Below are 57671 nucleotides of genomic sequence, written 5' to 3' on the forward strand. Positions count from 1 at the left end.
CTTGTCAACAAGATTTTTTTGAAGTTTTTACTCTCTTAAAACGAATCCGCTTACCTACTGGCAGTGGATTGCCTTGCTCTTGTTGCGTGAGGCGGCATTATAGGGATTTTTTATTGGCTTGCAACCCCATTTTTTATTTTTTTAACTGTTCGCTGTTTTTTTCAACGAAACGTCTAATTTCCATACTTTTTGCTTAACTTTTACTTCAATGCAACACGTGCATTACGGAATAAACGCATCCACGCTCCATCTTCACTCCAGTCATCTGGATACCACGAGTTAGTCACACTACGGAAGACACGTTCTGGATGAGGCATCATAATTGCAATACGTCCATCCTTATTGCTTACCGAAGTAATACCTAATGGAGAACCATTTGGATTAGCTGGATATTGTTCTGTCACATTAATGTAATTATCTACATATTGAGCAATGATCTGTTGATTTTGTTGTAATTCCGCAATTTGTTGTGGGGATGCGAATTCTGTACGACCTTCACCATGTGATACCGCAATTGGCATATGTGAACCTGCCATTCCCGCAAACCAAAGTGAATTATTTTCGTTAATCTTCACTAATCCCACACGGGCTTCAAAACGTTCTGAGCGGTTGCGTACAAATTTAGGCCATAAGTCAGCGCCAGGAATAATTTCTTTTAGATGAGAAATCATCTGACAACCATTACATACGCCTAATGCAATTTTATTTTGATCTTCAAAGAAGCGGCTAAATTGTTCACGTAAATCATGATGGAACAAAATAGATTTCGCCCAACCACCACCAGCACCTAATACATCGCCATAAGAGAATCCTCCACAAGCAACTAATGCATCAAATTTCACTAAATTATGGCGACCAGAACTTAAATCACTCATATGCACATCAAATGCTTGGAAGCCTGCGCGATCAAACGCTGCAGCCATTTCTACATGACTATTTATACCTTGCTCACGCAAAATCGCAATTTTTGGTCTGACACCCACCGCGATATATGGCGCTGCCACATCTTCACTTGGGTTATAACTCAATTTTGCCGATAATCCTGGGTTATCCGCCTGTTGTTTTGCTTCATATTCTTGATCTGCACAAGCCGGATTATCGCGTAAACGTTGCATTTGCCAGGTGAGCTCACCCCAAATTTGACGTAATTCTGAACGTTTCTGTTGCAACACAACATTCTCACCACGTTTTACAATGATCTGATTATCAGTGGTAACATGACCCAATACTGTCGCAATCCGATCTAGTTGATATGACTTCAAGAGTTCCCAAACCGCTTGGTGATCTTGTTGGCGAATTTGTAATACAGCACCTAATTCTTCATTGAAGAGTACAGCTAAATCATCAGCGCCCAATTTCTCAATATCAATGGTTACACCACAATTACCCGCAAAAGCCATTTCCGCTAAGGTCACAATTAAACCACCATCAGAACGGTCATGGTATGCCAATAATTTTTGTTCTTGTACTAACTGCTGTATTGCATCAAAGAAAGCTTTTAAACGTTGTGGATTTTCTACATCCGCTGGCTTATCACCCAATTGTTTATAAACTTGTGCTAATGCTGTTGCCCCTAAACGATTCTTTCCTTCGCCAAGATCTAATAAGATAAGTTCACTCGCTCCTTTATCTGTACGTAATTGTGGAGTTACCGCTTTTCTCACATCTTCTACTCGTGAGAACGCACTAATTACTAATGATAACGGAGCAGTTACTGTTTTTTGTTGCCCATCTTCTTGCCATGTGGTTTTCATTGACATGGAATCTTTACCCACTGGAATCGTTAATCCCAAAGCCGGACAAAGTTCTTCGCCAATGGCTTTAACAGCTTGGTATAATCCCACCCCCTCTCCTGGGTGATCTGCTGCCGACATCCAGTTGGCAGAAAGTTTAACTCGTTTTAATTCACCAATATTCACTGGTGCTAAATTAGTAATTGCCTCAGCAACAGCTAAACGTGCAGATGCGGCAAAATCCAATAATGCAACTGGTGCACGTTCTCCGATTGACATCGCTTCGCCATGATAAGTATCAAAACTTGCAGTTGTCATACCATAATCCGCGACTGGAATTTGCCATGGACCAACCATTTGGTCACGTGCCACCATCCCCGTAATAGAGCGGTCGCCAATCGTAATCAAGAAAGTTTTTTCAGCAACAACCGGTAAGCGTAATACACGGTGTAATGCTTCCGTTAAATCAATCTGTTGAGTTGCTAATGCTGGTGAATGTACTTGTTTTGAAACCTCATTACGTTGCATTTTTGGTGTTTTACCAAGCAACACATTCATTGGTAAATCAATTGGTTTATTAGCAAAATGGTCATCATGCAAGGTGAGATGTTGTTCTTCCGTTGCTTCACCAATTACTGCATAAGGCACTTTTTCACGTGCACACAATGCTTCAAATAAAGGTAATTTTTCTTCATCAACCGCTAATACATAACGCTCTTGCGATTCATTACACCAAATTTCTAATGGGCTCATATTACGTTCATCACTTAAAATTTTACGTAATTCAAAGCGACCACCACGACCACCATCATGTACTAACTCTGGCATCGCATTAGATAAACCACCAGCACCCACATCATGAATAAATAAAATTGGATTATCCATACCCATTTGCCAACAACGGTCAATAACCTCTTGGCAACGGCGTTCCATTTCTGGGTTATCACGTTGCACGGAAGCAAAATCAAGATTTTCCGCTGATTTTCCCGAAGCCATAGAGGACGCTGCACCCCCACCAAGCCCGATATTCATCGCAGGTCCACCAAGAACAACCAATTTTGCGCCTACTGGAATTTCACCTTTTTGGATATGTTCTTCACGAATATTCCCCATTCCACCAGCGAGCATAATTGGTTTATGGTAACCACGAACTTCCTCACCATTAAAGCTATTCACTTTCTCTTCATAAGTACGGAAATAACCTAACAATGATGGGCGACCAAATTCATTATTAAACGCAGCCCCACCAAGCGGCGCTTCTAACATAATTTCTAGCGCTGACGCAATGCGATTAGGTTTGGATAAAGGGCCTTCCCACGGTTGGTTATAGCCTGGAATACACAAGTTAGAAACAGAGAAACCGACTAAACCTGCTTTTGGTTTTGAGCCTCGACCAGTCGCGCCCTCATCACGAATTTCCCCACCAGATCCTGTTGCCGCTCCTGGGAATGGTGAAATCGCTGTTGGGTGATTATGGGTTTCTACTTTCATTAAAATTGGCATTTGCTCTGTGTGATAACGATATGTTCCATCTTGATCTGGAAAGAATCGACCTGCTGGTGAACCTTCCATCACAGCAGCATTATCTTTATATGCAGAAAGCACATAATCTGGTGTTTTTTCATAAGTATTTTTAATCATTTTGAATAATGATTTTGGTTGTGCTTCACCATCAATTGTCCAATCTGCATTAAAAATCTTATGACGGCAGTGTTCTGAGTTAGCTTGAGCAAACATATATAATTCAACATCGGTTGGATTACGGCCTAATTGGGTAAATTGTTCAAGCAAATAATCAATTTCGTCTGCTGCCAAAGCTAAACCGAGTTCTACATTCGCTTTTTCTAATGCCACTCGACCACCAGCTAATAAATCTACAGTTTTTAGTGGTTTTGGATCTTGTTGTGCGAAAATTTCAGTTAAACGTTGATAATCTTCGACAACTTCTTCCATCATTCGGTCGTGGATTAGCTTCACAAATTGTGCTTGTTGAGTGGCATCAAGTGCTGTGGCAAATTCACAATGATATAAAATTCCTCGTTCTGCACGCACCACATCTCTTAATCCACAACTATGAATAATATCTGTTGCTTTTGATGACCATGGTGAGATAGTTCCAATGCGCGGGATCACAATTTGTCCTTGTAAGAAATTATCTGCTCCTTGTGCTGCTGGGAAACTCATTACAGCATTTGCCTCAAATAGCTGAACTAAATGATCAATTTGTTGTTGGTTCAGTGGATTTTTTACTTCCACAAAATAGAGATAATTTGTCGTGCAGCGTTGCAGTGAAATTTGTTGTTCTGCAAGTTGTGATGAAAGGCGGGAGAGTCGAAAATCAGAAAGCGCGGTCGCACCACGGAAAATCAGCATCATAGCATTATTACCTAACTGTAAATTAAAGAAAAAAATCGGGGCATATTATACCTAAGTTGAACTCAAAACGGAAACGTTTGCGTAACACTTGATTTGTACTTACCGATTAGATCTTATACAATGCGCACTTTTGAACAGCATCTGTTGAGGTCTATTTGAAAGGGTTATCAATTCGTATCATCTTAGCTTTTGCCCTATTGCTATGGGCTATTGATATGGTATTTCCATGGCAAAAAATTATGCGTTCTGATGACAATCTCTATTCCTCAATTAAAAAACGTGATGAATTAGTCGTTGGTACCATCAATAACGCATTCTCTTATTTTGTGAATGCAAATGGTGCAGCTGGCCTAGAATATGAATTAACCAAAGCTTTTGCAGATTACCTCGGTGTACAACTTACAATACAGACATTTGAAAATTCCGAAACGCTATTACAAGCATTAGAAGAGAATCAAATTGATCTTGCTGCGGCAAATTTAATGTATCAACCAGAAAAAGCCGAACATTTTCAACTTGGCCCAAGTTACTACTCTTCATCATGGCAACTAGTCTATCGTAAGAATACTGCTCGCCCATACGATTTAGGGCAACTAAAAGGCAAGTTATTAATTACGAATAACATTGATCTACAAAAAAAATTATCACAGCTAAAACAACAATATCCTGATCTGCAATGGCAGGTCGATACAACGCTCTCGCCAGAAGAAGCGTTACTCGCTGTCGCTGATGGTAAAGCAGATTACACGATTGCAAGCTCAATTGATGTCGCTTCTATTCAGCAAGTCAAACCTGTATTAGCTGTCGGTTTTGATTTAACAGAAGAAACTTCCGTGAATTGGTATCTACCTCATAACCCTTATAATGAATTACAGGCTGCACTCCTCGATTTTATGAATAATACGAAAGAGTCAGGGTTAATCTCTCGTATTGAGGAAAAATATTTTAGTCATCTTTCACGTTTTGATTATGTTGATGCACGAACCTATATTGCAGCAATTGAGAATACACTTCCCACCTATTTACCGCTATTTCAACAATATGCAAATCAACTAGATTGGAAACTGCTTGCAGCCATTTCTTATCAAGAATCACATTGGGATGAAAATGCTACTTCGCCTACAGGGGTACGAGGCATTATGATGCTGACCAAAGAAACAGCTGAGCGCATGAAAATTGATGATCGTAATGATCCTGAGCAAAGTATCAAAGCTGGCTCAGAATATTTACATATGCTATTAGGTAAGATGCCTGAAACTATCGCTCAGGAAGATCGTATTTGGTTTGCGTTAGTTGCTTATAACTTAGGCTTAGGTCATTTACTCGATGTACGCCGCTTAACCGAAAGTCTAGGCGGTAATCCGAATAATTGGCTTGATGTTAAGGCAAACCTACCATTACTGGCTGATAAAAAATATTACAGCAAATTAAAATTTGGATATGCCCGTGGCTATGAAGCCTATCAATATGTCGAAAATATTCGCCGCTATCATAATAGTATTGTGAATTACTATCGAATTCAGGAACAAAGCCAATCCCATGATGAATTGCCTGATCCAACAAATCTGCCTGAAATTAACCAAACACCACTGTAATTGTGCTAAAATTACGCCCATTTTTATAAAATTGGAGATTTTCTATGCGCCCGAACAATCGTGCTAATCACGCCATGCGTCCAATAAAAATTACTCGCCACTATACAAAACACGCAGAAGGTTCTGTCTTAATCGAATTTGGTGATACGAAAGTGCTTTGTAATGCTTCTATTGAAGATTCCGTCCCTCGCTTCCTAAAAGGTCAAAATCAAGGTTGGATTACAGCTGAATACGGTATGTTACCTCGTGCAACTAACGTTCGTACCCAACGAGAAGCAGCCAAAGGAAAACAGAGCGGTCGTACTATGGAGATTCAACGCCTTATTGGTCGTTCATTACGAGCAATGATTGATCTGGAATTACTCGGTGAACGCACTATCACTTTAGATTGTGATGTAATTCAAGCCGATGGTGGTACACGTACCGCAGCGATTAGTGGTGCTGCAGTAGCACTGCATGATGCGATTCAAACCTTATTAGATAATGGCACATTAACTAAAAACCCAATTAAAGGGTTAGTTGCTGCCGTTTCCGTAGGAATTGTGGAGAATCAAAAAGTCTGTGATTTAGAATATATTGAAGATTCCAATGCCGAAACTGATATGAATGTTGTAATGACTGATGAAGGTAAAATGATTGAAATTCAAGGCACTGCTGAAGGCGAACCATTTAGTCATGATGAACTTCTAGAGTTATTAGCATTGGCAAAACAAGGTATTGAACAAATCAATCAAGCACAAAAAGCAGCGTTACAACAGGCTTAATAGGAAAAAATATGCAAGCTTATCAACAACAATTTATTGAATTTGCTTTAAGTCGCCAAGTCCTAAAATTTGGAGAATTTACCTTAAAATCTGGTCGAGTGAGTCCTTACTTTTTTAATGCCGGATTATTTAACACTGGGGAAGATTTAGCCAAACTTGGTCGTTTTTATGCCGAAGCGATCCAAGCTCAACAATTAGATTATGACCTAATTTTTGGACCTGCTTACAAAGGAATTCCGATTGCAACCGCAACATCTGTCGCACTTTATCATCAATTTGCTATTAATAAACCCGTTTGTTTCAACCGCAAAGAAGCAAAGGATCATGGTGAAGGGGGCAATTTAATTGGTAGTCCATTACAAGGGAAAGTGCTACTTATTGATGATGTGATCACCGCAGGAACAGCGATTCGTGAATCAATGCAGTTAATTGCAGCTCATCAAGCAACATTAACTGGCGTAATGATTGCGCTTGATCGTCAAGAACGAGGCAAAGGCAATCTCTCCGCGATCCAAGAAGTAGAACGTGATTATCATTGCAAAGTGAGTTCAATTATTACTTTTGAAGATTTATTAGCTTACTTACAACAATCTAGCCAATACGCTGAGTTCCTACCAAAAATGCTTGCATATCGCCAGCAATACGGGATTTAATTTTCGTTCCACCTAGCCTCTTGCTAGGTGGTCTGGCAAATTTCACAAATTACTCACCATAATGTAGTATAAAGAATCTCCATTCTATTATTTTTATAAATTTTCTTTTGGTTTAGTGTTTTTACTAAACATCTGTTTTTATTATTTTTATCTAGCTAGGGAGTATCAATGCAAAAATTATCTCAACGTCTGCAACAATTTTTTAGTAGTGAGCCCGCTGGTGGGATCTTGCTTCTCATCGCTACATTCTTAGCCATTACTTTAGCTAATTTTTCCATTACCGCCGATTTCTACCAACAATTACTCCATACCACTATGGCGTTCCAATTTGGAGAATTTCGTTTACAAAAACCACTATTACTGTGGATTAATGATGGCTTGATGGCAATTTTCTTTTTATTAATTGGTTTAGAGGTGAAAAAAGAATTATTTACTGGTTCATTATCCAATTATAAAACTGCACTATTTCCTGCGATTGCTGCATTAGGTGGGATGATCGTTCCTGCCTTATTCTTTTATTTTGCGACCATTGCTACCCCAGAATTAACCAAAGGTTGGGCTATTCCTATGGCAACAGATATTGCTTTTGCTCTAGGGATTATGGCGTTAGTTGGTAAAAACGTCCCACCTGCATTAAAAATATTCTTACTCGCCTTAGCTATTATTGATGACCTTGGCGCCATTATTGTTATTGCCCTCTTTTACTCAAGTGATTTAGGTACAGTTGCTCTAGTTGGTGCAGCTTTATCAATTATTGTGTTATTTCTCTTAAATCGCTATAAAATTAGCTCTCTTACCCCTTATGGTGTTGTGGGTCTGATCCTTTGGGTATGTGTATTAAAATCAGGTGTGCATGCCACATTGGCAGGAGTGATTATTGGTTTTGCGATCCCATTAAAAGCCAAAAGTGGAGAAAATCTCGTCCATAGATTAGAACACAGTCTATCTCCTTGGGTTACATTTATGATTTTGCCACTATTTGCTTTCGCCAATGCAGGAATTTCATTCGAAGGGGTAAATTGGCAAACTCTCGCCTCACCATTACCTTTTGCTGTGTTACTTGGTTTATTTATTGGCAAACCAGTTGGGGTCTTTGGTTTAAGTTATCTTTCAATCAAACTAAAATTAACCAAATTACCTGAAGGCGTTCATTTCCGCCATATTTTCGCTGTTTCTCTGTTATGTGGAATTGGATTTACGATGTCGATGTTCTTATCAGGTTTAGCATTTGAAGAAGAAGCCCATGATTTAAATATTTTAGCTAGAATAGGTATTTTAACCGCTTCTACCTTATCTGCGATTTTAGGTTTCATCACATTAAAATCTGTAACGACAAAAAAATAACTATAATTCTTTGCGGACTGTTACTTGTAAATCTATAACCTAGCCTTATATAGGGTGGGATTTTTTTGAAGGACATTTATATGACAATAACTTATACACAGGATAACGATAAACTTTATCGCTTTTTATTTAAAAACCGTGCTGTACGCGGTGAATGGGTTCGTTTAAATAAAACCTTTACTGAAACATTAAATACTCACCATTATCCACGTAAAGTACAAAATTTATTGGGTGAACTTCTGGTTGCAACCAGTCTATTAACTGCAACTTTAAAATTTAAAGGCAATATTACGGTACAAATCCAAGGCGATGGACCTTTAAAGCTTGCCTTAGTTAATGGAAATGACCAACAACAATTACGTGCTTTAGCTCGTCTGCAAGGAGAAATTACTGACGAAATGACACTTGCCGATATGGTAGGTAAAGCAGTTTTGGTTATCTCAATTATTCCAGATGAAGGTGAACGTTACCAAGGCGTTATTGCTCTAGATAAGCCAACAATCACCGAATGTTTAGAAGATTATTTTATTCGTTCTGAACAATTACAAACTCAACTCTTTATCCATTTTGGTGAATATCAAGGCGAAGCTGTGGCAGCAGGAATGTTGTTGCAAATCATGCCTGATGGACAAGGTTCCCCAGACGATTTTGAACACTTAGCAACATTAACTGCAACAGTAAAAGATGGGGAGCTGTTTGGTTTAACTGCTGAAGAGATGCTTTATCGTCTTTATCATGAAGAAACCGTAGAGATCTATCCACCACACAACACGCAATTTTTCTGTGGCTGTTCATTAGAACGTTCTAGCGGTGCAATTAGTTTACTCTCTGATCAAGAAATAACAGAAATCTTTGCTGAAACGCCAACATTAGATATGCAATGTGAATGTTGTGGTAAGCATTATGTGTTTACTGAACAAATGGTAAGAGAGATTAAACAACAAAGCTTACATTAATAAGCATACATTCTGTCATCTTAATCAATGTTGAATAAGCCCCCACTTGCCGAGAAAATCTGAATAAGAATGAGCAAGTGTGGGCATATATTATTTACTTTACTCTATGGCAAAATCTAAATGATCATAAGAGAAAAATATTAAATAAACCTTGTCAGCAAACTGAAGTTTATCTAATCATCTTACTTACTGTTCTTTAGTATATTGGCGTTGTACAACACAAACTTCTACACTATATCGTTTATACCAACGTTCATGCCCTTTCTGTTGTGCAAGTTGATGTAGTGAATCCTGTTTCCAACGCTGAATATTTTCTAAACTGTTCCAATATGACAAGGCAATCTCTTGTTGGTTTTCAGTATAAGATTCAAATTTGATACAACCATATTCTGATAACGCCTTTTCTCTTAGCTGTAATGCAAATTGATGATATTCTGCATCTAATTGTGCAATTTCTGCTTTAAAGATCACAACAAACATCGCTTGCCCCGTCATTTAACTAAATTAAAACGCTTTATTATTTAGCCAATTTAGTCCAGTTGTAGTAACCGTAGAGTGAATTTAATAAATAAGCACCATACATAATATACATTGGCGCAGTATCTGCCCATAAGATGATGGAAAGTACATTAATCACAATCCAAAGCACCCACTGTTCACGATAACGTAATAACATTAATAATTGCGCAGCAATCACCATTACGGTTGTTACCCCATCAAGGGTTACAGAGTTACCATCGGTTGTTCTTAAGAAAGCAATAAATAATACTGAACAGATTGCAATACTCGCAATAGTGACTAACCAACCTTTGAAATCAAGTGCCTTAGCGACAACACTTGCGCCCTCACCATCTTTTTGCATATTGGCTTTCCAAAGGAAATAACCAATAAATTGTGCTGGAATATAAACATAGAGTGTAGTGGTCATTTCACCATAAAATTTATTATCCCATGACACATAAAAATACGTATAAGCAAAAATTAAGCCAAACAAATAGTTACTAATTTTTCCTTTACCCACAAAGACTACGCATAAGATACCTGCAATCCCAGAAATCATCGCTAATAATGAATCTGGCTGATAAACATATGTACCAATTTGTAATGCTAAGAATAGTAATAACCAAAATGCTTCAAATTTTGTCCAACCGCCAAAAAACTCTTGTTGGAGATCTTTAAGTGTAAACATTGCCCCTCCTGATGGGATGATTTTAGAAATTACATTCTATCCACTTTGTAATAAATACGCACCATTTTTATAATAAAAATAGAAAATATGATAAAAAATGTAGCTTTAAAATTATTTTTTGTAAGAAAGCAAGGTTAAAATCTATTATTGCCTTAACATGAAGTAGCATCTTTTAATTAAATAAAACATCTATGCTACATAACACACTTATTTCTTATCGAAAAAATTCACTGCTATTCAACGCAAATCCTTTGGCTTTCAACGCTATTCAGAGTACAATCCGCCCTTATTTTTTTATGATTGATTAGTACAAACGAGAGAAGAACAAAAACTATGTCATTTACGATTGGACAACGTTGGATTAGTGAAAGTGAAAATAACCTTGGTTTAGGCCTAGTAACTGCGGTGGATAACCGTACTGTAACCTTTTTATTTCCTGCCGCAGATGAAACAAGAGTATATTCTGTTGCTGCAGCGCCAATGACCCGCGTCCTATTTCAAATCGGAGATACCATTAGTCATCATGAAGGTTGGCAAGCTGAAGTGATTGATGTGATGGAAAATCATGGTATTGCGTTATATCTCGCTAAAAATTTAACCACACAACAAGAAGTGGTAATTAAAGAGATCGAACTTGCTCATCAAATTACCTTTAGTAAACCGCAAGATCGTCTTTTTTCTGCGCAAATTGATCGTAACGACCGCTTTTCGCTACGCTATCAAGCGTTGCAACATCAACAACAGCAATTTCAATCACCGTTGCGTGGTTTACGGGGTACAAGAGCCAGTTTAATTCCACATCAACTTCACATCGCACAAGAAGTTGGTAGTCGTTTATCACCGCGCGTGTTATTAGCGGATGAAGTGGGACTAGGGAAAACTTTAGAAGCGGGTATGATTTTACAGCAACAATTATTTTCTGGTCGTGTACAACGTGTATTTATTCTTGTACCAGAAACACTACAACATCAATGGCTAGTGGAAATGTTGCGTCGTTTCAACCTTAACTTTTCATTATTTGATGAAGAACGCTGCCAAGATTTTGATCGTAAAGATGAAGATGGACGCAGTATTAAAGTGAATCCATTTGAAAGCGAATCCTTAGTTATTTGTTCTTTAGATTGGTTAGTGACACAACCTAATCGTATGCAAGAAGCGATTGATGCTCAGTGGGATATGTTAATTGTTGATGAAGCCCACCACTTACAATGGCACGTTGATGCACCTAGTGAGGCTTACCGTTTTGTAGAAAAATTAGCCGAAAAAACACCTTCTGTATTACTCTTAACCGCCACACCAGAACAACTTGGCCAAGAGAGCCATTTTGCACGATTACGCTTACTCGATCCAAATCGTTTCTATGATTACAACGCATTTATTGCAGAACAGAAAAGCTATCGTCCTGTTGCTGATGCAGTAAATAGCTTATTGTCTGAGCATAAATTGAATAATGAAGAACAAAACACATTAACTGAATTATTAGCTGAACAAGATATTGAGCCACTATTACGCGTAATTAATGGGGCTAACAGTCATGCAGAACAAATTCGTGAGGCAAAAAATGAATTAATGGCCAATTTAGTTGATCGCCATGGTACTAGCCGTTTACTGTTTAGAAACACGCGTCAAGCGGTGAAAGGTTTCCCAAAACGGATTTTGCATCAAATTAAACTTGAGCTTCCTAAACAATATGCGAATGCTCAAAAAGTTGTGAACTTACTCAATCAGCAAAATAAGCACGATTCACTCTATCCAGAGATGATCTTCCAACAATTAAATCAAGATGCTGCTTGGTGGGAGTTCGATCCACGTATTGAATGGTTACTGACTTTCTTAAAAAATCATAACCAAGAAAAAGTCTTAATTATCTGCCAACAAACCAGCACCGTATTACAGCTCGAAAAGATTTTACGCGAAAAAGAAGGCATCCGCTCCGCCGTTTTCCACGAAAAAATGTCGATTGTAGAGCGCGATCGTGCCGCAGCTTACTTTGCTCAGCAAGAAGATGGCGCAAAAGTTTTATTAAGCTCCAGTATTGGATCTGAAGGTCGTAATTTCCAATTCGCAAGCCGTTTAGTGTTATTTAACCTACCACTCAATCCTGATGTGTTGGAACAATCTATTGGCCGTCTGGACCGTATTGGGCAAAATAAAGATATTCAAATTTATGTGCCATACTTTAACCAAACACCACAAATGGTATTAATGGATTGGTATCAACAAGGTCTTGGTGCATTTGAACAAACTTGTCCAATGGGAGCGACACTATTCGCTAAATATGGTTCACAATTACAAGAGTTCTTAACCACATCAGAATTAGATAGTGAACAATTTAATCAATTTATTGAAAAAGTGGCTACAGAAAAAGCCGAATTACAACAAGAATTAGAACAAGGGCGAGATCGTCTATTAGAACTTAACTCAAATGGTGGCGAAAACGCACAACAACTTGCTGCGGATATTGAACAGCAAGATGGTCAAATTGAGCTTATTAATTTCTGTTTAAATCTATTTGATGTCATTGGGTTAGAACAAGAGGATTTAGGCGAAGATTCTATCGTTATTCAACCCACTGGACATATGCTAGTCCCTGATTTTCCAGGATTAAAAGAAGATGGTTCTACCGTAACTTTTAATCGTCAATTAGCACTTGCCCGTGAAGACCTTGAATTCCTCACATGGGATCACCCAATGGTCCGCAACGGAATTGATTTAATTACCTCTGGCGATATTGGTAAAACCGCAGTAAGCCTATTACCACATAAAGGTTTGCCAGCGGGTACCTTATTGCTTGAACTAATCTATGTTGTTGAAGCTCAAGCGCCAAAAGAGTTGCAGCTCACTCGTTTCTTACCGCCAACACCAGTACGTTTATTGTTGGATATTAAAGGCAATGATCTTGCACCGCAGGTATCATTTAAAGGATTAGAGAAACAACTTAAACCAATTAATAAAAACGTTGCGAATAAGATGGTCAAAATGACCAAATCTGATGTGGAACGTTTGATCAAATTGTCACAAACTATGATTGAACCAAAAGCAGCAGAGATTATTCAACAAGCAACAGAAAATGCAGATAAAACGTTATATGCTGAGTTGAATCGACTCACAGCATTACAAGCTGTTAATAAAAATATTCGTCCAGATGAAATTACACAGCTAGAACAGCTTATCCAACAATCATTACACCAATTAAAAGCAGCAAGCTGGCGTTTGGATAGCTTACGTGTAATTATTAGTAATAAAGAGTAATCTATGGCATTAATCGACTATCAACCACCACTTGGTTTAAATATTCTTTATCAAGATAACCACATTGCGGTAATTAATAAACAGAGTGGATTACTTTCAGTTCCAGGGAATCAACCACAATATCAAGATAGTGCAATGACCCGTGTTGCAGCGAAGTTTGGCTTTACTGAACCTGCACATCGTTTAGATATGGCAACCAGTGGCATCTTATTGTTTGCTTTATCTAAAGCAGCAGAAAAAGAACTTAAACGTCAGTTTCGAGAACGAGAACCGAAAAAGTTTTATCAAGCATTAGTTTGGGGGCATCTAGAACAAGATTGCGGTAAAATTAATCTCCCGTTAATTTGTGATTGGGAGAATCGACCTCGCCAGCGAATTGATTTTCTGGTCGGAAAAAAAGCGACTACCTTATATAAAGTGATTGCTCGTTACCCTAATAATACTACTCGCGTAAAACTTACCCCAATTACAGGACGCTCACACCAACTGCGGGTACATATGCTTGCATTAGGGCATCCTATTTTGGGCGATAAATTTTATTCACCACCAGCTGTCCGAGCAATGTCATCCCGTTTATGCTTACACGCAGAAAGCTTAACCATTACTCACCCTATCACTAAAGAATCAATGACATTCTCTTGTCCAGCGGAATTTTAATCCGCTGGGCTATAAAATTATTAATAAACCTGTAAATTTTTTAAAAATTTTCAACTTGCCTTCCTAATTTTTGTTATTAAGTGTGATCTTTTCTCTCAATTACTGGTATCATAAATTGCTATGTTCTGCAAAGCATCGTCAACTCAGACTAAACAATTTCAAGTTTTTACAAAAAAGGATGACAACAGATGAAACGTTTATTATTAGTTATCGCGCTTGGCTTAGCGTTACCAGCAATGGCAAAAGATGTTGCGACTGTAAATGGTAAAGCAATTTCAGATAATGATGTAACCAATATTTTCGCAACACTTGGTATCGATAAGCCAACCGCAGATCAAAGAAAACAAGCGATTAATGTATTAGTTAATCGTGATGTTTTATTACAAGAAGCAGCAAAACAAGGCTTAGATAAAAAAGCAGATATCAAAGCTAATATGCAGGCAGCCAGCGAGAATGTGTTAATTAACACTCTCTTACAACAATGGGCAAACAAAAACCAAGTGTCTGAAGAAGAACTTACCCGAGCTTACGATAATATCGTTAAAACCTTATCTGACAGCCGTGAATATCGTGTTCGCCACATTGTGGTAAAAGATGAAGCTAAAGCAAAAGAAATTCTTGCTGACTTAAAAGCAAATAAAATTAGCTTTACTGATGCCGCAAAAAAATTCTCTATTGATACTAACGCAGCTACTGATGGCGGTGAATTAAACTGGCGTAATGGTAATGACTTTATCCCAGGTTTTGCTGAAGCAGTAAAAGATGCGAAGAAAAATGTACTTACTGGCCCAATCAAAACACAAGCCGGTTATCATATTCTCCAAGTTCAAGATGAACGTCCTGTAAGTATCCCAACATTTGAACAACTTAGAGGCACATTAGTTAACAATCTTACTCAACAAAAAATTGCACAATACGTAGAATCTCTACGTCAAAAAGCAAAAGTGCAAGTGAATGAGAAATAAGATTAGATTACTCTAAAGAATAAAAAGCCTGATTCAATCAGGCTTTTCTTATTTATTAATATCTCTATAATTTTCCACCAATCCCTTTAAACTTCTCAACAAAGGCGACTATTTTTTGGAAAACAGTTTGCTTCTTTGTTCGATATTCTGGATCTAACGGACTCAATTTTGGTAATACTTCATTCAACTCTGTTCCATTTTCACTTGCATATTCTCGCTTGAGAGAAGCAGTTAAATAGCGTTTTGCAGCCTCCTCACGTAACTGCTCTCCTATAATCAATTCTTTTGCTGCTTTTTGCTGTTCTCTTTGTGCAAATTTAAAGAATTCATCAATAATGCTTGCTTTATCTTTAATTTGATCCAAATTAGTCTGATGGATAAAGTCAACAATTAACCCTTCTTTAGCTCGATTGCCAACGCTAGCACGAATTATTTTACGAATATCTGAAATTAACGCTGGTTTATTTTGTGTTTTCTGATTCTGTTCAAAAATTAACGTTAGAATGTAGTCCAAATTAATTTCTTGAGATTTTAATAAATCCACCTCAAAAACAACATCACTCCAATCAATAGTAGATTGCCCCTTATCACCTTCTGTTTTCTGGCGACGTAACCAATCTCGAATATCATTATAAGTTGAACGATAATCCTGAATCAGATGCTCTGACAAAGTGGGAACTGATACAGATGAATAATGCCCATTCTCTTCATTTAACTTATCATCAACAAGTTGTATCTCACTCGCTTTACGCAAATCTACATACTCATCATAATTTTGTAGAATATTATCAATCCGTAGGTATTCACCAAATAATTTAATAAATTCTTTTTTATCAGCTTCGGTTTCAATATTGGCTGGATCAGGGAAACGTGATGTTAATTCTTTCACTACTGCCAAATACCCTCGACATACGTCCCCTGTTATCTCATCAGTATAGCCATTCATATACGCTTCATAGCTTTTTTCTAAAACGACTTTGCGAGTATTAGCATTTCCGAACAGTTTAATGGCATCTATGGTGGCTTGTTCCAAATCACGGAAAGTCACGATATTCCCAAACGGTTTGGTTTTATCAAAAATACGATTGGTGCGAGAGTAGGCTTGGATTAGACCGTGATAACGCAAATTTTTATCGACAAACAAAGTATTTAGACAAGGGGCATCAAAGCCAGTTAAAAACATACCGACTACAATCAATAAATCAATTTCCTGATTTTTTACCCGCTTGGCTAAATCACGATAATAGTTTTGAAACCCGTTGCTTTCTACACCATAATTGGTTTGAAAATAAGCGTTATAATCGTTGATGGCTGCCTGTAAAAATTCCTTTGCCGAACTATCCATTGCGGTAGGTTCAAAATTTTCATCAGCAATCTCACCCTTGGCATTTTGTTCCTCGTTAGCGGCAAAAGAGAAAATAGTGGCAATTCTTAGTGGATTCGGACTATCTTTTTGTAAGTCCTTAAAAATTTCATAATACAGTTTGGCAGCATCGACACTGCTCACTGCAAACATCGCATTAAAGCCCTTTCCAGAAGCATTCAAACGGTGGGTTTTCTGCTTAAAATTTTGCAAAATATATTGAGCAATTTCTCGCAAACGTTGCGGATGCAATAAGGCTTGTTTGTTTTCCAGTGCAGATAATTTTTCCAGACTCTGCTCTTGTTCCAATGATTTAAATTGTGGACGTACATCGTTGTAATCCACTTTAAATTTCAATACTTTTTCATCACGGATAGCATCGGTAATCACATAAGAGTGTAGTTCTCGCCCAAAAACGCTAGCAGTAGTTTCAGAACCTATGGCGTTACCTTTACGAATAACTTGACCATTTTCAATTTCATCGCCAAAAATCGGCGTACCGGTAAAGCCAAACTGACAGAATTTTTTAAATTTCTGCTTGAGTTTTTTTGTGCTTCACCAAATTGTGAGCGATGACATTCATCAAAAATAAACACTACCTGTTTTTGATAAATAGCTAAATTCTCTTCTGACTTCATTAAGTTATTGAGTTTTTGAATGGTAGTTACAATGATTTTATTATCATCGGTTTCAATATTGCGTTTTAATCCTGCCGTACTTTCCGAACCGTTGACACTATCGGGTGAAAACCGCTGATATTCTTTCATGGTTTGGTAGTCCAAATCTTTGCGATCGACCACAAAAAACACTTTATCTATAAACGGTAATTCAGTTGCCAAACGGGCAGCCTTAAAACTGGTGAGCGTTTTACCCGAACCTGTGGTATGCCAAATAAAACCTCCGCTTTCGGGTTTGCTCCAATTTTTATTTTCGTAAGTGCTTTTAATTTTCCATAAAATCCGTTCAGTGGCAGCAATTTGATAAGGTCGCATAATCAGCAAGGTATCACTGACATCAAAGACCGAATAATGCAGCAACACGCTAAGTAGGCTGTTTTTACTTAAGAAAGTAACGGTAAAGTCTTTTAAGTCTTTAATCAGGCTGTTATCCGACTTTGCCCAATTCATGGTAAAGTCAAAGCTGTTTTTATTACGTTTAGTGGTATTGGCAAAATAGCGGGTATCGGTACCGTTGGAAATCACAAAAATTTGCAGGTATTTATATAAAGACGCTTCGCTGTTAAAGCTCTCTTTGCTGTAACGGTGTACCTGATTGAATGCTTCTTGAATAACTACACCACGTTTTTTCAGTTCAATTTGTACTAGCGGTAAACCATTAACCAAAATGGTAACATCGTAGCGGTTGCTGTGTGTGCCGGTTTGCTCAAACTGATTGATTACTTGCAACACATTGCGGTGAATATGCTTTTTATCCAGCAGATAAATATTTTGGATATGTCCATCATCAAACACAAAGTCATAAATATGGTTATGATGAATTTTGCGGGTTTTATCAATCAAGCTTTCTGCCGGTTTGTCCAAATATTCCACCAGAAAACGTGCCCACTCCGCATCACTAAACTGCATATTGTTCAGCTTTTGCAACTGCTCACGCACATTGGCAAGTAATTTTTCCGGCGTATTTAAATCTCTGCGGTATTCATAGCCTTGTTGTTGCAAATCGGCAATCAGTTCACGTTCCAAATCGGCTTCGCTTTGATAACTGCCAGATTGTTCAATTTTGGTGTATTTATCCAAAATAATAAAATTGTTGGTTTCGGTGATGGGAATGGTGTGTTGCATACTCGTTACCATTTAAAATCTTGCTTATTTAACAGCGGATCTTGCTTAATAAAAATAAATTGTTATTTTTCAATATGTTATAAAAATAAAATCACCTTGCTTAAGCCAGATAAAACCTTGCTTACATCTTGCTAAATGTATATTTAGCATCTGGATCTCTTTGTTTTTTACTATGCCGTTCAATAATACCTTGATCTACAAAAGTATTTAAATAAGTACGAATAGTATTTTTATTGATATTTGTAACCCTTGCAAAATCAGATAGTGTCGCAGAGCCGTTTGCAAATAAATATGTCAAAATCATTCTTTAGGTATCATTTATCTCCGCCCACTTATTCTCAACTAACGCCATTAATTCAGTAGAAACAGTTTTACTATGTGTACTAATTTTATTTCTCAATGTTAGATATACATTACCGTTTTTTTCTTGATATTCTGGTTTTGAAAGCATTGATTTTTCCATTGACTCATAAATACGAGCAACTCCCTCATTTAATTGACGAACATATCCAAAATCTTCTAATGTTCTTGCAATTCGTGGGTTTCTAGCAAAACGCTCTGTTTTTATATTTTCAATCGTTACTTGAGCTGGTAGTGGACCACTGTTACTAATTTCCAATCGATCATCAAAATGCTTAATATAAATAGCATTTCCTTGTACATTATAAGAGCGATGACAAAGTGCATTAACAACTCCCTCTAACCAAGCTTCTTCTGGATATTCAGAAACTTTTTTAAATTTACCCTGCGAGATATCCAAAAAATAATAATCTCGCAGTGATGTTCTTAAAAAGTAAGATACTTCCTGAATTAACTTTGGAATATTATTCTCAAATCGTTGATCCTTTATCACATTATGTTCACTCCCAACTTTTGCTTGGGTTCCTTCATACCTAATATAGCGAACAGATGCTGAAGGAATATAGCGTTCAGGATTTTGTGAAAAAAGTAAAACAAGTGATTTTTTAAATTGATAATTACCCTCTTTTTTATTCAATAAGTTTCTCTTATAGAGCAATTCAAAAATATCCCCACTAAAATTCATTTTATCCTTGTATTCCTGTAGCAAGGATTGATCTAAATCCTCTTCATTAAAATCACTGACAATTTCATCTTCAAATAAGCGTATATTTTTATCATATTCCAATTTCTTTATTTGTTCTTGATTCAATTCTCTATTACTATCTGCCACTCTCAAGAAAAATTTTTCATTATCTTTACGGCAATAAATACGCTCTAAGTCTTGTTCAACATGAAACAAAAAAATTAACTTGCCATCTATTTCTATTTCTTCAAGCTGAATTTGACAAGGTGGCTTAATGAAATCAAAAATAAGTTTACGATAATCACCTAACTTCTCTGCGATTTGTTTCAAATCCTGTAGCTCGCCAGTATCACTCACACCAAATACTAAAATACCACCATCTGCATTGAGCATACCAATAAGCTCTTCAGCAATTTTACTTGGCTTAATTTCTTTCTCACCTAAGCCTTTACGCTCAAAATACTGATTCTCTGGCTGTTTTTCTAGGTAATCCCTAGTAACAATGCTATTAATTTTTGATATTGGCGTTGTCATAAATTTCCTTGCTTATTTCGTAACAAATATTGCTTAATAGAACTATTTCATTATTTTTCAATAAGTTGTAAAAATAAAATTACCTTGCTTATTTAATAGTGAATCTTGCTTATACTCGCTCAAACCCCAACAACATTTCCCGATAGTATTCATATTGCTTATTTCTAAGCTCAATTTCTTTGGGTAAGCCCTCGCTGATGGAGTTGGTTAGTGTGTCGAATTTATCTAAAATATCAACAATACGTTTTTGCTCCTCTATATGTGGAATAGGGATTTTTATTTTCTTTAAATTATCATTATAAAGTCGTTGTATTGTTCCACCTTCCGCAATATTCCATTTGATAACTTGATATAAATAAAATAAAAATTTATCAAGCACAACACTTTCATTATTTTCAATCCATACAATATTGCTATCTTGGAAATAGGCATCTTTTCCATCAAAAATGACTGTTCTTCCAATAGTTCCACTTGCTGAAATTAATATATTTCCTTTCTTGGGATAAGAGTATTTAGACTTATATTCGTTGAATAACTCTCTTGAAATAAAAGCATTAGCTTCTTTTCCAAAAGTTCCTATTTTATAAAATGGTATTTCTCCTGTATCTGCAGTCTGTTCTTTTAAAATACGTTTACACATTCTGACTTCCCCAATCTCCCCCAACGTTTTCCATTCCACTTCATAGCCAAAGGTGAGTAATTTATCACGATAGTATTGATATTGTTTTTGCCGTAGGTTAAGCTCGCTGGTCAGGGCGGTCAGTGTATCCAGAATTTTTACAATTTCTTGTTATATCGATAGCGGTGGGATGGGAATTTGGATTGCAAGAATATCAGGCATACTAGGATGTTGTACCCCAGAACCCCTAAAAAAGCCTTGAATAACATCATTTTTATTTTTTAAAAAATAATATATATTTTAAATTATATAATTTATCATCAATGGAGCTTGCAAGTAAATTGCCACTATCTACAAAACGACCTTTATGATATTTTATATTTGCTGTTCCACCCGTTGGAATAGTAACAACTTCTCCTGAATTTATAAAATTCTTCGCAAGACATTCCTTGGTAAATCCTTCAAAATTACCTGTAGATAAAAGCTTTATATTTCCATCTTCTACATTTAAACTTTTTAAATGTTCTGCAGAAATATGAACAAAAGATAAAATTTCTGTTTGTGCTGTAACTCCTCGGAATCTTTTATCCCATAGAGTAACCTCCCCCAACGTTTTCCACTCCACCTTGGCTCCCTGTAGCAGTTTTTCTAAAAATGCGTTGTTATTCATCTTTAATCCTTTATATCCTTAGCTTTAATTGCTATTAAACACTGCTGACCTTTTGCCGTTAAACGATACCGCTGATGACGGCTGGTTGGCTTTTCAGGCAGCGTCATTTCAATTAAGCCTTGTGCCAGTGCAGGAGCAAGGTAGCTTTTCCTGAAATGTGGTTTATGTTGAATATTCAACTGCTGCATAAGTTGGCTAATGCCTTGCTCCCCTTGCATCAGAACATTTAAAAGGCGTGGCACAAGTTCCATTTCTCCCTGTTTATCTTGACCAATATCTAGAGGGGTATCTAGGTCGGTATCTAGGTCGGTATCTAGGTCGGTATTCCGATCTACAGTTTTTGCTTCGCTATGAATCGGTAAACGGATCAAAAAGAACGTGCGTTCTTCATCGGTTTCAAATACAGCATCGGGCGAGCCGTTTTCTTGCATCACACGAATAATCTTGGGTATTCCTGTAGAACGTCCTTCCGTCAAATCCAAATCTTTTAAAAACTCACCTACACGGCGGTTGCGATAGCGGCGGCTTACGGCTCTGCCGTTTTGCAAATCGTCCAATTTGATGGAACGATCAGGACCGGGATAGCTAATCACTTCAATGCTCTCCCGATTGATACGGATTTCTATCGGCTCTCTTATTTCATACGAGCGATGATAGACGGCATTAACTACCGCTTCTTCAATCGCTGCAAAAGGATAGTTCCAAAAACGCTTCGCTTTGGCTTGATGAGGAATTTTAAGCACAATCTCTTTTAAATACAGATGTTGAATATACTGCAATGCTTCTTGGGTAATGCGTGCTAACGGTCCTTTAAATATTTTTTCTTCCAACCGATTAGCTCCTGTTCCCTCGGGAAAATAAACCACATCAATTTGGGTATAAGGAAAAAATCTATCGGGTTGGCTATTAAAAAATAACAATCCGACATTTTTGGGGAATAAGGCTTCCGATGTGCCGCCTGCAATATTCATCCGTTTTGCCAGTTCTTCAATGCTAAGGTGTTTGGCGGTGGTTGCCAGTTCGCTTTTAATTTCTGCCAAAAACTCTCGGATTAAATGCGGTTCTAAGTCATCTAACGTCGCATTAAGACATAATCGATCATCAAAAGGCACTTTATTCGCTAACGATAACAGCTCTTGTTCAATTTCACCTTTAGCCTCAATGGTATTGGAATGTTGGCGAATATAGTATGCCCAATTTTCACTATGCTTATCAGATAACGATTTTTTGGCACGATAGGGACGCATTTCACCACCGACTGCCCATAGAACTAAAATCAATTTTCCTTGAATTTCGTAAGTTGCCGTAAGGGTATGAAAAGTAGGTACAATCGCACTTTTTTCCAGTTGTAATAACTCCTTACGGATTTTATCCACCTGTTCATAGGCTAACCCCGTTGGTGGTAATTGAGGCATTCCGTTATTTTCGGTTACACCGATAATCAGATAACCGCCACCCAAATTGTGAAAATCATTGGCAAATGCACATAAAGTATGCAGCACAGCCTCCGGATTCCAGTTTTCTTTAAACTCAATCCGTTCATCTTCTATAGTTTTTCTATTCAATAAATCTTGAATATTGATTGGCAGTTTATCGTCCATCTATGCTCCGAATGTTTTTGTTTTTATCAATTAACCCTCAATTTCCGCTACAATCTTGCTAATCTCTACACGCAAACGATCGATATTGGCAACAGTTTGCTCAATTTCCTGATTAAGTGCCGAAATATCAATCACTTCCCGAGTGTCTTTCGCCTCCACATAACTGCTGACGGACAGGTTATAATCGTTATCGACGATTGTCTGATAATCCACCGATTTCGCCAAATGCGGCACGTCCGCTTTTTCGCTAAATAATTGGAGAATTTTGGCAATATACTCATCAGTCAATACGTTATTATTAGTTTCTTTTTTAAATAATTCGCCGGCATCAATAAACTGCGTCATCATATCAGTTTTATGTTTCGACAAAACCAGAATATTCACCGCAATAGATGTACCGAAAAACAGATTTGGTGCCAATGAAATTACTGTTTCTACAAAGTTATTATCTACCAAATATTTACGGATTTTTTGCTCGGCACCGCCACGGTAAAAAATACCCGGAAAGGTAACAATAGCCGCCCGACCTTTGGCGGATAAATAGCTTAATGCGTGTAAAATAAAGGCAAAATCGGCTTTGGATTTGGGTGCCAATACTCCGGCAGGTGCAAAACGATCATCATTGATTAAGGTCGGATCATCGCTGCCAATCCATTTCACCGAATACGGCGGATTGGAAACAATGGCATCAAAAGGCTTATCGCCATTATGCATCGGATTTAATAGGGTATCACCAAGTTGAATATTGAACTTGTCGTAATTGATGTTATGCAAAAACATATTCATACGGGCAAGGTTGTAGGTGGTATGGTTAATCTCTTGCCCAAAGAAACCCTCTTCAATCAGATGCTCATCAAATTGCCTTTTGGCTTGTAACAACAATGAACCCGAACCGCAAGCCAGATCATAGATTTTATTGACGGTGGTTTGCCCATGTAACGCCAGTTGTGCAATCAGCTTAGATACATTTTGCGGAGTAAAAAACTCTCCGCCTGACTTACCGGCATTGGCAGCATAATTGGAAATCAGAAACTCGTAAGCATCACCGAATAAATCGATCTGATTATCTTCAAAATGCCCAAAATCCAACTCCGCCACACCTTTTAGCACCGCTGCCAAACGTTTATTTTTATCAGCAACGGTATTTCCTAAACGGTTGCTGGTAGTGTCGAAATCAGCAAACAAGCCTTTAATATCCATCTCTGACGGATAGCCGACCGCCGAATCTTCAATTTCGTTGAAAATATTTTTTAAATCAGTATTTAATTTTTCATTGGTATTGGCATTTTTGGCAACATTTTCAAATAATTGGCTGGGATAAATAAAATAACCTTTGACTTTGATGGCATCATCCTTAATCTCATCGGTAATCACTTCATCAGATAAAGAGGCATAGTTGGTGTTTTCATCATTAAAAAAATGGGCAAAATTTTCGCTGATAAAGCGATAAAACAACGTACCCAAAACATATTGTTTAAAATCCCATCCGTCCACTGAACCTCGGACATCGTTGGCAATTTGCCAAATACGGCGTTGTAGCTCTGCTCTTTGTTGGCTGGCGGTCATTAACTTCTCCTATTTAATAATTTTTGCACTTATCTTAGAGACTATGGTGATAATTTTCATACTGTATCAGAAATCTTGCAAATAGTACTGCTTTTTACCCAGTTTTCTTCTGTATCTATGGCAATTTTTGCTTACAACACAAATCACAAGCCCACTGATTATAATCAACTAATACAAGTACAAATGAATAAATAGGATCAAAGAATATTTATATTTTTTTATCTACCCATGATAAATAGTATAAAGAATCACCATCCCCACCAAATACCCCAATCCGAGCCAAGCTAAAACAAGTAACCAACGTTGTTGAGTATTTAACTGTTTTGCCAGACTAAGATTTAACCACGCAAAGACTGGTGCAGAGATAAAAGACGCGGTCATCGCAAATGGAATCATCTTACCAATCGCGCCGCTGAAAAATTGGATCAAGATAAAACTCGCTAACGCAGCGACAATCATAAAATAACGTAATCCTTGTTCGCTATTTACGTCCGCTTGTTTACCAAAACGCAGTAATTGGATAGTTTGTTGATTACAACGAGAATAACCATCGACAGCGACTATTGTCGTACCGTAAATACAGATGAAAGCCACTAACGCCATAAACCAGCGTGTCCATTCACCAATACTGATTGCATACATCTCAATAAATTGATGGATAAACTTTCCACCGCTTAGAGGTTCTAACGGCTTGCCATATTGAACTAATGCCCCTAATGCCATAAACATTAACGCTAAGATAATCGTTACCACATAACCCACATTAAAATCTCGATGATGAGATTGTTGATAATCAGGCTCTAATCGACTTTTTTGCACAACCCATAAAGAACTCGCAACACTTAATTCCATAGGAGCAGGCATCCATCCCATTAATGCAATTAAAAATGGAATTGCACTGATACTCCAAGCATTAGGTGCAATAAAATCTGTCGGTAATGGTGATGATTTTCCTTGAGCCAAAAATAAGGCAATAACAGTAATCACTGACAATACCAACATAATAGCTTTAGACACCTGATCTAAACGTTGATATTGACGATAAAACAGAATCAGCAAAAAACTCAGCAATACTACAATATTTAAAACATTGAGATTTACTTCAACTGGCAACAATAGTGCTAATAATACGGCAGAAAGTAATGTACCACCCGCAACATTGACTACCGTTGCAAAGAGGTTAAACACTAAAAATAGCCAAAGATAAGATTTCCCTTTACTAGCATATCCTTGTAATACACTCTGTTTTTTCTCTGCACTGTAATCAAAAGCAAAACGGAAAAACGGATATTTCAGCAGATTCACTAATACAATAAGCCCTGCCAACTGATACCCATAATATGCTCCAGCTTGAGTTGAAGCGATAATGTGCGAACCACCCACACAAGAACAAGCCATAATAATCCCTGGCCCATATTTCTGACCAAAGGCTGATAACTGCATAACTAACCTCGCAAAATCGTCTGGATTGTTGTGGTGAGATCGGTTGCTTGCATAATGGTAGAAATCACAGCTACCCCATCAGCCCCTGCTTCACGTAAAGGATGAGCGTGTTCTGCTTTAATTCCGCCAATCGCCACTAATGGTTTAGTAATCTCACACTCACGCAATCTTTGGATAAATTCAATCCCCACCGCTGGTGCCGCATCCGCTTTAGAAATAGTAGGAAAAATAGGCCCACAACCATAATAATCAACGAATGCTGGCTGATTATGCTGTTGTGCCTGTTCCAACGTATTAACAGACAATCCAATCAACATTTTAGAAGAGAGTTGTTGCGCTAGCTGTACTACTGGAAAGTCTTTCTGCCCCACATGAATACCATCTGCATTCAGTTTTTTGGCTAATGCCACATCATTATTGACAATAAAAGGCACATTATATTGCTGACATAAGATTTGGCAGTCACGAGCAAGCCGCTCAATTTGTTCTGGATCTTGTAACGAAAAATCCCCTTTTTCTCGGAATTGGTAACAGGTTATTCCTTGTTGTAAAGCGGCTTCTAACCGAGTTAATAATGCAGACTGCGGATTTTGTGTATATTCAGGTAAATGCCGACAATCTTGGGTTCCAGCCACTAAATAACAACGCAAAATTTCACTATTCATTATTTGCTCCTAATTGAGCATAAGCCCAATGATTGGTTGGTCCATGGCTATGCCCAATATTTAAAGGATGAGAAATTGCGGCAGTAACAAAGTCTTTAGCAATTTGACACGCTGCTGATACGGATTTCCCTTTCGCTAATTCTGCAGCTAAACAAGCTGAAAAGGTACAACCTGTCCCATGTGTTTGTTGCGTAGCAAAACGAGGACTTTCTAACACAAAATTACCTTCTGCACTGAAAATCCAATCACGACACACATCACTACGAGAGTTATCTCGATGTCCACCCTTAATCACAACTGTCTTGGCTCCCAACTCTTGTAAGATCTTTGCTGCCTGAGCCACACTTTGCTCATCTGTAATCTGTACACCCGTTAGAGTTTCTGCTTCAGGTAAGTTTGGTGTAATTACATCTGCCAACGGCAGTAATAACTGACGCATCACAGTAACTGCACTCTGTTCTAATAAGCTTGCGCCACCTTTTGCAATCATTACAGGATCTACTACTAAATTTTTTACTGCATAATGCCGTAATTGTTCCGCTACACATTCAATAATCTCCGCGGTACCTAACATACCGATTTTGACCGCATTAGGTGAAAAATCCTGATAAATCGCAGCAAGTTGTGACTTAATGGTCGAAGTTGGAATTAAATGAATATCACTCACTCCTAATGTATTTTGGGCAGTCACCGCAGTCACAACACTCATTCCAAACACCCATCGCATTTGAAATGTTTTTAAATCAGCTTGAATACCGGCACCACCGCCACTATCAGATCCAGCAATGGTTAATGCTTGTGCTATTTGGCTCATTTTATCCTCCAATCACTTCAACTTTCGCATATTCAGCAACCTGCTGATCATCTATCTGGGCTAGGCTATCAAGTAATCCTAAATAAAACTGCCCATATTGATTAGGTTGTAAGGTCTTAGCCGCAATCTCACCCGCAATCGCATAGGCAGTACATGCTTGGGTTACTGCTTGAAATGGATTTTGTTGATCGACCGCCAAAAATGCCCCTAATACGGCACCAAGTAAACAGCCAGAACCGGTAATTTTGGGAAACATTGCGGTACCATTTGCAATTTTGGCAAGCTGTACCCCATCACTGATATAGTCAACTTCACCACTTACTGCCACCACACATTGATAACGTTGAGCCACAGTCGCTGCAATTAAAGCAAGATCACCCTCACCACTCCCTGCATCAACGCCTTTTGCTTGCCAAGCAATCCCTGCCAGTTGTGCAATTTCACCCGCATTACCACGGATCGCGGTAAACTGAATATGTTGTAACAACTCAGCAACTACCTGCTTACGATAACCGGTTGCACCCACGCCAACAGGATCAAGGATCACAGGAATACCTTGACGGTTTGCTGCTTTACCAGCCAATAACATCGACTTCACTTTCATTGCATCTAGGGTACCAATATTTAATACTAATGCTGACGTGAACTGTGCTAACTCTTCCATTTCCTGTTCTGCATCCGCCATAATCGGCGAAGCCCCTAACGCCAATAAACCATTAGCGACATAATTGGCAACCACAATATTAGTAATATTGTGAATCAGTGGATTTGTTTGACGAATCTTTTCTAAATAGGTGTGTTGCATAAACTATCCTTACTCAACTTGTTGAGCCATATCATTTAATGTTGGTATCTGTTTGATTAACCCTTGTTGCTGCATAAATTTCGCCATTTGTTGATAACGATGTTGATCCAAAGCACGAGGACTTAAACTTAGACGAGGCATAGTCTCCTGCCATGCGCGTCGATTTAATTCATTATCTAATTCATTAGTTTTATAACTTACAAACGCTTGCCAAGCGTCTTGGTTATGGTTGATGAGATAAACGGTAGCTTGTTCTAATGCACTGATAAACGCTGAAATTTTGCTGCGATATTGAGGATCAGCTAACTGTTTTTTATTCGCTAACAAAATCAATTCATCATAAATTGGTACACCATGTTCTTCTGGATAAAAGGCAACACCTTGCTGATGTTCAAGGGCAAGTTGATTCAACTCAAAGTTTCGGAAAGCGCCAATTACCGCATCTACTTGTCCACTAATCAAAGAAGGCGATAATGACCAATTCACATTGATCGGTTCAACATCTTTTAAGCTTAAACCAACTGATTTCAACATTGTGCCAAGTAGAGCTTCCTCAAACCCACTCACTGAATACCCTACTTTTTTGCCTTTTAGATCAGCTAAAGATTGGATACCACTCTGCTTTAATACCACCAAACTATTGAGCGGTGTAGCAATTAATGTTCCTACTCGCACTAATGGTAACCCTTGATCAATATCCATAAGTAATTGTGGTTGATACCCTACTGCTAAATCGCTTTTTCCAGCAGCTACTAATTTTGCAGGTAATGAGGGATCTGCTGGTTCAACAATCTCAACATCTAGTCCATTTGCTTTAAAAAAGCCTTTTTGTTGTGCCACAATCAATGCAGCATGATCAGGATTAACAAACCAATCTAGTTGTAAAGTTAATTTTTGTAGCTTATCTGCTGCTGCATTTAGGTGAAATGCCAAGGCAACGAGCGCTGTTAAGAATAGTGATTTTTTCATCATATTGTCCTTTGTTGTGTTTACGAAAGATCTAAGCCCATCTGCCAAAACGCAATTTCCATTCGAGTGGCAGTAGTAAAAATGTGTTGGATTTTTTGTAGTTGTGTTGCTGAAACTGATTCACAAAGTTGATCTAGAAAACGACTGGCTGCTTGTGCCACGTTCTGAAATTCATCACAAGCATAAGTATCAATCCAGGATTGGTAGGGATTATTGGCTGGACTTATTTTATTTTGTGCAATACGTTGCCCAATTTGAGCATAGCCTAAAATACAAGGTGCAATGGCTGCATACAGTTCCGCTAATGTTCCTTGCGCGCCACAATCGAGTACATAACGAGAATAGGCAATACACGCAGCTGACTCTGGTGTTTGTTGTAACTCTTCTAAACTCACGTGCCATTCTTCACAATACGCAATATGTGTCTTTACCTCTGTTAAAATCGCTTGTAAATCATGGCTAATCGCTGTTAATGCAGAAAAGTTATCGCATTTATACATAGCTAACGCTAAAGCACGGCTGTAATGCAACAAATAATGGTAATCTTGTTTAAGATAATGTTGAAAACATGGTTTAGCTAATGTTCCTGTTGCTAGTTGTTGCACAAAACGATGTTCAACATAATCTTGCCAATAAGGTGTGGCATTTTGTATTAGTTGCTGGGTAATCGACATAATTTTCTCACAATAATTAACGTAATTGGTTTGCCCAAGGGAGAAAGTAACGCAACAATTTGTCGGTTAAGAAAAAGAACAGTAATGTGATAAACATCAACACAAACAACGCCGCAAACATTAAATCCACCTGCATTCGAGCATTGGCGTGTAACATTAAATAGCCCAAACCTTGATTAGAACCTACCCATTCACCAATCACGGCACCAATTGGTGCTATGGTGACGGCAATTCGTAATCCAGATGCTAATGAAGGTAATGCCGCAGGCAAACGTACTCGCCATAAAATTTGTAATGGCGTGGCATTCATGGTTTTACTGAGTTCTAACCAGGTTGTTGGCGTATTACGTAAACCGTCATAACAAGCTGCTGTCACTGGAAAATAAATAATCAAAATCGTCATTGCGATTTTTGAAGCCATTCCGTAACCAAACCAAAGCACTAATAAAGGTGCAATCGCAAACACTGGAATCGCTTGAGAAACAATTAATAAAGGTAATAACAAAGAGGAAAGCCAACTAGACAAGGAGAGCAATAAAGCGGAAAGTAACCCCAGTAAAAAACCTAAGCAAAGCCCTAATAAAATTTCCAATAAAGTCACTTGAGTATGTGCCAATAGTAAGGCAGTTTTTGATTGTAGTTGATCCAATACATCAATCGGTTTGGGTAACATATAGTGAGGTAAATCAAAAACAACCACTGTGGCTTGCCATACCAACAAAAGTGAACAGGACAATAAAAGCGATTTAATCAAAGAAGAAAAATGCTGCATTTATCATTCTCCTTGCTGTAATTGGCGTAATAAGTGTTGATGTAATTGCCAAAATTCTGCTTGTTCTGGAGAACGTATTGTTGGCGTAATTGGCGGCGTTAATACCACTTGTGCTGACTGCTTTTGCAAAACAAAAATCTGATCACAAAGCATTAATGCTTCTTGCGGATCATGGGTAATCAATAGTACCGTTTTGTTTGCTAATAATTGACGGGATAAGGTTTGCAGTTGTAATCGAGTCACTACATCTAACGCTGAAAAAGGCTCATCCATTAATACAATTTCGGCTGACTGCATTAATGTTCTCGCTAAGGCAACTCGTTGACGTTGCCCTCCAGAAAGCTGATAACACGCCTTATCTCGATATTCCAACATATTGACTGCTTGTAGCAGTGTTTCTGCTTGTGCATAACTCGCTTTATTTTTGCATCCCTGTAAATGCTGGACTAATTGCACATTCTCAATGACAGATAACCAAGGAAACAAACCATCATTTTGTGCCATAAAAGCAACTTGTTGCGTTTGTTTGTCTGTCTGTTGAAAAACAATTTCGCCTGATTGAATTGAATCTTGCTCTAAACCAGCAATCACACGTAATAAGGTAGATTTACCTACCCCAGAACGCCCTAAAATTGCTGTCCAGCCACCTTGCTTCAAACAAAAATTAAAATCAACAAACAACGCTTTCTTATCAAAAGCGAGGTTTAAGTGGCGTATTTGCACTGCGTTCATCGCTAGATCCACAATTAACAACGATCTAGATTACGCACAAAGAAAATAGAATGGGTAAGAAAAATAGAAATAAATGAAGATATTTGAACTGTTTGCATAATTAGTTTCCTACGTCAGTGTTAACTGTATCAGGTTCACGGGTATTATCTCAGCTGCTCAGCAGCACCCCGACTAACGCTGTTTAATGTACAAGGAAACTTTAGAAAATACAACTTCAAATAGAGAAAAAACAGAATATAACTTTAGATTATATCTAATCAATTTAATTTACTTGTAATCTCTAATACCTATGCTAATTTAGCAACCTTTTTGATTTTTTAGGAACAATTTATGCAATCTTTAATAATTCTTGATGGTGGTATGGGGCGTGAATTACATCGCCGTAATGCACCTTTTCGTCAACCAGAATGGTCTGCCTTAGCATTAATGGAAACGCCAGATATTGTCCGTGATGTTCATTTAGACTATATCAATGCTGGCGCTAACGTGATTACAACCAATAGCTATGCTGTTGTACCTTTCCATATTGGAGAACGTTTTTACCAACAAGGTGAACAACTTGCTGCCCGAGCAGGAAAAATAGCACAACAAGCAGTACAACAAAGTGGCAAATCTGTATTAATCGCTGGCTCATTACCGCCTCTATTTGGTTCTTATCGTCCCGATCTATTTAATCCGGAACAGGCAGAAATGCTTGCGAAGCCATTAATTCAAGGGTTATCTCCCTATGTTGATATTTGGTTAGCCGAAACACAAAGCAGCATTATTGAAATGCAGACTTGGCGCAAATTATTAGGCGATGATCCTCGTCCATTCTGGAGCTCTTTTACTTTAGATGATTCCGCTATGCAAACCGAACCTAAATTGCGTTCTGGTGAATTAGTTGTAGATGCAGTAAAACAAGCCTTAGCACTAAAAGCAGCCACGATTTCGTTTAATTGTAGCCAAATTGAAGTTATGGAAGCTGCATTACGTCAAGCAAAAACAGTTATCGATCAACAACCTTACCCAGTTAATCTTGGTGTTTATGCCAATGCCTTTGAGCCACAACCAGAAGAGATGCAAGCGGCTAACGAAGCGATTGATGAAATTCGTCAAGATAGTACCCCTGAAAACTATCTATTTTGGGCTAAGAAATGGTGGGCTATTGGCGCTAATGTCATTGGTGGTTGTTGTGGTATTGGTCCTGAACATATTGCACAACTTGCCCAACACTTACGTTAATGGAGACAGTATGACAACAACAAAAATCGGACTTTCTGCATTAACTGCATTAGTGATTAGTTCTATGATCGGTTCTGGTATTTTCAGCTTACCGCAAAATATGGCTGCTGTTGCAGGTTCTCAAGCCTTATTAATTGGTTGGCTAATTACTGGTGTGGGTATTATTTTCTTAGGCCTTTCATTTGCTTGTTTAGCATCTTTACGTCCTGAATTAGATGGTGGTGTCTATGGCTATGCTCGAGCAGGATTCGGCGAATTAATGGGTTTTCTCTCTGCTTGGGGATACTGGCTTTGTACCACGATTGGAATTGTTGGTTATCTCGTGGTTGCCTTTGAAGCATTAGGTACGTTTACTGATCAGCCTGACATTCTTATTTTTGGTAAAGGTAATACTTTGTGGTCATTTATTGGTGCTTCTTGCATCGCTTGGTTAGTCTATGCTTTAGTCGCCAAAGGAATTAAAGAAGCTGCCGGTGTGAATTTAATTGCAACTATCGTTAAGGTTTTTCCATTACTGCTCTTTATTGGATTAGCCATTTACTTCTTTGACAGCCAACGTTTTTTTGCTGATTGGCAAGGACAGGGCATCATCACTGATGACCAACAACCTGCTACCTTAATTGATCAAGTTAAGAATACGATGTTAATTACCTTATGGGTTTTTACAGGTATTGAAGGTGCAGCCGTTTTATCTAAACACGCACAACGAAGAAGCGATATCGGTCGAGCAACAGTAATCGGTGTCGTGATTACCCTATTAATGTATGTCGCAATTACGTTACTTTCTCAAGGTATCTTACCTCGTGCAGAAATCGCAGAAATGCCGAATCCATCAATGGCGGGTATTCTTACTTCAATGATGGGGAATTGGGGAAAAGTGCTAATCACCTTTTGCTTAATTGTTTCTGTTTTATCCTCTTATTTAAGTTGGACATTATATGCTACTGAAATCCCACATTTAGGAGCTAAAAATGGTGTCTTTCCGCCTTCATTTACTAAACTAAATCAACATAATGTGCCTCACTTTTCCCTATTATTTACAACACTCACAGTACAACTCTGTTTATTTTTAGTTTGGAAAACGGGAAACAGCTACGAAACACTTCTGCTAATTTCCACCTCAATGATATTAATCCCTTATCTATTGGTCGGTGGCTTCTTATTAAAATATGCACTACAACACAATCTTCATTGGCGCTATAAACTTGTTGGTGGTATCGCTACTCTCTACGCGGTATGGATTGTTTATGCTGCTGGAGTTGAATATTTACTACTCTCTGTACTCCTTTATTTACCAGGCGTATTACTATTTTTATATTCACAACGCAAATTCTTAGGTAAATGGCAATTACGAGGGTATGAAAAGATAGTATTGTTACTATTAATCATCCTAGCTATCCCAGCATTTTTGCAACAAATAAACTAATTAAATAAAAAACGCCCCGGTTAGGGAGGGGCGTTCATATAGAGAATTTCCTTTTGTTTTAAAGTAATAAAGAAGTTAGTTCAGGAAAAACAAGTAAGATTACTAATACTAAAATTTGTAATCCAATAAATGGCCATACAGATTTAAAAATATCTGTTAATTCAATCCCTTCCGGAGCCACACTTTTTAAATAAAATGCAGCTGGTCCAAATGGAGGACTAAGGAAAGAAACTTGCATATTTACACAGAATAATACACCAAACCAAATAGGGTCATAACCAAGCGCTGTAATAATTGGTACAAAAATAGGCATTGTCAACATAGCAACACCAATCCAATCCAAAAACATTCCTAAAATAAGTAGAATAATCATCATAATAATGATGGTATAAATTGGAGGTGCATTTAAACTTGAGAATAATTGAGTAATAAAACGATCGCCCCCCATCAAATTATAGATGCCAATAATCATCGTTGCACCAATACCTACCCAAATAATCATTCCCACAGTATTAATTGTATGTTTAAGCGATTCTTGAATAATTTTGAAATTTAATTCTCTACGATAAAAAGCAGCTAAAATAACGCCAACAACACCAATACAAGCAGATTCTGTAATAGAAGCAATACCACCATAAATACTACCTAAAATCCAGGTTGCAATCGCCACCGGAATCGCAATATCATGGATAATCTTTTTAATATCTTCTTTTGTAAGTGTTTGTCTTTCCTCTGTTGCCATTGCAGGACCATAATTTGGTTTTAAATAACAAAGAATCAAAATATAGAGGATATAAAGTACTGATAATAAAATTGATGCTGGAACTGCAGCAAGGAATAAACCACCAATAGAAACATTTGCTGTCATACCATAAATAATTAATACAATACTCGGCGGTACCATAGTCCCCAATGCCCCACCAGCAACAACTGTACCAATCGCCAAATTCTTATTATATCCCAAACGTAACATTTGCGGTAAAGCTAACATACCTAGCAAAACTGTCTCACCGCCTATAATGCCTGACATTGTTGCTAGTAATACGGCAACAAACATAGATTGAATCGCAATTCCACCTTTTAAACGTCCGCCAATAATACGCATTGCATTATAAAGATCCCTAGCAATTCCTGTTCTATCCAATAATGTCGCCATTAATACAAACATTGGTACTGCAACAAAAGTATAAGAAGAGGTGAAGTCTGTAACCCTGGCTGCCACCATTTGCATAATAGAGGCTGTATCAAACCAAAGATAAGAAATAACTAATGCGATTAATCCTGTTAAAAAACCTAATGGCATACCAACAAACAGTAAAGAAAGCATCATCAAAAAAATAATGAGTGTTCCCACACCAATACCAAGAGAACTAATCATGATACCACCTCCTGATCATTTTTGGTGCAAATATGACGAAAAATATGTAATACAGAAAGAAATAGAACCATTAAGCAAGAAATAAAGAAGAATGTTTTTTCAATTGCGGGGAATGGCGTATCTAAAACAGTCCCTGATGTTTGCATTTTAAATGTTCCCATTGGAGTAAATAATGCTTCCATCGCTGAAAGATATGAACCATAACTTAATAAGATAAAGAAGATAAAAACCAATATCTCCACTAATAATCCTAAAGCCCATCGTACTTTTGGAGAAAATTGTTGGCGAATAAATGTCATCGCAATATGTTTATTACTCGCATAACAAGCTACTCCACCATATAACAATGAAAGGCTAACTAAAAACGTTGTTAATTCATGAACCCAAATTGTTGGGCTAGAAAAGATATAACGCGCAAGAACCTCATAAAATCCAATAGCTACAATAAATAAGAAAATATAAGAAACATAATAACCTATTTTAATAAATAGCTGATCTAACCGATCTGAGAGATGTAATAAAGATTGAGAAAAAGACATGTCCAACTCCTTAATGGGCAAGACTATATATCTTGCCCATTGTGATGGGTTACTGCATCATTCCTTGAGATGTAAGGAATTTTAATAAGGCTTGATAATACTGATTACCGATTTCAGATTGTTGTGCAATTTCTTGCCAAATTTCTTTTGCAGCAGCACGCACTTTTGCTGTTTCTTCTGGACTCCATGCAACTGGCTGAACACCTTTTCCAATTGCTTCTTTATACGCTAATTTATCTTCGTAATGAGCTTTAATTAAAGTATCTAGTGCCATTCCTTTAAAATAAGAAATTAAGAACTCTTGATCTGCTGGAGATAAAGATTGCCAAGTTTTTAAATTCATTATCATATGTACTGCTGGTGAAGAGTGAATTCCTGGATAAATAGGATACTTAGCAATATCATGAACACCTTGAGCCTGGTTATTGGCAAAAGTTGAGAAATCAGCAGCATCAATAATCCCTTTTTCTAAACTGGTATAAATTTCTGAACCAGGTAAACCGACTGGTGCAGCCCCCAATTTTGCAAAAAGTTTTTGAATTGGGCCTGATGGAGCACGAATTTTCACTCCTTTAAACTCAGAAACATTAGAAATTTTAACTTTTGATGGTAAAGATTCTGCCCCAGTAACAGATACACCGATTAATTTCGCACCATATTTTTGGAAAATACCATCTACGACCTCAAAACCACCACCGTTATAATAGAAACTTAAAATATCTTCATCACTATTCCATGCAGAAATAGTATCCCCGATAAGCCCAAATCCAGGATCTGTACCCGCATACATTGCTGCTGTCGCTACAGCACCATCAATAATTTTATTACGAACTCCTGACAACATATCACTGGTTTTCAATACAGAGTCTAATGGTAATAACTCAATACTAATTCTACCATTAGAAGCTTTTTCGATATTATCCGTCCACTGTTTCTGGATTTCATATACCTTTTCTCCAGCAAAATTTGAGCTTTCAAACTTCAAATTGATTTCAGCTGCTGATACAGCAAATGACATCATGCTTGCTAATGAGATAAATAATAAAGATTTTTTGAGGTTCATAATACACTCCTTAAAATAGTAGTTGTTTAGACAGCCGCTAACATACCACCATCAACAAACAACAGATGGCCATTGACAAAATCAGAGGCTTTTGAAGAAAGAAATACCGCTGCACCAATTAATTCATCAGGATCCCCCCAACGATTAGCAGGTGTTCTTTGGCATAACCATTGAGTAAATTGCTGGTTTTCGACTAATGCTGTTGTCATTTCAGTCTTAAAATAACCAGGAGCAATACCATTTACTTGGATGTTGTAACGCGCTAGTTCGACACACGCGCCCCGTGTAATCATTTTTACTGCACCTTTAGATGCTGCATACGGTGTAATCGTATCTCGACCTAATTCACTCTGCATCGAGCCAATATTGATAATCTTCCCAGCTTTACGCTCAACCATATATTTCCCTACCGCTTGAATCATTAAGAACACGGCTTTTTGGTTAGTGTTAATCACACTATCCCAATCTTGTTCAGGGAATTCTAGAATTGGGTGACGGCGTTGGATTCCAGCATTGTTAATTAAAATATCAATAGGACCAATTTGCTGCTCTATCATTGCAATACTCTTTTCAATTTCTGCTTTATTCGTTACATCAAAAGGTACTGCATGAGCTTTAAAGCCTTTTTCCTTTAAGGTATTTGCCGCTGCTATTGCCCGTTCCGCATTTGTTCCATTAATAATAATTTCTGCACCATACTCCGCTAAGCCTGTTGCCAATAAAAATCCAATCCCTCTTGTTGATCCTGTGATTAATGCTCTTTTTCCTTTTAAATCAAAAAGATCTTTCATAATTATTCCCCGAATGTTAATTGCACTTTAATCGCTTTACTTTTATCCCCTGCTGTTTGTAATGCTTCTTCTGCATCTTTATATGAAAATTCGTGAGATAACAGTGGTAATGGATTGATTAAACCTTGCTCTAACCAACGTACAGCCACCTCAAATTCGTTGGTAAACCGGAAAGCTCCGCGATAAGTCAATTCTTTCGCTAAAAACTTAGTTACTGGGATTGGTGCATCGCCTTTTGCCATACCAATTTGTATAATCGTTCCTGTTGCTTTTGTTGCATCAATGGCAAAATTAATTGCACTTATTGCCCCTGAAGCTTCAAAGCTCACATCAAAATAACCTTTATCTGCAAAATATTCGTCATGATTATCTAACGGATTAATCGCTGAGGTTGCCCCCATTTTTATTGCACTTTCACGGCAAGATTCTTGAATATCAGAAGAGACAATTTCAATCGCGCCAGCTTGTTTACAAGCCGCAACAACTAAAGAGCCGATAGGGCCTGCTCCTGAAACTAATACTCTTTTACCTACAAGCGATCCCGCTTGATTAACAGCATGAATTGCAACCGCTAAAGGTTCTGCAAAAACCATTACTTTGCTTGGTATTTCATTGTTATATGGAATAACTTGATCATCTCTCACTACTACATACTCAGAAAAACCACCATCCACATGAGGATTTAGCATTGCACTACCAAAAAAACGCATATTTAGACATTGATTTGATTTACCACTTAAACAGTACTTACATTGTAAACATGGCTTACTTGGATTAATTGCAACCGTTTGTTTATTTTTAGATAAAATACCAACAACTTCATGTCCTAGAATCATTGGGTGCTGTAAACTGAAATTACCAATTCCACCATGATTATAATAATGGATATCTGAACCACAGATACCGCCACGTACAATTTTCACAATAATATCATTGTTATATATAGGTTTTATCTCTGTTGTAGTAACCTGAATTTGATGTGCACCAGACACTTTTATACATTTTGATTGAAGATGTTGCGTCATTTTTTACCCCTCTTTATAATTTAATGCAACCGCTTGCATTAACGTAGTGTTTTTAAATTTAACTTTCAATCATAATTTGTTCAAATTGTGATCAATTTCAAAAAAAGAATAAATTCAGATAGAATACGAGCGATTATGATCTCTTTTACATGACACTATTTTTATATGAGAAAACGCACTACTATTGATGATATTGCGAAAGCTTTGGGTATCAATAAATCTACTGTTTCTAGGGCAATGAATAACCCTTCTCTCGTATCCACAGAAATGCGAGAAAAAATTGAAAGAATGTGCAGGAAAATGAACTATATTCCTAATAGCATTGCCAAATCCTTAGCCTCTTCTTCCACCAATTCCATTGTGTTATTAATTCCTTCTTTTAGTAATGATGTATTTAAAGAAGTGATTGATGGCGTAAAAGAGATTTGTGATCAATACAATTACAACTTATTAATCAGTGATTTTTCTTATACTCCCCTTGAAGAGCAACGCATTATTGAGAAATATCTACAACAAAATGTTGATGGGTTTATTTTGACTGAAACTTTTCATACGCAAAAAACCAAAGATCTATTACAGATGGCTAATATTCCTGCTGTGGAGTTAATGAATATTTATGAAAATCCCAATTTTTTAGCCAATATTGGTATTAACCAATATGTCGCAGCAGAATATCTCATTAAATTTTTAATTGAAGAAAAACAACGTAAACATATCGCACTCTGTTCTTCTTGGTTAGATAGTCGGGCGTTATTAAGGAAAATGGCGTGGGAAGATGTTTTAGCCCATTATCAACTTTCACTTGATCGCCACTTCACCTTAAAAGAGAGAACCTCTTTTGTGAGTGGTGCTGAAGCATTAATTGAAATTCTTTATCAATGGCCAGACACCGATGCAATTTTCTTTGTTAATGATGATATTGCGGCAGGTGCCATTATGGAATGTTCGCGCCGAGGAATTAAAGTTGGCAAAGATTTAGATATTGTTGGCTTTAATGATCTTGATTTTGCAAAAGTTCTTAACCCAAGTTTAACCACAATTTCCACACCTCGTTTTGAAATTGGTAAATTAGGTGCACAAACTTTGATCCAATTTTTATCTGGACAAACACCAGAACATCAAACAATCGAATTACCGTTTAAATTTATGCGTCGTCAAAGTGCTTAATTTGTTGATTATTAGGAACAATCATTATTAGTCCAATAAATAGGAACAACCAATTCTCGAATAAATGAAAAATCTATATCTTAAATCAATCTTACAAACAAAATAGCCTTTATCCACCTTAGATCACACTAAGGTGGATAAAGCAGGATAAATAATTTAATCTTTGGATATTCTCTAAAGATTAAAGGTCTAGCTTTTTGTCTAGACCTTTATCAACTGTTTAAAGGGTTAGTTTTACTATCCTTAATACTAAAGAGATAAGAATTAGAAAGTAAATCGGAAGTTAAGATCTAATTGTTGCCCTAAATACTTTTTACCAAAAGTCGTGTTATAACGTAATGTTACTGCACTAAATGGTGTAATTGTATATTCTGTACGAATTCCTGCAATCCCTTGCACCCGTTGCTTATCCAAACCTTGTATAACAAAAGTATCGGTTGGTGATGCTACAAAAGAGGCTGTCGTAGATTGTTTAATTTTTAACATTTCAACTTCAGCCGCAAAAGTACCACCTATTTTCCAACGTTCACCTACAATCATTTCAGCATCAACACCACTTTGTAATGTTAGAGATTGATCCGTATTCGCTTTAATATTTAAACGTGTTGAAGCCCCTGTTTCTTGATAAGCATTGGTCTTCGCCCATACATAGTTAGCTCGTAAGAATGGGGTGATTAAATAGTCATCATTCCCTTGATAATAACGAATACCTGCGGTTGCATAACCTAGATTCGCTCCGAATTTCGCACTTACAACTTTATTCAGTATAGTTTGATCTCGCTTAGTACTAATCGTGCTATGTCCATAGCCAAATTGAGTTTCTAATGCAACATTCAGCATAAAGAACCAGTCACTATAGATACCACCTTGCCAAGTTTCTGCAGAAAGAGATTGTTGCTGAATTGAACCTGTTGAATGTGACTTAGTTTTTACATAGCCTAAGACAACGCCTATATTTAAATCCTTAGTAACACGTTTGTTACCTCCTAGAATAAAACCTTGATTATCTGTTTTGTAGCCTGCAATCCCTTTATTTGCAGAGTGTCTATCCCAATTACTGATAAACTTGCCCCATACAAGATGATCTCGGTAATTATCTTGTGGTACCCAAGTATTTAATGACGCTGTTGTCACTGGTGGATTAATAATGCCTGTTACACCCGATACGACATTCGACATCAAGAAACGACTGGCACCTGTAATTATTCCACCTGTTGCACTATTAATCACAGAAGTAACCTCATTGGCAGCAGCCCTTACCTGTTCATCACTTTGTAACTGCCCGAAGTCTCTAGCTAACTCCATTGCAGTTTCATCGCCTTTGCCTTTTACTGCTTTATCAATAACAATATCTATTGCTTCTGCATTAGGAATATCACTAGCAATATCAGCTACTTTCTGCTTCTGTTTTACACGTAAATTTAGTGCAATACTTGTTGCATTATCATCATCAAGAGCAACCAGATTACCCGCCTTATCACGCCCAGCATGATATTCTTCCATAGAGAAAATCGCACTATTATCTATGATAGAAGCAAATTTACCTTTTAAAGCAAAGCTATCCTTAATCCCAGTATCCCGTTCGAAACCATCACAATTTTGGTTAGTGAAAGCATCATCTCCACATTGGTAAATTGTCCGTTTGACACCAACCACATCATTGATAACCCAATTCTCATTTTCTACTGTTGCTTTATCCAGTAAAGAGGAATCAATTATCAACTTAGCTCCTTCCACATTCAAACTAGCGTCTTCCACTTCTAAACGTCCATAATCTTCTTGTGAACGAATACCTATCTTGAGGGTTTTACCTGATAAACTGATTTCTGGAGGCGTAGTACCATCGGGATGTAAAGATGTTGCTGCATTAGTTGTGGCTTGATAAACCAATTTATTATGTAACTCAATATCATCAGGAAGATTCATGCTATTTGCCATGATATAGCTAGGTTGATTAACTCGTAGTCTTTCTACACCTGCCACTGTATAGTCAACCACAATTGGTAACGCTGTTGAGGCAGTGACGTTCTCCCCTAGCACTAACTCATCCCCATTACCCTCACCTAAATCTAAGGTATGGTCAGTTACATTGATGCGTACGGTTTCGTCTGCTATAACTACCTTGTCATTACCCGCTTTTAAATCAATATCACCATTAATGATAGAATTTCGTCCGATGTAAAGCACATTATTTGCATCATCCCCTAATACAGCATGTGGTTTTCTGGTTTCCACGCTACCATCATCTTTAAGTACTTTGACGGCAAAGCCATTCGCATTAAGGATGGTATTTTCTAACCTAACAACCGTATTACCTTGAATATTTAAGGCAGTCACAAAGCCATTGACAATACTATTAGTAAGCGTCAAATCCTTATTGGCAACTAACGCTCCATTCGCTACCCCTACACCATTGATAATAGTGCGATCAATCGTATTATCCACTGCAGTATAGCTACTGTCTCGACCACTAATAGGTGCATTGATAATCTTGTACTCTACCCCACCAATCGTTTGCGTACTATCTGAGGCTGATTCAATACGATCAAGTACACCATATGGCACAGAAACTAAAGCATCAGTAGAAGAACTAGCATTAGGTAATTCAACAACGCCATTTTCTGCCACAACGACAGGCTTATCAACATGGTACACATCCTTAAGATGGTCGTTTAACTTAATCAGTTTTTCATTAAGTTGCTTAATTTGCTCATTATAAAATGCAAGATACTGGTTATAAATAACTTTAAAGCCACTATCATCACTTAATGACTTAATAACCGCTGTAAGAGCTTCCTGTCGGTTTTTTAGCTTATTTTTCTGAGCTAGAATCTCAGTTCTATTATCTTCATCACGCCATTTCGCTTTAGGAAGCCATTGATCTTCATAACTTAACTTAAAAGTATCCGCTGTCTTAGTATCAGTAAGAGCTTCATTTAATTTGAAATATAAATCAATACGCTGATCATCAGTTAATGAATTACTCACACTACCATAGGCTTTTTCAATTTTCTTAATATCCTCAACTGCGTAAGTTTTATATGTAGATAAAACCCCATTATTTGTCTTGTAGTGATTATTTAGCATTGCAATATCACTTGCTAAGCCACCCAACGTAGCCGAACTTGTTGGGTTCATAAAGTCATTTCGAGCCGAAGCTATATTAGCACTCTCTACACGCTGACTCATCACCGCACGTTTTCCTAAATAAACATATGTTCCCAGATTATTAACAGGATCTTTATCTGCATTGAAATATAAGTAAGTCTGATGCTTTGCATCAGCATCCGTACGTTCACCATTATAATTTCCTGCAATGAGCTGACCTGCCATTAACCCATAGTTATTAATCGTACCTGTAAATGCAGACTGATAACTAGGTTCACTTGTGCTGTAAGCATCACTAATAGAACCTTTGGCAAGCAACGCAGCATGATTACCCGAAATAATCCCTTGGTTATTAATATTAGAAGATAGGGGTTGATCAACAAATAAACCTACCCCTGTTCCTAAAAAATCTACTCGTCTATATTCACCATCCGAGAACCCATGGTACATTTCGCTATATCCACTCATTACCCCACGATTATTCACGTTACCTAAAGTCAGCTCGTTACTAGCTCGTTCCGTATAAATAGATACGCCATTACCACTACCTTTAATGTCTGAGATGGCGTTAATCTGTATGCAATTACTATGTTTAGTTCTTCCATATCGAATACAACTTACTGCCTCTTCGGGTGCTGGTGGAGCCTGATTTACTCGATAATTTTGATTCCAGTTTGAATTATTCGTAAGAATTAGCTTAACCTCTTCCAAAGGCAGGTTTTTGTTAGCTAAAACCTCTCCTGTTTTTCCACCACCACCCATGCCAGCTTGAGCTTTTAAGTATCCAGAAATCACACCATCATTATTAATATTTCCTACACTAGCTATATAGTCTTGAGATGAGCCTGCTTTTAGAGAAACTGAAATACCATTGCCAACCCCCATAGCTTCAACATTAATCACACCATAACCACTGCCCGCCTTTAAATCAGCAAAGCCATCAATTCTACCTTTATTATCTATATTTCCCATAGAAAGGCGGACTCCAGCTTCTCTTATTCCGTATTCATCTGATGTCCCTAAAATATTTTGTGTTGCCTCTAAAGATAAACCAATACCATTCCCTGCGTTATAGGCTTGTGATTGCGAATAATTATGTAACGCACGAGACTGATTATCTCCAGAGATTTGAACCAAATGCCCTTTAATATTCCCTTGATTATTCACATTACCAATCTCTGCAAAAGTTTGATCTTTTGCAAATCTTAGCGTACGTGCTGCAACACTAATGCCGTTTCCAGTATCATAAGATCGTGTATAGTTAGTCGAGCCATCATTTTTCACATCAACTGAACGCAATAAGGCATCCCCGACTATTCTACCGCCTACATTATTATTGACGTTGCCTAACTTCGCTTCATTAATTTTCTCATAAGAATATGTACGTCTATCTTGTGTAATTAGATGTGTGCGTAAAGAAACCCCATTACCCGATGCCCAATTGGTCATTGTATAATCTTGTGCCTCATCATGACTGATGTCTAGCACTTCTTTTCCTTGTGCTACTACTTTACCTTGAATAAGACCGCTATTTTCCAACTTATCTAGAGCAATACGGATATTTTTACCATAGAAATTTTTATCATCAGAGCTTAAAGAGGCGGGAATTTCACCAATACTACTAACATTACTCTCTTCAAGAGCTGAACGCACTGAACGTGCACTACGAGAACCACCTGTACCTGCATCAACAGCCACTTCACTGCCATCTGCCCCAATAATATACTTACCAAAATCTCCTGCACCATAAAGCGAAATGCCATTCGCAGAAGCATTTACTACAACTAAGCTACGATGTGTGCCAGCACCTGTTTGAAGTTGAGCAAATCCTGATGTAACACCATTATTCTCAATTTTATCCAAAGCAAATGTCATATCATTTTCATTACTTACTGGCACCCAGCCGTAAGCATCGATACCGTTGGCCTGACCATCTGGAGCGATACTACTGCGATAATCTTTTAACTCCGTTGATTCGTATGTATATTTATCGTCAGACTTTAATGCATTAATAAATAATCGCCCATAAATTCGCCCATCATTAATAACTCCTTTTTGTGCTGTGAGTCCATCCATATCGCCATACCAGTTAACCCTTACTGGATTACCTGTACGATTATGTACTCCAACGAATAAGCCACTATATTCATGACTAGGATCCGTTACCTCAGCTAATGTTGTTATTGTTACATAATCTTTAACTAAAGCATGAGGTACATCTCTATCCTGAATATATAGATCATTTTCATTATAAACTTTATGTGCTGAAACTTGTTGGCTCAAAGCAGTTAGTACAACTAATGCAGTTGTTTTCATAGGGAATTGGAATTTCTTCATATCAGTGCCTTAAAAATAAAGAATAATGAGAAAAAGACAAACTAAAAAGATGATAAGAAAAAGAGATTTTTGAAAATACTGCTAGCAACAGATAGAAACACTAATACATATTGAGTTATAGATTTACACCAATGAAAAGAAACTGTTACCCGCAAAATTACTTACAAAGAGTTATCATACAGTTTAGTAATAAAATGGTAACATACAACCCATCAAAAGAAAATGATAATTAATATCATTAACAAAATAAATTATTATCTATTCTATATAAAAAGATTTAATAAGAGTTAAGTGATTCTTGTTGAATAGTATCTAAAAAATAACGGCTACATTGAAGTTTATAAGATTGAGCAGAGGTTGGTGATGATACTATAAATAATGCAGCAATTTTATGATTGTCTGCAAACTCAAAAGCCTTCTCTCCCAACAGAAATAAAGCTGTTGCATATCCATCCGCAGTCATACAATTATCAGCGATCACAGTAACAGATAAAATACTAGAATTACTGCTATACCCAGTTTTTACATTAATTTCATGGGCGGCAATATTTCCTCGATCTTTAAAATAATTACGGTAATTTCCAGAAGTCGCAATTCCTTTATTTACATCTTTAAATGTAAGAATTTGTTCATAAACACCACCACCCCATTGTGGACGTTCCACACCTACTACCCAAGCTTTACCATAACGATTTCCAGATAATCGTAGTTCGCCCCCAATTTCAACTAAATAATTTTTAAACCCTTGATTTTCCAAAATCTCTGCAAGCCTATCTACAGCATATCCTTTTGCAATAGAACATAAATCAATATGGATATCGGCTCGTTGCTTACTCAATCCATCGTCACCTAAACACAAAGCCTGATAGTTAACTTTTTTTAACGCAATGGCGACTTGCTCTGAACTAGGATGTTTATCCACATCTAATGCACCAAATCCCCAGATATTAACAAGTGGAGCAACAGTAATATCATAAATTCCTTGCGTTTCTTGGCAAATTGTAAGCGCCTTATCTACAACCAACCTCATTTCTGGGCTAATTCGTATTGGTGCCGTACTAGTATTCGTATTAAATTGAGAAATTTCTGAATAAGGAAGGAATGGAGACATTTGCTGGTTTACCTGATGTAAGACTCGCTTAACTTCTTTCTCAATCCTTTCTTGTTCAGATTTAGAAACAGTTTCTGCTATTTTAATATTCCAAACAGATGCCATTGTTTCACCAGATAATGAGAACATATTTTTCCTTAACTAACAATTAATAATAATTCTCATTATAAACAATAATTAAAAGAAAAATGAAGTTTCTAAAAATAAACATATAAAAAATGACTAATTGGTTATTCTACTCCTAATAAATTAATGATTTTTATTTTTCACAACCACGAATACCTAAAGCACGTACGCCTTTGACTGCATGTTCTATATCTTGGGTGGTAAATGCCTTATAAATAAAATTTAAACCTAATTTTTGGTACAAATAGTTATGAAAACGTGTACCAAAATTACCTGGTCGTCCTGCCAAAGAAATACACAATGTTGTATCTTTATTAATCATCTGATTATCCTTATTTCTCGTTTATACCTAAATACGCATGCTATTATTTTAGGATAAAAATTTTAACACTACTCGCTTTACTAATATGATTATTTATCCAGCACTTCACCAGATTTACTGCTTATTAATGCTATAATTCGACAAAACACCAATAAATACGCGAATCACAAGGATTTTTTCATGGATTTTTCAGAAATATTAGATGGTTTAAATGATCGTCAGCGTGAGGCTGTGGCTGCACCCTTAGGCAATTATTTAGTGCTTGCTGGGGCAGGAAGCGGAAAAACACGTGTTTTGACTTATCGTATTGCTTGGTTAATCGGTGTAGAAAACGTAAGCCAAAACTCAATTATGGCGGTAACCTTTACCAATAAAGCCGCTGCAGAAATGCGGCATCGTATTGAATCGTTATTAAAGGATCAATTACAACCTCCCTTTGGTATGTGGGTAGGCACATTCCATAGCCTAGCACACCGCTTATTACGCCGTCATGCCCTCGATGCGGGTTTACCACAAGATTTCCAAATCCTTGATTCTGAAGATCAATTACGTTTAATTAAACGCTTAATTAAATCTTATAGTATTGATGAAGGTTTATACCCACCAAAACAGGCGTGTTGGTTTATCAATAACAAAAAAGACTTAGGTCTCCGACCAGAACAAATTGAAGCTAAAGACACAGAATCCCATAAATGGGTAGAAATTTATAAAATTTACCAAGATGCGTGTGATCGTGCAGGACTGGTCGATTTTGCCGAATTATTACTACGTACTTATGAATTATGGTTGAAAAAACCTTTGATTTTGCAACGTTATCAACAACGTTTCCAACATATTTTGGTCGATGAATTCCAAGATACCAATAATATCCAATATGCGTGGGTGAAGTTATTAGCAGGAAAAACCGGTAAAGTAATGATTGTTGGCGATGATGATCAATCTATCTATGGTTGGCGTGGTGCACAAATTGAAAATATTCATCGTTTCCTAGCAGATTATCAGGCCCAAACTATCCGCTTAGAACAAAACTACCGCTCAACTGAAAATATTTTGCAATCAGCTAACGTACTAATTGCAAATAACGAGGGGCGCTTAGGTAAAAATCTATGGACTGAGGGAAATAAAGGTGAGCCAGTTGGCATTTATCAAGCCTTTAATGAATTAGATGAAGCTCGTTTTGTTACATCCCAAATTAAACAATGGGTTGATGAGGGTGGCAGTTACGATCAATGTGCCATTTTATATCGCAGTAACCGTCAATCTCGGGTGTTGGAAGAGGCTCTCTTACAAGCAGGTTTACCTTATCGAATTTATGGTGGTTTACGCTTTTTTGAACGCCAAGAAATTAAAGATGCATTAGGATACCTACGTTTAATTGCCAATCGACAAGATGATGTGGCATTTGAACGCGTTATCAATACCCCAACACGAGGAATTGGTGATCGTACCGTCGAAATACTACGCCAAATCGCACGTCAAAATACGATTACTCTTTGGCAGGCAGCCCATTTAGCTATCGAAGAGAAATTAGTACAAGGTCGCGCCTCGTCCGCACTGTTGCGTTTTATTGAATTAATTAATGCCTTAACCTCTGATACGGAACAGATGCCATTGGCAGAACAAACAGAATTTGTGATTAAACATTCTGGCTTACATGAGATGTATAAGAATGAAAAAGGCGAAAAGGGTGAAGTTCGTTTAGAAAACTTAGAAGAGTTAGTGTTCGCAACTAGAGATTTCCAAAAACCTGATGAAGCAGAAGAGATGAGTGATTTACTGGCATTTCTTACTCACGCCTCTCTTGAAGCAGGTGAAGGACAAGCTGCACCGCATCAAGCCTGTATTGATTTAATGACTTTACATTCATCAAAAGGCTTAGAGTTTGATCGCGTCTTTATTGTTGGTATGGAAGAAGGGCTGTTTCCAAGTGGTGTATCAGCTAATGAAATCGGCGGATTAGAAGAAGAACGCCGTCTAGCTTATGTTGGCATCACCCGTGCAAAGAAAAAATTAACCCTCTGTTATGCTGAACAACGCCGTATTTATTCTCAAGAAGAAAAACGTATTGTTTCTCGTTTTATCAATGAGTTACCTAAAGAAAATATTCAAGAAATTCGTTTACGTGGTACAGTAACAAGAGCAATCAATCGCGAAGCCATTGGTTCAACAAAACCTTTATTAGCAAATCAAGATTGGAAGTTGGGTCAAAAAGTAAAACACGCTAAGTTTGGTTATGGTACGGTGATCAATGTAGAAGGAAGCGATCAAAATGTTCGCCTACAAATTGCATTCCAAAATCAAGGCGTTAAATGGCTGATCGCTAAACTCGCCAACTTAGAAAAATTGTGATCTTTTGCGATCCATATGAAACTTTTTGCATTATAATATGTCCAAGCACCCGTTCCAGAAATACGGTTTTTTACATTAAATAGTAACTGTGTTATAACTGTAACGAATTTTTTAATTAAGAAGGTAATAATGACAAAAGAAATGCAAAGCATGATGCTTGTTCCACAAGGTAGTTTAGAAGCTTATATCCGCGCAGCAAACGAATATCCGATGCTGACCGTAGAAGAAGAAAAGGAGCTTGCAGAACGTTTGTATTACCATCAAGATGTTGATGCAGCTAAAAAATTAGTTTTATCTCACTTACGTTTTGTAATTCATATCGCACGTGGCTATTCAGGTTACGGTTTACCCCAAGCAGACTTAATCCAAGAAGGTAATATTGGTTTAATGAAAGCGGTAAAACGTTTTAATCCTGAAGTTGGTGTGCGTCTTGTTTCATTTGCTGTCCATTGGATTAAAGCTGAAATTCATGAATATGTTTTACGTAACTGGCGTATTGTGAAAGTTGCAACAACCAAAGCACAACGCAAACTCTTCTTTAATCTACGTAAAACAAAACAACGTTTAGGTTGGTTTAATGCGAACGAAGTAGATATGGTCGCGAATGAGTTAGGTGTCTCTGCTGAAGATGTACAAGAGATGGAATCTCGTATGAGCGGTATTGATATGGCTTATGATTTGCCTACTGATGATACTGAAGAAACTTATGCGCCAGCACTTTATCTAGAAGATAAAGGTTCTAACTTTGCTGCGGACCTAGAAGAAGAAAACTTTGAAAGCCAAGCAACAGAACAATTAAGTGAAGCATTAGAGCAGCTAGACGATAGAAGTCGCCATATTATTCAAACTCGTTGGTTAGATGAAAATAAAGCGACCTTACAAGAGTTAGCTGATCACTATGGTGTTTCCGCAGAACGAATTAGACAGCTAGAAAATAACGCATTGAAAAAATTAAGAAATGCAGTAACTTTCTAAGCAAAATCCACTAAAGCTAACCCCCTGATAACCTCGCATTTGTTACTTAACGATGTGAGGTTATTTTTTTCTACAAAATTTTTCTCTTGTCATCATTCTGTCATATTTGCTGTTTAAACTGCTCAGCGTAGAAAGTTAATTCACTCAATCAGGAGAAAAATATGCTATCTAAAGTGCTTAAACAACTCGCTGTTTTAGCAGTTTCATTACCTATCCTCTCTCAAGCCAATGCAGCTGAAATTACTGGTGCAGGTGCGTCTTTTCCTTATCCAATTTATGCAAAATGGGCTGGCTTATACGAAAAAGAAACTGGCAACAAAGTTAATTACCAATCTATCGGCTCAGGTGGTGGACAACAACAAATTATTGCAAAAACCATTGATTTTGGTGCTTCAGATGACCCAATGAAACCAGAAGCATTAAACGAACATCAATTACTACAATTCCCAGCCATCATCGGTGGTACCGTGCCTGTGGTGAATATTCCTGAAGTGAAAGCTGGCGAATTGAAACTCTCTGGTGTGGTTATTGCGGATATTTTCCTAGGCAAAATTACTAAATGGAATGACCCTGCCATTGCCACATTAAACGAAGGTAAAAAACTACCAGAGAAAAATATTCTCGTTGTGCGCCGTTCTGACGGTTCTGGTACAACATTCGGTTGGACAAATTACTTATCTAAAGTGTCACCAGAATGGAAAGAAAAAGTAGGACAAGGTAAATCAGTAAAATGGCCTGTCGGACAAGGTGGTAAAGGTAACGAAGGCGTTGCTGCTTACGTGAAACAATTAAAATACTCTATCGGTTATGTGGAATACGCGTATGCAAAACAAAACCAATTAGCGTGGGTATCATTACAAAATGCAGCAGGCAAATTTGTACAACCTTCTCGTGATAGCTTTATGGCTGCCGCAGCAAATGCAGATTGGGATAGTGCACCAGGTATGGGCGTTGTTCTAACTAACGAACCGGGCGATCAATCTTGGCCAATTACCGCAGCAAGTTTCATCCTATTACATAAAAATGCAGTGAATGCAGAAAATACCAAAAATGTGTTTAAGTTCTTCGATTGGGCATTTAAAAACGGTAAAGATGCGGCTTTAGAACTTGATTATGTTCCTCTTCCAGACAGTGTTGTTACACAAATCAAAGCACGCTGGAGTTCGGATGTGAAAGATTCACAAGGAAAATCACTTTACTAATTCAGTATAGATTCAAATCTAAGACTGTGAACTAGGATAGCTCACAGTCTTTACTACATCGAGATCAATACGATGCATAAAATAGATAATAAATGTCTTAATCACGCTTGGATGGAAAAGGCTTTTAAACATACAACTCGCTTTTTTGCTTTATTTGTATTTGCTGTATTAAGTGCCATCCTGATTTCTTTAATTGTGGGAAGCTGGGACTCTATCAGTCAATTCAATCTAGCATTTCTATGGACTAACGATTGGGATCCCGTACAAGAAAAATATGGTGCGTTAGTACCGATTATCGGTACATTAATTTCTGCTGGCATTGCGCTTTTCATTGCCGTCCCAATCTCGTTCGGTATTGCAACTTTCTTAACTGAACTCTCCCCTGAATGGCTAAAACGTCCTATCGGAACTGCGGTCGAAATGCTTGCTGCAATTCCCTCAATTATTTATGGCATGTGGGGATTATTCGTATTTGTACCGTTATTCCAAGAATACATACAACCTTACTTAATTGAATGTTTAGGTGATATTCCACTAGTAGGATTACTGTTTACAGGTGCACCATTCGGTATTGGTTTGTTCACTGCTGGTTTAGTGCTCGGCATTATGATTATTCCTTTTATTGCTTCTGTAATGCGTGATGTATTTAGCGTCGTACCACCCATGTTAAAAGAATCCGCTTATGGTCTAGGCTCAACAACATGGGAAGTGGTATGGAAAGTGGTTTTACCTTACACCAAAAGTGGGGTAATCGGCAGTATTATGCTTGGGCTTGGCCGTGCGTTAGGTGAGACCATGGCAGTTACCTTTGTCATTGGTAACGCTTTCCAACTCCCAGACTCTATTTTTGCACCTTCGACCTCTATCGCCTCTGCAATCGCTAATGAATTTAATGAAGCTGGGGGATTACAGAAGTCAGCGTTAATGGAATTAGGCTTAATTTTATTCCTCATCACCACCTTAGTTTTAGCTGCCGCTCGTTTGTTAGTAATGCGAATGGCAAAACACGAGGGCAGAAAATAATGAAACAACATCAAAATCAACGTTTCTATTGGCGTAAAACCAAAAACCAATTTATGTTAGGTTTAGCTTATTTAGCGGTTGTGTTTGGTTTATTTTGGCTGATCTGGATTCTCGCTACCTTAGTGCTAAAAGGGATTCCTGCTTTATCATTAGAACTGTTCCTAAAACCAACACCTGCACCGAATGAATCAGGTGGTTTAATTAATGCCTTAATTGGTTCTATTTTAATGGTGGCTGTTGCTACTTTTATTGCGACCCCCGTTGGGATCCTCGCGGGGACCTATCTCAGCGAATATGGTCGTTACACCCGTTTAGCGAAAATTACGCGCTTTTTAAATGATATTTTATTATCCGCACCTTCGATCATTATTGGTCTATTTATCTATGCCATTTATGTATCACATGTAAAACATTTCTCTGGTTGGGCAGGATCATTTGCCTTAGCGATGTTAGTGATTCCCGTAGTAGTAAGAACCACAGACAGTATGCTGAATTTAGTGCCGAATAACTTACGAGAAGCAGCAGCGGCGCTTGGCTGCCCGCAATGGCGAGTAATTACTATGGTGTGTTATCGTGCTGCACGTTCAGGAATTTTAACTGGCGTTCTCCTCTCGGTTGCACGTATTTCAGGTGAAACTGCACCGCTACTCTTTACCGCATTGTCGAATCAATTTACCTCATTTGATATGAATGCCCCAATGGCAAACTTACCTGTCGTAATTTACCAATATGCGGCAAGCCCATTTGAAGATTGGAACAATTTGGCTTGGGCTGGCGCAACCTTAATTACATTGTTCGTCTTGTCATTAAATATCATTACGCGTACCTGCTCAAAGAAACATAATAAACAAGGATAATAACCAATGAACCGATTACCAAATCATATTGAAGCAAAGCTCACTATCAATAACCTTAATTTCTACTATGGCGATTTCCACGCACTAAAAAATATCAATATGCAAATTGCCAAAAATAAAGTCACCGCATTTATCGGCCCTTCTGGTTGTGGCAAATCAACATTATTGCGAACATTTAACCGTATGTTTGAGCTATATCCAAAACAATATGCAACGGGGGAAATTAATCTCGATAATGAAAATCTCCTCACGTCTGATATTGATATTGCGATTATCCGTTCTAAAATCGGTATGGTTTTCCAAAAACCAACGCCTTTCCCAATGTCGATTTATGATAACGTTGCCTTTGGAATTCGCCTTTTTGAAAAATTGCCAAAATCAGAATTAAATGATCGTGTTGAATGGGCATTGACCAAAGCGGCGCTCTGGAATGAAGTAAAAGATAAATTAAATCAAAGTGGCGATAGCTTATCTGGCGGACAACAACAACGCCTTTGTATTGCACGTGGCATTGCAGTAAAACCAGAAGTATTACTACTTGATGAGCCTTGTTCTGCGCTTGACCCTATTTCTACCATGAAAATTGAGGAACTCATTACCGAGCTAAAACACGATTATACCGTTGCGATTGTTACCCATAATATGCAACAAGCAGCACGTTGTTCAGATTACACCGCTTATATGTATCTGGGTGAATTAGTTGAGTTTGATGAAACGCAGAAAATCTTCGATAAACCGAAATATCAACGGACAGAAGATTACATTAAAGGTAAAATGGGTTAGTTTTACAGCATTTTAGACACAACATAATCATCTAACCTTTTGATCTTAAGAGAAAAATATGGCTGGAAAAATTTTAGTCGTGGAAGATGAACGTGCAATCCGTGAAATGATTGCACTGTATTTACTCAAACAACAATATGAAGTGATTGAGGCAGAAGACTACCAAAGTGCCGTAAATAAAATGGCAGAAAAACCAGAATTAATCTTATTAGATTGGATGTTGCCCGGTCGCCCGGGCATTATGTTTATTGATTATCTCAAGAAGCAAGAAGAAACCGCCAAGATTCCAATTATTATGCTTACCGCACGTAGTGCCGAAGAAGATTGTATTACGTGTTTAAATGCTGGTGCAGATGACTACATTACCAAACCTTTCTCGCCAAAGATCCTGCTAGCACGTATCGAAGCCTTGTGGCGGCGTAGTTATGATCCACCAAGCCACTTAGTTAGTATGGATAATCTGTTACTGGATGAGCAATCACAACGAGTAACTGTAGATAATCACTTAGTTGAACTGAGTGCCACTGAATATCGATTATTACATTTCTTTATGACGCACCCTGAAAAAGTCTATTCTCGGGAACAGCTCCTCGATTTTATTTGGGGAAATGATATTTACGTTGAAGATCGTACCGTAGATTCTTATATTCGCCGTTTACGCCGTAGTTTAGAACCTTATCAATGCGATCGTTACCTACAAACGGTGCGCGGTTTTGGTTATCGTTTTTCAAACCACTTTCAGGATTAAGCTATGAAGCTAAATATTTCGCTTAAACATCTTATTATTGAAATTATATTAGTTAGTCTAGCCGCATTTTTATTTAGCCTCTTTTCTGAAAATTTCCTATTTTGGTTATTAGTTTTCCTCGTTCTGTTACTGATTTGGCACCATTACAATGAATATCGTCTATTAGAATTATTAAATCCGAATAAGCCTACTAAACAGCTAAAAGCCCTCACCACAATAGAACATATTTCGCGTACAGCAGCTTACTACAATCAGACTTCACGCCGAGAAAAGGTAAAAACATTACGCTTACTCTCCAAATTAAATAAAAATATCCAATATCTGCCTGATGCCATTATTATTTGCGAGCATAACGGCGATATTTCTTGGTGCAATCAGATGGCTCAAGAGATGTTTGAATTCGTCTGGGATAAAAAGAATGAGAAAAATATTTTTAAAGTCATTTTCTATCCAGAATTTAAACACTATTTCCGTCAGCCACGTTTAAGCAAGCGTAATCGTCCTTTGGTATTACTCACCCATAATAAACGCTATATCGAATTTAACCTGAATAGTTATGACAGTGAATCTTATCTGATTGTCGCCCGTGATGTAACTTCATTTATCCGCTTAATGCACTCACGGCAAACATTTCTATCTAATATGAATCACGAACTACGCACCCCATTAACTGTGCTACAAGGCTATTTAGAAATGCTGGATGGCGATCTTGATAATCCTCAACTACAACAAAAAGCCATTCAAGCCATGAAAGAACAGAGCCAACGAATGGCGAATTTATTACAACAATTAAGCCTACTGGCTAAAATTGAAAATATTAATAATGCTGAACACGAGTTAGTCGATCTTTCTCAACTGGTGCTATCATTCCAAAAAAATACCGACATCATTAACCACGCTCAACAGCACATTATTTTCTCGGTTACGCCTGACATTAAAATGATGGGAGATAAACATCAATTACAAAGTGCGGTATCTAACCTGATCTACAATGCGCTTCGTCACGCTGGCGATCAGGCAACTATCGAAATTAGTTTGCACCCTTGTAAGCAAGGCGTTCGCTTTAGTGTGAAAGATAATGGAATCGGGATTGAACCCCAACATCTTGCTCACTTAACAGAACGTTTTTATCGTGTAGATGAATCTCGCAGTAACAAAACAGGCGGCAGCGGTTTAGGATTAGCAATTGTTAAACACGCTCTAGAACAGCACCATACCGTATTAGAAATTAATAGTGAAATTAGTAAAGGCAGCGAGTTTTCATTCATTATTAAATCTGATTTATTGGTTACTAATCAAGATTAAACATAATTCCACTAATAAACTCTCAATATTTCCCAAACTAGTGATAATAAAAAATCCCCGCATTACGCGGGGATCAATGGGGAGTATTTATCAGTTATTATTATTCACCATAATAGGCTTTAGTTAAGATCTCAATCATATCTTCAACCACTGGCAAACGTGGGTTTGCTGGTGAACATTGATCTTCAAAGGCAAGTAACGCTAAATCACGGCGTGCATCCATAAACTCTTGTTCATTGATACCTTGATCTTTGAAGGACATCTTAATTCCAATACGTTCACCTAATGCTTTACACGCATTCGCATAAGCTTCCACGGCTTCTGCTGGCGTTGAGCAAGGTAAACCAAGCACACGGGCGATTTCTTGATATTTAACGTCTGCCTTATAGTAGTTATATTTTGGCCATGTCGCCGTTTTAGTTGGGCGAGTACCGTTATAACGAATAACATAAGGCATTAAAATCGCATTGGTTCTACCGTGTGGTGTATGGAAACGACCACCGACTTTATGCGCTAAAGAGTGAGTCATACCTAAGAATGCATTAGCAAACGCCATACCTGCAATGGTTGAAGCATTGTGCATTCTTTCTCTTGCTTCTGGATCGCTTGCGCCATTTTTCACAGAGCGTTCTAAGAATTCAAATACCAATTTAATCGCTTGTAATGCAAGACCATCGGTAAAGTCATTCGCTAACGTAGAAACATAAGCTTCTGTTGCGTGAACTAACACATCATAACCAGAGTCTGCGGCAACGTGCGCTGGCACAGTCATCGTTAATGCTGGATCCACAATCGCAATTGTTGGGGTTAATGAGTAATCTGCGATTGGGTATTTTTTATCGCCCTCACTAATTACCGCAAATGGTGTAACTTCTGAACCTGTACCTGAAGTTGTTGGGATACCAATGAATTTCGCTTTACGGCCTAATTGTGGGAATTTGAACGCACGTTTACGAATATCCATAAATTTTTGCACTAAATCACGGAAATCGACTTCTGGTTGTTCATAGAATAACCACATTACTTTAGCCGCATCCATCGCTGAACCACCACCTAATGCAATGATGGTATCTGGTTGGTAATTACGTAATAACTCTACCCCACGGCGAACAGTTGCAATACTTGGATCTGGCTCAACATCAGCGAAAAGTTGGTAAGTAACATGATCACCACGCATAGTAAGCTGGTTCGCAATTTTCTCCACAAACCCTAAATCTACCATCACACGGTCTGTAACGATAACAACCCGTTTAA

The 57671-nt window shown here is 37.6% G+C and carries 45 protein-coding genes, 2 pseudogenes and 1 riboswitch (1 of these 48 running past the window's edge); of the genes and pseudogenes, 19 read left to right on the forward strand and 28 right to left on the reverse strand.

Translation table 11 applies throughout. The features are described 5' to 3' along the window. Positions 1 to 200 precede the first annotated feature (200 nt). Complete coding sequence (purL, locus tag QV06_RS02860; protein WP_065236860.1) at positions 201 to 4109, reverse strand: phosphoribosylformylglycinamidine synthase; 3909 nt, start codon at positions 4107 to 4109, stop codon at positions 201 to 203. A gap of 155 nt (positions 4110 to 4264) precedes the next feature. Here purL and mltF point away from each other — a divergent pair, with 155 nt between their 5' ends. From mltF to hslO, 5 genes are all read left to right on the forward strand, one after another. Beyond that, on the forward strand, positions 4265 to 5704 hold the full coding sequence (gene mltF / locus QV06_RS02865) for a membrane-bound lytic murein transglycosylase MltF (protein WP_065236861.1): 1440 nt from the start codon (positions 4265 to 4267) through the stop codon (positions 5702 to 5704). A gap of 44 nt (positions 5705 to 5748) precedes the next feature. Beyond that, positions 5749 to 6468, forward strand: a complete 720-nt coding sequence (gene rph / locus QV06_RS02870) for a ribonuclease PH (protein WP_065234667.1) — start codon at positions 5749 to 5751, stop codon at positions 6466 to 6468. A gap of 11 nt (positions 6469 to 6479) precedes the next feature. Further along, positions 6480 to 7121, forward strand: coding sequence for an orotate phosphoribosyltransferase (pyrE, locus tag QV06_RS02875; RefSeq protein ID WP_065236862.1), 642 nt, complete (start codon positions 6480 to 6482; stop codon positions 7119 to 7121). A 168-nt stretch (positions 7122 to 7289) separates the two neighbouring features. Further along, a complete protein-coding gene (nhaA, locus tag QV06_RS02880; RefSeq protein ID WP_065236863.1) occupies positions 7290 to 8465 on the forward strand; it encodes a Na+/H+ antiporter NhaA in 1176 nt (391 codons plus the stop codon). Positions 8466 to 8545: 80 nt separating this feature from the next. Further along, positions 8546 to 9421, forward strand: coding sequence for an Hsp33 family molecular chaperone HslO (hslO, locus tag QV06_RS02885; RefSeq protein WP_065236864.1), 876 nt, complete (start codon positions 8546 to 8548; stop codon positions 9419 to 9421). Positions 9422 to 9607: 186 nt separating this feature from the next. Here hslO and QV06_RS02890 read toward each other — a convergent pair whose 3' ends face one another. Continuing rightward, positions 9608 to 9901, reverse strand: coding sequence for an antibiotic biosynthesis monooxygenase family protein (locus QV06_RS02890; RefSeq protein ID WP_065236865.1), 294 nt, complete (start codon positions 9899 to 9901; stop codon positions 9608 to 9610). A gap of 37 nt (positions 9902 to 9938) precedes the next feature. Next, positions 9939 to 10610 carry a nicotinamide riboside transporter PnuC gene (pnuC, locus tag QV06_RS02895; protein ID WP_065236866.1) on the reverse strand — a complete coding sequence of 224 codons (672 nt, stop codon included), beginning with the start codon at positions 10608 to 10610 and terminating at the stop codon, positions 9939 to 9941. A gap of 333 nt (positions 10611 to 10943) precedes the next feature. On the opposite strand from pnuC, the gene rapA reads away from it, so the two are divergent. The 3 genes from rapA to QV06_RS02910 all read left to right on the forward strand — a co-directional run bounded on the left by rapA (position 10944) and on the right by QV06_RS02910 (position 15484). After that, positions 10944 to 13862 (forward strand): RNA polymerase-associated protein RapA, encoded by a 2919-nt coding sequence (gene rapA / locus QV06_RS02900; protein WP_065236867.1) that lies wholly within the window; start codon positions 10944 to 10946, stop codon positions 13860 to 13862. 3 nt (positions 13863 to 13865) lie between these two features. After that, on the forward strand, positions 13866 to 14519 hold the full coding sequence (rluA, locus tag QV06_RS02905; RefSeq protein WP_065236868.1) for a bifunctional tRNA pseudouridine(32) synthase/23S rRNA pseudouridine(746) synthase RluA: 654 nt from the start codon (positions 13866 to 13868) through the stop codon (positions 14517 to 14519). A 188-nt stretch (positions 14520 to 14707) separates the two neighbouring features. After that, complete coding sequence (locus QV06_RS02910) at positions 14708 to 15484, forward strand: peptidylprolyl isomerase (RefSeq protein ID WP_065236869.1); 777 nt, start codon at positions 14708 to 14710, stop codon at positions 15482 to 15484. Between the two features lie 64 nt (positions 15485 to 15548). Here QV06_RS02910 and QV06_RS12145 read toward each other — a convergent pair whose 3' ends face one another. The 16 genes and pseudogenes from QV06_RS12145 to QV06_RS02980 form a co-directional block, all read right to left on the reverse strand. After that, a complete protein-coding gene (locus QV06_RS12145) occupies positions 15549 to 17000 on the reverse strand; it encodes a type I restriction endonuclease subunit R, EcoR124 family (protein WP_432416506.1) in 1452 nt (483 codons plus the stop codon). Between the two features lie 195 nt (positions 17001 to 17195). Then, positions 17196 to 18661, reverse strand: a pseudogene (locus QV06_RS12150) (type I restriction endonuclease subunit R); the annotation flags it as partial. 109 nt (positions 18662 to 18770) lie between these two features. Beyond that, positions 18771 to 18953: a winged helix-turn-helix transcriptional regulator gene (locus tag QV06_RS12155; RefSeq protein WP_245174229.1), complete on the reverse strand. Its 183-nt coding sequence runs from the start codon at positions 18951 to 18953 to the stop codon at positions 18771 to 18773. Positions 18954 to 18956: 3 nt separating this feature from the next. Further along, on the reverse strand, positions 18957 to 20228 hold the full coding sequence (locus tag QV06_RS02920) for an ATP-binding protein (protein WP_245174230.1): 1272 nt from the start codon (positions 20226 to 20228) through the stop codon (positions 18957 to 18959). Positions 20229 to 20337: 109 nt separating this feature from the next. Beyond that, entirely contained in the window at positions 20338 to 20868 is a 531-nt protein-coding gene (locus QV06_RS02925) for a restriction endonuclease subunit S (RefSeq protein ID WP_082985025.1), read from the reverse strand. Positions 20869 to 21121: 253 nt separating this feature from the next. Next, positions 21122 to 21517, reverse strand: a complete 396-nt coding sequence (locus tag QV06_RS02930; protein WP_065236870.1) for a hypothetical protein — start codon at positions 21515 to 21517, stop codon at positions 21122 to 21124. A 2-nt stretch (positions 21518 to 21519) separates the two neighbouring features. Beyond that, positions 21520 to 23118 carry a Fic family protein gene (locus QV06_RS02935; RefSeq protein WP_065236871.1) on the reverse strand — a complete coding sequence of 533 codons (1599 nt, stop codon included), beginning with the start codon at positions 23116 to 23118 and terminating at the stop codon, positions 21520 to 21522. Positions 23119 to 23148: 30 nt separating this feature from the next. Next, positions 23149 to 24684 (reverse strand): type I restriction-modification system subunit M, encoded by a 1536-nt coding sequence (locus QV06_RS02940; protein ID WP_065236872.1) that lies wholly within the window; start codon positions 24682 to 24684, stop codon positions 23149 to 23151. Positions 24685 to 24906: 222 nt separating this feature from the next. Beyond that, positions 24907 to 26127 (reverse strand): NRAMP family divalent metal transporter, encoded by a 1221-nt coding sequence (locus tag QV06_RS02945; protein WP_065236873.1) that lies wholly within the window; start codon positions 26125 to 26127, stop codon positions 24907 to 24909. Between the two features lie 2 nt (positions 26128 to 26129). Then, positions 26130 to 26792, reverse strand: coding sequence for a thiamine phosphate synthase (gene thiE / locus QV06_RS02950; protein WP_065236874.1), 663 nt, complete (start codon positions 26790 to 26792; stop codon positions 26130 to 26132). Continuing rightward, the gene (thiD, locus tag QV06_RS02955) at positions 26785 to 27606 is read right to left on the reverse strand and encodes a bifunctional hydroxymethylpyrimidine kinase/phosphomethylpyrimidine kinase (protein WP_065236875.1); all 822 of its coding nucleotides are present in this window, start codon (positions 27604 to 27606) and stop codon (positions 26785 to 26787) included. Before thiD ends, thiE begins: the two co-directional genes overlap by 8 nt. Position 27607: 1 nt before the next feature. Then, positions 27608 to 28411 carry a hydroxyethylthiazole kinase gene (gene thiM / locus QV06_RS02960; RefSeq protein WP_065236876.1) on the reverse strand — a complete coding sequence of 268 codons (804 nt, stop codon included), beginning with the start codon at positions 28409 to 28411 and terminating at the stop codon, positions 27608 to 27610. Positions 28412 to 28420: 9 nt separating this feature from the next. Next, positions 28421 to 29380, reverse strand: coding sequence for an ABC transporter substrate-binding protein (locus tag QV06_RS02965; RefSeq protein ID WP_065236877.1), 960 nt, complete (start codon positions 29378 to 29380; stop codon positions 28421 to 28423). Between the two features lie 20 nt (positions 29381 to 29400). Further along, positions 29401 to 30054: a thiaminase II gene (tenA, locus tag QV06_RS02970; RefSeq protein ID WP_065236878.1), complete on the reverse strand. Its 654-nt coding sequence runs from the start codon at positions 30052 to 30054 to the stop codon at positions 29401 to 29403. A 16-nt stretch (positions 30055 to 30070) separates the two neighbouring features. Next, entirely contained in the window at positions 30071 to 30826 is a 756-nt protein-coding gene (locus QV06_RS02975; RefSeq protein WP_065236879.1) for an ABC transporter permease, read from the reverse strand. Positions 30827 to 30829: 3 nt separating this feature from the next. Continuing rightward, complete coding sequence (locus QV06_RS02980; RefSeq protein ID WP_065236880.1) at positions 30830 to 31558, reverse strand: ABC transporter ATP-binding protein; 729 nt, start codon at positions 31556 to 31558, stop codon at positions 30830 to 30832. Positions 31559 to 31646: 88 nt separating this feature from the next. Continuing rightward, a riboswitch (TPP riboswitch) is annotated at positions 31647 to 31738 on the reverse strand. Positions 31739 to 31888: 150 nt separating this feature from the next. On the opposite strand from QV06_RS02980, the gene QV06_RS02985 reads away from it, so the two are divergent. Beyond that, positions 31889 to 32782: a homocysteine S-methyltransferase family protein gene (locus QV06_RS02985; RefSeq protein ID WP_065236881.1), complete on the forward strand. Its 894-nt coding sequence runs from the start codon at positions 31889 to 31891 to the stop codon at positions 32780 to 32782. A 10-nt stretch (positions 32783 to 32792) separates the two neighbouring features. Next, positions 32793 to 34208 (forward strand): basic amino acid/polyamine antiporter, encoded by a 1416-nt coding sequence (locus QV06_RS02990; RefSeq protein ID WP_065236882.1) that lies wholly within the window; start codon positions 32793 to 32795, stop codon positions 34206 to 34208. A gap of 58 nt (positions 34209 to 34266) precedes the next feature. On the opposite strand, the gene QV06_RS02995 is transcribed toward QV06_RS02990, so the two are convergent. Genes QV06_RS02995 through idnD form a run of 5 tightly spaced genes read right to left on the reverse strand, consistent with a single transcriptional unit; the run spans position 34267 to position 39004 of the window. Then, positions 34267 to 35586 (reverse strand): TRAP transporter large permease, encoded by a 1320-nt coding sequence (locus tag QV06_RS02995; protein ID WP_065236883.1) that lies wholly within the window; start codon positions 35584 to 35586, stop codon positions 34267 to 34269. Beyond that, positions 35583 to 36125 carry a TRAP transporter small permease subunit gene (locus tag QV06_RS03000; protein ID WP_065236884.1) on the reverse strand — a complete coding sequence of 181 codons (543 nt, stop codon included), beginning with the start codon at positions 36123 to 36125 and terminating at the stop codon, positions 35583 to 35585. The genes QV06_RS02995 and QV06_RS03000 overlap by 4 nt, the downstream gene beginning before the upstream one ends. Positions 36126 to 36174: 49 nt before the next feature. After that, a complete protein-coding gene (locus QV06_RS03005; protein ID WP_065236885.1) occupies positions 36175 to 37188 on the reverse strand; it encodes a TRAP transporter substrate-binding protein in 1014 nt (337 codons plus the stop codon). Positions 37189 to 37214: 26 nt separating this feature from the next. Then, positions 37215 to 37979, reverse strand: a complete 765-nt coding sequence (idnO, locus tag QV06_RS03010; protein ID WP_065236886.1) for a gluconate 5-dehydrogenase — start codon at positions 37977 to 37979, stop codon at positions 37215 to 37217. A 2-nt stretch (positions 37980 to 37981) separates the two neighbouring features. Then, positions 37982 to 39004: an L-idonate 5-dehydrogenase gene (idnD, locus tag QV06_RS03015; RefSeq protein WP_065236887.1), complete on the reverse strand. Its 1023-nt coding sequence runs from the start codon at positions 39002 to 39004 to the stop codon at positions 37982 to 37984. Between the two features lie 165 nt (positions 39005 to 39169). On the opposite strand from idnD, the gene QV06_RS03020 reads away from it, so the two are divergent. Further along, a complete protein-coding gene (locus QV06_RS03020) occupies positions 39170 to 40171 on the forward strand; it encodes a LacI family DNA-binding transcriptional regulator (protein ID WP_065236888.1) in 1002 nt (333 codons plus the stop codon). Positions 40172 to 40435: 264 nt separating this feature from the next. On the opposite strand, the gene QV06_RS03025 is transcribed toward QV06_RS03020, so the two are convergent. The 3 genes and pseudogenes from QV06_RS03025 to QV06_RS03035 all read right to left on the reverse strand — a co-directional run. Continuing rightward, a complete protein-coding gene (locus tag QV06_RS03025; RefSeq protein WP_065236889.1) occupies positions 40436 to 45616 on the reverse strand; it encodes an autotransporter outer membrane beta-barrel domain-containing protein in 5181 nt (1726 codons plus the stop codon). A gap of 277 nt (positions 45617 to 45893) precedes the next feature. Continuing rightward, positions 45894 to 46856 carry an FAD:protein FMN transferase gene (locus QV06_RS03030; protein WP_065236890.1) on the reverse strand — a complete coding sequence of 321 codons (963 nt, stop codon included), beginning with the start codon at positions 46854 to 46856 and terminating at the stop codon, positions 45894 to 45896. A 139-nt stretch (positions 46857 to 46995) separates the two neighbouring features. Continuing rightward, a pseudogene (locus QV06_RS03035) lies at positions 46996 to 47175 on the reverse strand (shikimate 5-dehydrogenase); the annotation flags it as partial. Between the two features lie 180 nt (positions 47176 to 47355). Here QV06_RS03035 and uvrD point away from each other — a divergent pair. The 8 genes from uvrD (at position 47356) to phoR (ending at position 56417) form a co-directional block, all read left to right on the forward strand. Then, entirely contained in the window at positions 47356 to 49524 is a 2169-nt protein-coding gene (gene uvrD / locus QV06_RS03040) for a DNA helicase II (protein WP_065236892.1), read from the forward strand. A gap of 129 nt (positions 49525 to 49653) precedes the next feature. Then, positions 49654 to 50499 (forward strand): RNA polymerase sigma factor RpoH, encoded by an 846-nt coding sequence (gene rpoH, locus QV06_RS03045; protein ID WP_065236893.1) that lies wholly within the window; start codon positions 49654 to 49656, stop codon positions 50497 to 50499. Positions 50500 to 50660: 161 nt separating this feature from the next. After that, positions 50661 to 51701: a phosphate ABC transporter substrate-binding protein PstS gene (gene pstS / locus QV06_RS03050; RefSeq protein WP_065236894.1), complete on the forward strand. Its 1041-nt coding sequence runs from the start codon at positions 50661 to 50663 to the stop codon at positions 51699 to 51701. A 72-nt stretch (positions 51702 to 51773) separates the two neighbouring features. Beyond that, positions 51774 to 52724 carry a phosphate ABC transporter permease subunit PstC gene (gene pstC, locus QV06_RS03055; protein ID WP_065236895.1) on the forward strand — a complete coding sequence of 317 codons (951 nt, stop codon included), beginning with the start codon at positions 51774 to 51776 and terminating at the stop codon, positions 52722 to 52724. Continuing rightward, the gene (pstA, locus tag QV06_RS03060) at positions 52724 to 53581 is read left to right on the forward strand and encodes a phosphate ABC transporter permease PstA (RefSeq protein WP_065236896.1); all 858 of its coding nucleotides are present in this window, start codon (positions 52724 to 52726) and stop codon (positions 53579 to 53581) included. The genes pstC and pstA overlap by 1 nt, the downstream gene beginning before the upstream one ends. Before the next feature lie 6 nt (positions 53582 to 53587). Then, positions 53588 to 54364, forward strand: a complete 777-nt coding sequence (gene pstB, locus QV06_RS03065; protein WP_065236897.1) for a phosphate ABC transporter ATP-binding protein PstB — start codon at positions 53588 to 53590, stop codon at positions 54362 to 54364. A gap of 58 nt (positions 54365 to 54422) precedes the next feature. Next, positions 54423 to 55112 (forward strand): phosphate regulon transcriptional regulator PhoB, encoded by a 690-nt coding sequence (gene phoB, locus QV06_RS03070; protein WP_065235169.1) that lies wholly within the window; start codon positions 54423 to 54425, stop codon positions 55110 to 55112. Between the two features lie 3 nt (positions 55113 to 55115). Then, entirely contained in the window at positions 55116 to 56417 is a 1302-nt protein-coding gene (gene phoR / locus QV06_RS03075) for a phosphate regulon sensor histidine kinase PhoR (RefSeq protein WP_065236898.1), read from the forward strand. Positions 56418 to 56517: 100 nt separating this feature from the next. Here phoR and adhE read toward each other — a convergent pair whose 3' ends face one another. Further along, positions 56518 to 57671 carry the final stretch of a bifunctional acetaldehyde-CoA/alcohol dehydrogenase gene (adhE, locus tag QV06_RS03080; RefSeq protein WP_065236899.1) on the reverse strand. The gene runs 1462 nt beyond the window's last position, so only the last 1154 of its 2616 coding nucleotides appear in the window; its start codon lies beyond the right edge, outside the window — the gene reads right to left on this strand; its stop codon occupies positions 56518 to 56520.

The sequence above is a fragment of the Gallibacterium genomosp. 3 genome (assembly GCF_001678475.1).
Classification (GTDB): domain Bacteria; phylum Pseudomonadota; class Gammaproteobacteria; order Enterobacterales; family Pasteurellaceae; genus Gallibacterium; species Gallibacterium faecale.

Bases quoted from the DNA above. Each gene is read 5' to 3' on its own strand.
- rluA (WP_065236868.1), top strand. From the start codon at position 13,866: ATGGCATTAATCGACTATCAACCACCACTTGGTTTAAATATTCTTTAT.
- QV06_RS03025 (WP_065236889.1), bottom strand. From the start codon at position 45,616: ATGAAGAAATTCCAATTCCCTATGAAAACAACTGCATTAGTTGTACTA.
- QV06_RS02935 (WP_065236871.1), bottom strand. From the start codon at position 23,118: ATGGACGATAAACTGCCAATCAATATTCAAGATTTATTGAATAGAAAA.
- idnD (WP_065236887.1), bottom strand. From the start codon at position 39,004: ATGACGCAACATCTTCAATCAAAATGTATAAAAGTGTCTGGTGCACAT.
- pnuC (WP_065236866.1), bottom strand. From the start codon at position 10,610: ATGTTTACACTTAAAGATCTCCAACAAGAGTTTTTTGGCGGTTGGACA.
- thiD (WP_065236875.1), bottom strand. From the start codon at position 27,606: ATGAGCCAAATAGCACAAGCATTAACCATTGCTGGATCTGATAGTGGC.
- phoR (WP_065236898.1), top strand. From the start codon at position 55,116: ATGAAGCTAAATATTTCGCTTAAACATCTTATTATTGAAATTATATTA.
- QV06_RS03030 (WP_065236890.1), bottom strand. From the start codon at position 46,856: ATGTTCTCATTATCTGGTGAAACAATGGCATCTGTTTGGAATATTAAA.
- purL (WP_065236860.1), bottom strand. From the start codon at position 4,109: ATGATGCTGATTTTCCGTGGTGCGACCGCGCTTTCTGATTTTCGACTC.
- rph (WP_065234667.1), top strand. From the start codon at position 5,749: ATGCGCCCGAACAATCGTGCTAATCACGCCATGCGTCCAATAAAAATT.
- QV06_RS02910 (WP_065236869.1), top strand. From the start codon at position 14,708: ATGAAACGTTTATTATTAGTTATCGCGCTTGGCTTAGCGTTACCAGCA.
- thiM (WP_065236876.1), bottom strand. From the start codon at position 28,411: ATGCAACACACCTATTTAGAAAAGATTCGTCAAACAAATCCACTGATT.
- QV06_RS12145 (WP_432416506.1), bottom strand. From the start codon at position 17,000: ATGTTTGCAGTGAGCAGTGTCGATGCTGCCAAACTGTATTATGAAATT.
- pstS (WP_065236894.1), top strand. From the start codon at position 50,661: ATGCTATCTAAAGTGCTTAAACAACTCGCTGTTTTAGCAGTTTCATTA.
- tenA (WP_065236878.1), bottom strand. From the start codon at position 30,054: ATGTCGATTACCCAGCAACTAATACAAAATGCCACACCTTATTGGCAA.
- QV06_RS02920 (WP_245174230.1), bottom strand. From the start codon at position 20,228: ATGACAACGCCAATATCAAAAATTAATAGCATTGTTACTAGGGATTAC.
- pstC (WP_065236895.1), top strand. From the start codon at position 51,774: ATGCATAAAATAGATAATAAATGTCTTAATCACGCTTGGATGGAAAAG.
- rpoH (WP_065236893.1), top strand. From the start codon at position 49,654: ATGACAAAAGAAATGCAAAGCATGATGCTTGTTCCACAAGGTAGTTTA.
- QV06_RS03000 (WP_065236884.1), bottom strand. From the start codon at position 36,125: ATGTCTTTTTCTCAATCTTTATTACATCTCTCAGATCGGTTAGATCAG.
- QV06_RS03005 (WP_065236885.1), bottom strand. From the start codon at position 37,188: ATGAACCTCAAAAAATCTTTATTATTTATCTCATTAGCAAGCATGATG.
- QV06_RS02945 (WP_065236873.1), bottom strand. From the start codon at position 26,127: ATGCAGTTATCAGCCTTTGGTCAGAAATATGGGCCAGGGATTATTATG.
- pyrE (WP_065236862.1), top strand. From the start codon at position 6,480: ATGCAAGCTTATCAACAACAATTTATTGAATTTGCTTTAAGTCGCCAA.
- QV06_RS02990 (WP_065236882.1), top strand. From the start codon at position 32,793: ATGACAACAACAAAAATCGGACTTTCTGCATTAACTGCATTAGTGATT.
- QV06_RS12155 (WP_245174229.1), bottom strand. From the start codon at position 18,953: ATGATTTTGACATATTTATTTGCAAACGGCTCTGCGACACTATCTGAT.
- pstA (WP_065236896.1), top strand. From the start codon at position 52,724: ATGAAACAACATCAAAATCAACGTTTCTATTGGCGTAAAACCAAAAAC.
- QV06_RS02965 (WP_065236877.1), bottom strand. From the start codon at position 29,380: ATGAAAAAATCACTATTCTTAACAGCGCTCGTTGCCTTGGCATTTCAC.
- QV06_RS02995 (WP_065236883.1), bottom strand. From the start codon at position 35,586: ATGATTAGTTCTCTTGGTATTGGTGTGGGAACACTCATTATTTTTTTG.
- pstB (WP_065236897.1), top strand. From the start codon at position 53,588: ATGAACCGATTACCAAATCATATTGAAGCAAAGCTCACTATCAATAAC.
- rapA (WP_065236867.1), top strand. From the start codon at position 10,944: ATGTCATTTACGATTGGACAACGTTGGATTAGTGAAAGTGAAAATAAC.
- QV06_RS02890 (WP_065236865.1), bottom strand. From the start codon at position 9,901: ATGTTTGTTGTGATCTTTAAAGCAGAAATTGCACAATTAGATGCAGAA.
- QV06_RS02940 (WP_065236872.1), bottom strand. From the start codon at position 24,684: ATGACCGCCAGCCAACAAAGAGCAGAGCTACAACGCCGTATTTGGCAA.
- QV06_RS02975 (WP_065236879.1), bottom strand. From the start codon at position 30,826: ATGCAGCATTTTTCTTCTTTGATTAAATCGCTTTTATTGTCCTGTTCA.
- hslO (WP_065236864.1), top strand. From the start codon at position 8,546: ATGACAATAACTTATACACAGGATAACGATAAACTTTATCGCTTTTTA.
- idnO (WP_065236886.1), bottom strand. From the start codon at position 37,979: ATGAAAGATCTTTTTGATTTAAAAGGAAAAAGAGCATTAATCACAGGA.
- uvrD (WP_065236892.1), top strand. From the start codon at position 47,356: ATGGATTTTTCAGAAATATTAGATGGTTTAAATGATCGTCAGCGTGAG.
- QV06_RS02985 (WP_065236881.1), top strand. From the start codon at position 31,889: ATGCAATCTTTAATAATTCTTGATGGTGGTATGGGGCGTGAATTACAT.
- phoB (WP_065235169.1), top strand. From the start codon at position 54,423: ATGGCTGGAAAAATTTTAGTCGTGGAAGATGAACGTGCAATCCGTGAA.
- nhaA (WP_065236863.1), top strand. From the start codon at position 7,290: ATGCAAAAATTATCTCAACGTCTGCAACAATTTTTTAGTAGTGAGCCC.
- QV06_RS02925 (WP_082985025.1), bottom strand. From the start codon at position 20,868: ATGTGTAAACGTATTTTAAAAGAACAGACTGCAGATACAGGAGAAATA.
- thiE (WP_065236874.1), bottom strand. From the start codon at position 26,792: ATGAATAGTGAAATTTTGCGTTGTTATTTAGTGGCTGGAACCCAAGAT.
- QV06_RS02930 (WP_065236870.1), bottom strand. From the start codon at position 21,517: ATGAATAACAACGCATTTTTAGAAAAACTGCTACAGGGAGCCAAGGTG.
- QV06_RS02980 (WP_065236880.1), bottom strand. From the start codon at position 31,558: ATGAACGCAGTGCAAATACGCCACTTAAACCTCGCTTTTGATAAGAAA.
- QV06_RS03020 (WP_065236888.1), top strand. From the start codon at position 39,170: ATGAGAAAACGCACTACTATTGATGATATTGCGAAAGCTTTGGGTATC.